The organism is Azohydromonas sediminis (genome assembly GCF_003574675.1).
In the GTDB taxonomy this organism is placed as follows: Bacteria; Pseudomonadota; Gammaproteobacteria; order Burkholderiales; family Burkholderiaceae_C; genus Calidifontimicrobium; species Calidifontimicrobium sediminis.
On sequence record NZ_QOAZ01000003.1, the window covers coordinates 57,311 to 112,226 of the forward strand.

The following is a 54,916-nucleotide window of genomic DNA, read 5'->3' on the forward strand; positions in this document are numbered from 1 at the left end:
CGGCTGCAGTTCCTTCGCGAGACCGAGCAGGCGGTTCGTCTCACCGCTCATCGCCGACGGCACCACGACCATGCGGTGCCCCGCGCGCGCCCACTTGGCGACGCGCTTGGCGACGCTGCGGATGCGCTCGGTCGAGCCCATCGACGTGCCGCCGTACTTGTGAACGATCAATGCCATGACGACGCGACGCGTGCGCTGCACGCGCCCAGATGCGAGATGCGCGAAACTGCGGATTCTAGCGGCCCGCCCTTCGGCGGCCTGACGTCAGCCGGCGCCGCGGCGCCAGCGCAGCGCGACCTGCGGCGTGCCGGGCGCCGCGCGCACGCGCGCGTCGATCCCCAGCCCTGGCACGAACAGCAGGCGCCCGTCGGCGCCGTACAGCAGCGGCCCGCTACGCTGTGCGGCCGCGACGCCGGCGGCTTGGTACTGCTTCTTCAGGCTGCGCGCGATGCCGCCCGGCGCCGCCTGGAAGCGCTCGCCGCCGCGGCGCACGCGCAGTTCGCAGCGGCGAAGGTGCTCGAGCGCGACGCCCCCGGCGTCGACCGCGACGACCTCCAGCCACCCGCCCCACGCGGGCAGCGCGTGGCAGCCGGGGCCCGTGATCGACAGCGCCGTCGCGCCCGAGGGCGCGGCGCGCGGGGGCGCTGCACGGTCCACACCCAGCCGGCCGCGGTACAGGTGCACCTCGCCACCACCCGGCAGCGGCCAGCGCGCCGACGGCGTGCGGCCTGCCTCGGCCAGCAGGCGCTCGACGACGGTCGCAGCCGCGCCGCGGCCCGTGCGCACGCGCAGCCACGCGCGCAGCGCGTTGCGCCGGCGCGCGGGTGTCAGCGCGCGCCAGGCGTCGAGCCGCAGCGCCCCATCGGCGTCGCAGGCCGAGGCCAGGTCGGCCGCCGCGACTTCGTCGAGGCAGGCCTGCGCGGCCTGCGCCTCGCGTGCGGCGGCGGCCAGCGCCGCGTCGGCGCCTTCGAACGCGGCGCGCAGCGCCGGCATCACGCGCGTGCGCAGGCGGCTGCGCGCGTACGCGGCGTCGGCGTTGCTCGGGTCGTCGACCCAGCGCAGCCGATAGCGGCGCAGGTAGGCGTCGATCGCGGCATCGTCGTGGTCGAGCCAGGGCCGTGCCCACACGAGCCCGTCGCGCTCGACGCGCTGCGGCATCGCGGCCAGACCCGCTGGCCCGGCGCCGCGCAGCGCCTGCAGCAGGAAGGTCTCGGCCTGGTCGCGCCGGTGGTGCGCGAGCAGCACGAGCGACGCGCCGGCCGCGCGTGCCATCGCGGCCAGCGCGGCGTAGCGCTCGCGCCGCGCCCACGCCTCGACGCTGTCGCCAGCACCCGGGCGCGTCGCCAGGCGCGCGGCGACGAAGCGCACCGGAAGCCCTCTGGCGGCCCAACGGTCGCATTGCGCGCGCACGTGCGCGAGCCATGCATCGGCCTGCGGCTGCAGGCCGTGGTGCACGTGCAGCGCGACGACGTGCACGCCAAGCCTGGCGGCCGCGTGCACCGTCGCATGCAGCAGCGCCGTGGAGTCGCTGCCGCCGCTGGCCGCGACGGCGACGACCGGTGGGGTTTCAGCGCTCCTTCGTGTCGCTGAAGCGGCCATACGACTGCAGGCGCTCGTAGCGGCGCTGCAGCAGGTCCTTGGTCTTCAGGTCCGCGACCTGGCGCAATGCCTCGCCGAGTGCGCGCTTGAGGCTGGCGGCCATCGCCTTCGGGTCGCGGTGCGCGCCGCCCACCGGCTCGTTGACGATCTTGTCGATCAGCCCGAGCGCCTTCAGACGGTGCGCCGTGATGCCCAGCGCCTCGGCGGCGTCGGCCGCGCGCTCGGCCGTCTTCCACAGGATCGACGCACACCCCTCGGGCGAGATCACCGAATAGACCGAGTACTGCAGCATCAGCACCTGGTCGGCGACGCTGATCGCCAGCGCGCCGCCCGAGCCGCCCTCGCCGATGATCGTCGTGACGATCGGCACCTCGAGCTGCGCCATCTCGAAGATGTTGCGCCCGATCGCCTCACTCTGCCCGCGTTCCTCGGCGCCGATGCCCGGATACGCGCCCGGCGTGTCGACGAACGTGAACACCGGCAGGCCGAACTTCTCGGCCAGCTTCATCAGCCGCAGCGCCTTGCGGTAGCCCTCGGGGCGGCTCATGCCGAAGTTGCGCGCGGTGCGCTCCTTCGTGTCGCGGCCCTTCTGGTGACCGATGACCATGCAGGCCTGGCCGTTGAAGCGCGCCAGGCCGCCGACGATCGAGAGGTCGTCGGCGAACGCGCGGTCGCCGTGCAGCTCATGGAAGTCGGTGAAGATCTCGGCGACGTAGTCGAGCGTGTACGGGCGCTGCGGGTGGCGCGCGATCTGCGTGACCTGCCACGGCGTCAGCGTCGCGTAGATCTCTTTCGTCAGCTGCAGGCTCTTCTTGTCGAGGCGGTCGATCTCCTCCGAGATGTCGACCGCCGACTCGTTCTGCACGAAGCGCAGCTCCTCGATCTTCTTCTCGAGTTCGGCGATCGGCTGCTCGAAGTCGAGGAAATGGCGTCGGCTCATCGCATCGGTCCTCCGCGTTGTCGTCAGTAGTCGACCGGCACCGGGTCGAGGCTGCGCCAGACGTACCACGTGGCCACCGAGCGGTACGGTGCCCACGCCTCGCCGACCTCGCGCGCCTCGGCCCGCGACACCGGCTCGCCGCTAAAGTAGTTGACGCTGATGCCGCGCAGCAGGCCGAGGTCGTCGAGCGGCAGCACGTTCGGGCGCAGCAGGTGGAAGATCAGGAACATCTCGGCCGTCCAGCGGCCGATGCCGCGGATGGCCACCAGCTCGTCGATGATGGCCTCGTCGTCCATCGCCGGCCAGTCGTCGACGTGGACGGTACGCTCGACGAAGTGCGTCGCGAGGTCGCGCACATAGTCGGCCTTGCGCGCCGACAGGCCCGACGCGCGCAGTTCGTCGATGCCGAGCGCGAGCACGCGCCGCGGGTCGACGGTGGCGCCGCCGTCGACCGCCGCGACCAGCCGCTCCCACACCGACTGCGCCGCCTTGACCGAGATCTGCTGGCCGACGATCGAGCGCGCGAGCGTCGTGAACGCGTCGCCGCGGCTGCTCAGCCGCGCCTGCCCGAAGCGCGGGATCAGCTTGCGCATCACGCGGTCGCGCCGCGCCAGGTGCTTGCAGGCGTCGTCCCAGTAGTCGGGCGTCACGGCCGCGGCCGGCGTCGCTGCCATCGTGTTCAGGCCCTGACCCAGGTCGTGCCCTGCGGACCGTCCTTGAGCACGATGCCCTGCGCGGCGAGCTCGTCGCGGATGCGGTCGGCGAGCGCGAAGTCGCGCGCCTTCTTGGCCTGCGCGCGCTCGGCGATGCGCTGCTCGATCGCCGCGGCATCGGTGTCGCCGCCTTGCAGGTACGCGCGCGGCGCCTGCTGCAGCAGGCCCAGTGTCGCGCCGAGCGCCTTGAGCTGTGCGGCGGCCGCAGCCGAGCGGCTGCGGTTGACCTCGCCGGCCAGCTCGAACAGCACGGCCAGCGCGGCCGGCGTGTTGAAGTCGTCGTTCATCGCGGCGCGGAACGCCGCCGGCGCCGGTTGCGCCCAGTCGAGCGCGCTGTCGTCGGGCGGCACCGCGTCGAGCGCGGTGTACAGCCGCCGCAGCGCGTGGCGCGCGTCGTCGAGGTGCGCGTCGCTGAAGTTGAACGGGCTGCGGTAGTGCGTGCGCAGCAGGAAGAAGCGCAGCGTCTCGCCGTCGGTGGTCTTCAGCACGTCGCGGATCGTGAAGAAGTTGCCCAGCGACTTGGACATCTTCTCGTTGTCGACGTTGAGGAAGCCGTTGTGCATCCACAGCCGCGCGAACGGCTTGCCGTTGGCGGCCTCGCTTTGCGCGATCTCGTTCTCGTGGTGCGGGAACTGCAGGTCCAGACCGCCGCCGTGGATGTCGAAGGTCTCGCCGAGCAGCGCGCAGCTCATCGCCGAGCACTCGATGTGCCAGCCCGGGCGGCCGGGGCCGAACGGGCTCGCGTACTTCGCGTCGTCGGGTTCGTCGGCCTTGGCGGCCTTCCACAGCACGAAGTCGAGCGGATCGTCCTTGCCTTCGTGCACCGCGACGCGCTCGCCGGCGCGCAGTTCGTCGAGCGACTTGCCCGACAGCTTGCCGTAGCCGGCGAACTTGCGCACGGCGTAGTTGACGTCGCCGCCCGGCGCGCGGTATGCGTAGCCCTTGCGCTCGAGCGTGCCGATCATCGCGAGCATCTGCGGCACGTAGTCGGTCGCACGCGGCTCGTGCGTCGGCAGCAGCAGGCCGATCGCGCCGATGTCGGCGTGCATCGCGGCGATCATCTCGTCGGTGAGCTGGCGGATTGGGATGCCGCGCTGCAGCGCGCGCTGGATGATCTTGTCGTCGATGTCGGTGATGTTGCGCACGTAGGTCACGTCGTAGCCGAGCGTGCGCAGCCAGCGGTAGACGACGTCGAACGCCGTCATCATCCGTGCGTGCCCCATGTGGCACAGGTCGTAGACCGTCATGCCGCACACGTACATGCGCACCTTGCCGGCCTCGAGCGGTGCGAAGGCCTCGACCGTGCGGGTCAGCGAGTTGTGGATGCGCAGTGTCATTCGCGGGGCGGGCAAAGCGAACGGCCTCCTGAACAAGTCTGTCGTCGGAGGCCGCTCGTTAGAATCGAATCAGTATAGCGGCGCGGTCGCGCGGCTTGGGAGTCGGTTGGCGATGAAGGCAGTGATCACGACGGCGGTGCTGGCAGCGGCGCTGGCCGCGGCACCCGCATGGGCGCAGAAGGTCAGGCTCGCGACGACGATGGGCGACATCGTCGTCGAACTCGACGCTGCGAAGGCGCCCAAGACCGTCGACAACTTCGTGCAGTACGTCAAGGCCGGGCACTATGACGGCACCGTGTTCCACCGCGTGATCCCGAACTTCATGATCCAGGGCGGCGGCTTCACACCCGACATGACGCAGAAGGCCACGCGGGCGCCGATCCCGCTCGAGAGCCGCAACGGCCTGTCGAACGTGCGCGGCACGATCGCGATGGCGCGAACCGCGGTGCCCGACTCGGCGACCGCGCAGTTCTTCATCAACGTCGTCGACAACGCGTTCCTCGACCAGCCCAATGCGCGCGACGGCGCGGGCTACGCCGTGTTCGGCAAGGTCGTCGCCGGGATGGACGTGGTCGACAAGATCCGGGCCGTGCCCACCGGCAACCGCGGTCCGCACCGGAACGTCCCCCTGCAACCCGTGGTCATCACGAAGGCCACCCTGGAGAACTGAAATGACCAAGACCGTCGAGATGACGACCAGCGCCGGCACGATCCGCCTCGAGCTCGACGACGCGAAGGCACCGCAGTCGGTGGCCAACTTCATCGACTACGTCAACAAGGGCCACTACGACGGCACCGTGTTCCACCGCGTGATCAAGGGCTTCATGATCCAGGGTGGCGGCTTCGAGCCCGGCATGAAGCAGAAGCCCACCGGCGCGCCGATCGCCAACGAGGCCGCCAACGGACTGAAGAACGAGCGCTACACGATCGCGATGGCGCGTACGTCGGCGCCGCACTCGGCCACCGCGCAGTTCTTCATCAACACGGTCGACAACGACTTCCTGAACTTCAAGTCGCAGACGCCGCAGGGCTGGGGCTACGCGGTGTTCGGCAGGGTCGTCGCCGGCACCGAGGTCGTCGACGCGATCGAGGGCGTCAAGACGGGCCGCCGCGGCATGCACGACGACGTCCCGCTGGAAGACGTCGTGATCCACAAGGCGACCGTCGTCGGCTGACGCGATGCAGCCGGGCTGGCAGCTGCCGAGCCTGTTCGAGCTGTCGGCGCCGCCTGCGTGGCAGGCGGTCGAGTTCATCTCCGACCTGCACCTGTGCGACGCCGCTTCGCCCACGTTCGCCGCGTGGGCCGATTACATGCGCACGACGACCGCCGACGCGGTGTTCATCCTCGGCGACCTGTTCGAGGCCTGGGTCGGCGACGACGCGCGCAGCGAGCCGTTCGAGGCGGCGTGCATGGACGTGCTCGCCGACACCGGCTGCCGCCGCCAGCTCGGCTTCATGGTCGGCAATCGCGACTTCCTCGTCGGCGCCGCGACGCTGCGCGACGCCGGTGCGATCGCCTTGCGCGACCCGACGCTGCTGACGGCGTTCGGCGAGCGTGTACTGCTCACGCACGGCGACCTGCTGTGCCTCGACGACGTCGAGTACCAGCGCTTTCGCGCACAGGCGCGCAGCGACGCGTGGCGTGCCGCCGCGCTGGCGATGCCGATCGCGCAGCGCCGCGTCGTCGCGCGCCAGATGCGCGACGCGAGCCAGCAGCGCCAGCAAGGCGCCGAGACCACGCGCTGGACCGACATCGATCCCGGCGCGGCCGTGGCCTGGCTGCACGCGGCGGGCAGCCGGCACATGGTCCACGGCCACACGCACCGGCCGGGCGACGAAGAACTCGCGCCCGGCTACTGGCGCCACGTGCTCAGCGACTGGGACGCCGAGGCCGATCCGCCACGCGGCGAAGTGCTGCGCCTGACGCGTGCCGGCTTCAGCCGGCACCCGCTGCGCCGCCGATGATCGGCCGCCTGCTGCGCCGCTGGCAGCAGCACCGCGAGCAGCGGGCGCTGGCACGGCGCGAGATCCCCGAGGCGCTGTGGCAGCGCACGCTGCGACGCTACCCGTTCCTCGCCCGGCGCAGCGACGCCGACCTGCGCGAGCTGCGGCGCCTGTCCAGCCTGTTCCTCGACCGCAAGGAGTTCAGCGGCGCCGGCGGCTTCGTCGTCGACGACGACACCGCGGTGGCCGTGGCTGCGCAGGCTTGCCTGCCGGTGCTGAGGCTCGGCCTCGGTGCCTACGACGGCTTCGTCGGCATCGTGATCCACCCGGCGCCGGTCGTCGCGGCGCGCGCCGTGACCGACGAGACCGGCGTCGTGCACCAGTACGACGAGGTGCTCGCCGGCGAAGCGATGGAAGGCGGCCCCGTGATGCTCAGCTGGGCCGACGTCCGTGACGCCGGCGCGACGGCCGGCGAGGGCTACAACGTCGTGATCCACGAGTTCGCGCACGTCATCGACATGATCGATGGCGAGGCCGACGGCGTGCCGCCGCTGCCCGACGCGAAGGCGCTCGCGCACTGGCGCGAGGTCATGCAGTACGAGTACGACCGCTTCTGCGAGCGTGTGGCCTGCGGCCACGACACCGTGCTCGACCCCTACGGCGCCGAGGCGCCGGGAGAGTTCTTCGCCGTCGCCAGCGAGGCGTTCTTCGTCGCCCCGCAGGCGCTCAAAGAAGAACAGCCGGCGCTGTACCGGCTGTTCGTCGACTTCTACCGCCAGGACCCGGCCGCGATGGCCTGAGCCACCGGCCCCACGTCACGCGGTGGCCGGTTCGGCCTTCGGCTTGTCGCTCCTTTTCGGGTCGATGTCGAGCTTGACCTCGCCGGCCTCGTCGATGTCGACCGTCAGGCGCCCGCCGTCGACCAGGCGGCCGAACAGCAGCTCGTCGGCCAGCGCACGGCGGATCGTGTCCTGGATCAGGCGCTGCATCGGGCGCGCGCCCATCAGCGGGTCGAAGCCCTTCTTCGCCAGGTGCTTGCGCAGCGCGTCGGTGAACGTGACCTCGACCTTCTTCTCGGCGAGCTGGCTCTCGAGCTGCAGCAGGAACTTGTCGACCACGCGCAGGATGATCTCCTCGTCGAGCGGCTTGAAGCTGACGATCGCGTCGAGGCGGTTGCGGAACTCGGGCGTGAACAGGCGCTTGATGTCGGCCATCTCGTCACCCTGCTCGCGCTTGGTCGTGAAGCCGATCGTCGCCTTGTTCATCGTCTCGGCGCCCGCGTTGGTCGTCATGATGATGATGACGTTGCGGAAGTCGGCCTTGCGCCCGTTGTTGTCGGTCAGCGTGCCGTGGTCCATCACCTGCAGCAGCACGTTGAAGACGTCGGGGTGCGCCTTCTCGATCTCGTCGAGCAGCAGCACCGCGTGCGGCTTCTTGCTGATCGCCTCGGTCAGCAGCCCGCCCTGGTCGAAACCGACGTAGCCCGGCGGCGCGCCGATCAGGCGACTCACCGCGTGGCGCTCCATGTACTCGGACATATCGAAGCGGATCAGCTCGATGCCGAGGATGTACGCGAGCTGCTTGGCGACCTCGGTCTTGCCGACGCCGGTCGGGCCGCTGAAGAGGAACGAGCCGATCGGCTTGTCGGGCTTGCCTAGCCCCGAGCGCGCCATCTTGATCGCGGCGGCGAGTGCGTCGATCGCCGGGTCCTGGCCGAAGACGACGCTCTTGAGGTCGCGGTCGAGCGTCTTGAGCTTGCTGCGGTCGTCGCTCGAGACGGACGCCGGCGGGATGCGCGCGATCTTCGCGACGATGTCCTCGACCTCGGCGCGCGTGATCGTCTTCTTCTGCTTGTTCTTCGGCAGGATGCGCTGCGCGGCGCCCGCCTCGTCGATCACGTCGATCGCCTTGTCGGGCAGGTGGCGGTCGTTGATGTACTTGGCCGACAGCTCGGCAGCCGCCTGCAGCGCACCGAGCGCGTACTTGACCTGGTGGTGGTCCTCGAAGCGGCTCTTCAGCCCCTTGAGGATCTCGACCGTCTGCTCGACCGACGGTTCGACGACGTCGATCTTCTGGAAGCGCCTCGACAGCGCCGCATCCTTCTCGAAGATGCCGCGGTACTCGCTGAACGTGGTCGCGCCGATGCACTTCATCTGCCCGCTCGACAGCGCCGGCTTGAGCAGGTTGCTCGCGTCGAGCGTGCCGCCCGAGGCCGCGCCGGCGCCGATCAGCGTGTGGATCTCGTCGATGAACAGAATCGCGCGCGGCTGCTCCTTGAGCTGCTTGAGCACGCCCTTGAGGCGCTGTTCGAAGTCGCCGCGGTACTTCGTGCCCGCCAGCAGCGCGCCCATGTCGAGCGCATAGACCGTCGAGTCGGCCAGCACCTCGGGCACCTCGCCCTGCGTGATGCGCCAGGCCAGCCCCTCGGCGATCGCGGTCTTGCCGACACCGGCCTCGCCGACGAGCAGCGGGTTGTTCTTGCGCCGGCGGCACAGCACCTGGATCACGCGCTCGACCTCGTGTTCACGGCCGATCAGCGGGTCGATCTTGCCCTCGCGCGCGAGCGCGTTGAGGTTCTGCGTGAACTGGTCCAGCGGCGAGCCCTTGCCCTCGCCCGCTTCTTCCTTGTCGCTCTCGGCGCTGCTGCTGCCCTCGCTCGACTTGCTCGGCTCGGACGGCTCCGACTTCTTGATGCCGTGCGCGATGTAGTTGACGACGTCCAGCCGCGTGACGCCCTGCTGGTGCAGGTAGTAGACGGCGTGCGAGTCCTTCTCGCCGAAGATCGCGACCAGCACGTTGGCGCCGGTCACCTCCTTCTTGCCGCTGCCGGTCGACTGCACGTGCATGATCGCGCGCTGGATCACGCGCTGGAAGCCGAGCGTGGGCTGCGTGTCGACCTCCTCGGTGCCGCCGACGGTCGGCGTGTTCTCCTTGATGAACGTCGTCAGGCTCTTGCGCAGGTCGTCGATGTTGGCCGCGCAGGCACGCAACACCTCGGCGGCCGACGGGTTGTCGAGCAGCGCGAGCAGCAGGTGCTCGACGGTGATGAACTCGTGCCGCTGCTGGCGCGCCTCGACGAACGCCATGTGCAGGCTGACTTCCAGTTCTTGCGCGATCATGCGGCCTCCATAATGCACTGCAATGGGTGGCCCGCCCGCTTCGCGGTGGCCAGCACCAGTTCGACTTTCGTCGCCGCGACGTCCTTGGTGTAGACGCCGCACACGCCACGCCCCTCATGATGGATCTTCAGCATGATGTGGGTGGCGGTTTCCAAATCGTGCCCGAAATACTGCTGCAGCACCATCACGACGAACTCCATCGGCGTGAAGTCGTCGTTCAGCATGACGACTTGGTACATGCGCGGTGGGGCCGTCTTCTGCGCCTGTCGCTCGGCGACGACCGCACCTTGCCCCTCGTCCGTGCGCGGGATCGCACCGGGTGTGCGGGGTGGCTTCGAGGCATTCGAAGGCATGCCAACGATTCTATAGAGTCGGTTTCGGGGCACGACGATAGGGGATGTTGCACCGTTCGTGCCCGCTTCAAGGTCCGATCAGCGCTGCGGGCGACCCTCGTTTCGGCGTCGTCGGCCGTGTCCAGGCGGCGAGTTGACAAGGGTCAAGCAGAGCGACAGGCCCGAAATCGTCTAGGACGAAACGTAGACAAAGGGTTGCCGAGCTTGACACCCGCCGAAACGCAGCAAGAGAATCTTCGCCCCGATACCGCAGTCAGAAAGGGCAGACCATGGCCATCGGCACCGTCAAATGGTTCAACGACGCGAAGGGTTTCGGCTTCATCGAGCCCGAAGGGGGAGGCGCGGACGTGTTCGCCCATTTCTCGGCGATCCAGATGGAGGGGTTTCGCACCTTGAAGCAGGGCAGCCGCGTGAGCTACGACCGCGTCCAGGGCCCCAAGGGCGATCTGGCGCAGAACATCCGGCCGCTCGATGCCGCCGACGCGACACGAGCGAAGGGCGCGACGTCGGGCGCGACGGTCGGTTCCTGACGATCCCGATCACCGGTTCGAAAGCACGCGGGCCCGCCGACTGGCGGGCCCGCATCGCTTCTGGCATCGACACCTCGCGTCACGGCGCGGCAGCACCGCGCGACGGCGTCCTCACATGTGGTCGATCATCACCTGGCCGAAGCCCGAGCAGCTGACCTGCGTGGCGCCCTCCATCAGGCGCGCGAAGTCGTAGGTCACCTTCTTGCTCTGGATGGCCTTCTCCATCGAGCTGATGATGAGGTCGGCCGCCTCGGTCCAGCCCATGTGGCGCAGCATCATCTCGGCCGAGAGGATCTCGGAGCCGGGGTTGACGTAGTCCTTGCCGGCGTACTTCGGCGCCGTGCCGTGCGTGGCCTCGAACATCGCCACCGAGTCACTCAGGTTGGCCCCCGGCGCGATGCCGATGCCGCCGACCTGCGCCGCCAGCGCGTCGGAGATGTAGTCGCCGTTGAGGTTCAGCGTCGCGATGACGCTGTACTCGGCCGGGCGCAGCAGGATCTGCTGCAGGAAGGCGTCGGCGATCGAGTCCTTGATGACGATGTCCTTGCCCGTCTTCGGGTTCTTGAACTTGCACCACGGGCCGCCGTCGATCGGCTGCGCGCCGAACTCGCGCTGCGCCAGCGCGTAGCCCCAGTCGCGGAAGCCGCCCTCGGTGAACTTCATGATGTTGCCCTTGTGCACGAGCGTCACGCTGGGCTTGTCGTTGTCGATCGCGTACTGGATCGCCTTGCGCACCAGGCGCTCGGTGCCCTCGATCGACACCGGCTTGATGCCGATGCCCGAGGTCTCGGGGAAGCGGATCTTCGTGACCCCCATCTCCTCGATCAGGAACTTGATGAGCTTCTTCGCCTTCTCGCTCTTGGCCTCGTATTCGATGCCGGCGTAGATGTCTTCCGAGTTCTCGCGGAAGATCACCATGTCGGTCTTCTCGGGCTCCTTCAGCGGGCTGGGCACGCCCTTGAAGTAGCGCACCGGGCGCAGGCACACGTACAGGTCGAGTTCCTGCCGCAGCGCGACGTTCAGCGAGCGGATGCCGCCGCCCACCGGCGTCGTCAGCGGCCCCTTGATCGAGACGACGTAGTCGCGCACCGCGTGCAGCGTCTCCTCGGGCAGCCAGACATCGGGGCCGTAGACGCGCGTCGACTTCTCGCCGGCATAGACCTCCATCCAGTGGATCTTGCGCTTGCCGGCGTAGCTCTTCTCGACCGCCGCGTCGACCACCTTGAGCATCACCGGCGTGATGTCGACACCGGTGCCGTCGCCCTCGATGTACGGAATGATCGGGTGGTCGGGCACGTTGAGCGAGAAGTCGGCGTTGACGGTGATCTTCTGCCCGCTCGCGGGCACCTTGATGTGCTGGTACATGAAAGCGCTCTCCGTGGTGTCGTTGGCTGCGCGTGCGCCGCGCCCGAGCGCGGCATTCTATGTCCCGCGCTGTCGGCGCCCTGACAGCCGGGCGCGCGCCCCGCGCTCAGCCCAGGCAATAGGCGAGCACGCGCGCGCCGACGTCGTGGAACAGCGCCCAGCCCGACGCCGCGGCGAGGCCGAGCCCCGCCAGCCGCACGGCGCCGCCGCTGGCCAGCCAGCCCGCGCCCGGGGCACCGAGCCGCCACCACAGCGTCGGGCCGACCCACAGGCCGACGGTGGTGCCGACGGCGAACGCCGCCATGATTGCGGCTCCGCCGACCGCGGTGTTGCCCAGCGCGGCCATCACCAGCGCCGAGTGCAGCAGCCCGCAAGGCCACGCCAGCCACAGGGAACCGGCGGCGGCGGCCTTGGCCACCCCCGCGTGGCTTCGACCGCTGGCGCCCGCACCGGCGACCGCGGCACCACGCACGCCGCTGAGCGGGCCGACGACCGGCTGCGTCGCGGCCGGCATCGCGGCTGCCGCCAGCCCGCGGGCTGTGCCGCGGCCGATGTTCTCGACGAAGGCGGGCTGCCGGCCGGTCCACAGCAGCCACACGCCGAGTCCCAGCGCGGCGGCGTGGACGAGCGTCCACAGCGGCCGCAGCGCCGGCGACCACGCGGCGAGCATGGCCAGCGCGCCGACACTGCCGGCCGCGATGGCGCCGCCGGCGGCGTAGCTCAGCAGCCGCCCGAGATGCAGCGCCAGCAGCGCGCGCTGCGGCCGTGCACCACCACAGCGCCCGGCGATCCCGGTGCAGGCCGCGCCGCACATCGCCACGCAGTGCGGCGATCCGGCCAGGCCCATCAGCAGCGCACTGAGCGCGAGCGCCGTGTCCACGCGAAGTCAGATGATGCGCGAGAAGCGCTCGCGCGTGCGGTCGGCCTGCAGGTAGCGGTCGAACACCATCGCGATGCCACGCACGAAGTACCAGCCCAGCGGCGTCACGTCGATGCCGCGCCCCTCCAGCCGCACCAGCCCCATCTCGGCCAGCGGCTGCAGCTGCTCGAGCTCCGGTGCGAAGTACTCCTCCATGCGGATCAGGTGCGCGAGATCGATCGACTCGAAGTCGACACGCCCCTGGCACATCAGCGCCATGATGACGGCACGGCGCACGAGGTCGTCGCGGCTGAGCGCCAGGCCGCGCTCGGTCGCGAACTGGCGCTGGCGCATCGCATCGTAGTATTGATCGAGCGTCTTGACGTTCTGGCTGTAGGTCGCACCGATGCGGCCGATCGCCGACACGCCCAGGCCGATCAGGTCGCAGTTGGGCTGCGTGCTGTAGCCTTGGAAGTTGCGGTGCAGCCGCCCCTGCCGCTTGGCCACCGCGAGCGAGTCGCTCGGCAGTGCGAAGTGGTCCATGCCGATGTACGTGTAACCGTGGCCGAGGAAGCCGCGGATCGCGGCACCGAGCATCGCGACGCGATCGGCCGCCGACGGCAGGTCGTGCGCGTCGATGCGCCGCTGCGGCTTGAAGCGCTGCGGCAGGTGCGCATAGGCGTAGAGCGCGATGCGGTCCGGGCGCAGCTCGCCAATCTGCGCGACGGTGCGCGCCAGCGAAGCCGGCGTCTGCTTCGGCAGGCCGTAGATCAGGTCGACGTTGGTCGACTCGAAGCCCAGCGCGCGGGCACTGGCCATCAGGTCGCGCACCATCTCGAACGACTGCACGCGGTGCACCGCCTTCTGCACCTCGGGGTCGAAGTCCTGCACGCCGAAGCTGATGCGGTTGAACCCCAGCCCGGCCAGGTGCCGCAGCCGCTCGTCGGTCACCGTGCGCGGATCGACCTCGATCGACACCTCGGCACCCGGCACGATGCGAAACGCCCGCCGCAGCGAGTCCATCACCGCGGCGATCTCGGCGTCGCTGAGGAAGGTCGGCGAGCCGCCGCCGAAGTGCAGCTGCGACACCGACTGCCGCGCGCCGAGTGCCTGCACGTGCAGGTCGATCTCGACGTCGAGCGCGGCGAGGTACTCCGCGGCGCGCTCGTGGTGGCGCGTGATGACCTTGTTGCACGCGCAGTAGTAGCACACCGACTCGCAGAACGGGATGTGCAGGTACACCGACAGCGGCGGCGTGCCGCCGACGGTGGCGCCCAGCGCACGCTGCTGCAGCGCCTGCGCGTACGCGGCCGGGCCGAAAGCCTCGACGAAGCGATCAGCGGTCGGGTACGAGGTGTAGCGCGGCCCGGGCTTGTCCAGACGCGCAAGCATCGCCTCCGTCAGCACCGGCGGCGCGACGTGCTCCTCGACCTTTGGGACATCCATCGTGAGCGCGACTGTGCCTGACCCGGGCGCCTGCGGCTTTGACCATCGTCAAGCCCAACGCGCCCGGGGTCTCGGCGGAAATCGAGGTGGTTGAGACATATCATGTGCCCAGGAAGTTCACGGCGGCGTCGCCCCTGCGGCCGCCGCCGGTGTCTTGCAGTCCTTGTCGACGACCAATCCATGACCACCCTGCCGCCGATCCGCCCCGAAGCGTTCAAGGTCGCCTGTTCGAGCTGCAACCTGCGCGAGCTGTGCCTGCCCGTCGGGTTGAACCGCGACGACCTCGAGCACCTCGACTCCCTCGTCGCGACGCGGCGCAGCGTCGCGCGCGGCGACACGCTGTTCCGCAGCGGCGATCCGTTCCAGTCGCTGTACGCCGTGCGCACCGGCTTCTTCAAGACCTGCGTGACGGCCGAGGACGGCCGCGATCAGGTCACCGGCTTCCAGATGGCCGGCGAGCTGCTCGGACTCGACGGCATCAGCACCGACCGCCACAGCGTCGACGCCGTGGCGCTCGAGGACTCGCAGGTCTGCGTGATCCCGTACCACGAACTGGAGACGCTGTCGCGCGAGTTCACGAACCTGCAGCACCAGTTCCACCGCATCATGAGCCGCGAGATCGTGCGCGATCACGGTGTGATGCTGCTGCTGGGCAGCATGCGCGCCGAGGAACGGCTCGCGGCCTTCCTGCTCAACCTCACGCAGCGGCTGCAGGCGCGCGGCTTCTCCGGCTCGTCGATGATCCTGCGCATGACGCGCGAGGAGATCGGCAGCTACCTCGGACTCAAGCTCGAAACGGTCAGCCGCACGTTCTCGAAGTTCCAGGAAGAAGGTCTGCTCGAGGTCAAGCAGCGGCAGATCCGCATCCTCGACGCAGCCGGCCTGCAGAAAATCGTCAACGGCGCGGCCTGCTGAGCGCACGGGCGGCTGTCGGCCCGGTCCGCTCCACGGCCGATCAGCTCACGCCGCGCGCATTGATCTCCTGGGCCGAACAGGTCAGCAGCTGGCTGATGAAGCCGGCTGCGGCGATCACGGCCCAGAAGATGAAGAAAGTCACCGTGTAGACGGCCAGCGCGGGCCACTCGATCGGCGCGCCGCCGAACCAGTGCAGGCTCAGCGGATCGACGACGGCGAAAACCAGCGTCTCCAGCACCCCCGCCATCAAAAAAGACGGCCATAGCACCGTCAGCAGGCGCTGCGCGCGGGCCGGCGGCTGGGCGGGCCGAGGGGCCTGCGGCGGCGTCACCGCATCCACGGGTCAGTCTCCTGCCGCGGCCGTGGCGGCGTGGTTGCGCGCCTGGATCGCCGGCGTCATCGCGTCGGGCGCGACCACCGACGTGCGGCCAGACCGCGCCGACGTGTCAAGAACCGGGTCGGCGCCGCGCACCGCGATGACGGCGGTGGCGATGCCGGCGACGACGACTGCCAGCGGCCCGCCGATCACGAGCCAGACCATGCCGACGCGCCACCACGGTGTCGGGGACTTCGCGATGGAAGAAGGGTTCATGTCGATGGGCTCCTGGCGGGATTCGGGCGGTGCCATGGGTGTCAGCGCGGCACGACGAAGGTCGATTTTTCCACCACGCGCGCGGCGGCGTCGCCGTCCTGCGCGATGCGCTCGATGCTGAACTCGAGCGGGTGTGCGCCCGGGCCCAGCGCCAGCGCGGTTTGCGGCGGCACGCGCACGCCAGCCGGCACCCAGCGTGCCTGCGCCGGGCCGATGCGCACGTCCTCGCCGACGTCGACGATGGCGCCGTCGAGGCCGCGCACGGTCACGACGTAGCGCTGCTCGCGCTCGGTCGCGTTCATGATCTGCAGGCGGTACACGTTCTCGATGTAGCCGTTGTCGACGAGCCGCGCGAGCGACGCGCGGTCGCGCACGACGTCGACCTTGAACGGGCTGCGCGTCAGGATGCTGGTGAACACGGCGCCCGCGACGATGACCAGCACCGCCGTGTAGACGAGCACGCGCGGACGGAACACGCGCCGCAGCATCTGCGCGCGCGTCCAGTGGTTCGCCATGCCGTTTTGTGTGGCATAGCGGATCAGCCCGCGCGGGTAGTGCATCTTGTCCATCACGCTGTTGCACACGTCGATGCACGCGGTGCAGGCGATGCACTCGTACTGCAGACCGTTGCGGATGTCGATGCCCGTCGGACACACCTGCACGCACAGCCCGCAGTCGATGCAGTGGCCGAGGTTGGCGGCCTTCAGGTCGGTCTTGCGCCCGCGCGTGCCGCGCGGCTCGCCGCGCTCGGCGTCGTAGCTGATGATCAGCGTGTCCTTGTCGAACATCGCGCTCTGGAAGCGCGCGTACGGGCACATGTACTTGCACACCTGCTCGCGCATGTACCCTGCGTTGCCGTAGGTCGCGAAGCCGTAGAACAGCACCCAGAACGTCTCCCACGGACCGAGCCCGAACGAGGCGATCGACGGCACGAGTTCGCGGATCGGCGTGAAGTAGCCGACGAACGTGATCCCGGTCCACAGGCCGATCGCGATCCAAGCCGCCTGCTTGGCCGCGAAGCGCCAGAGGCGGTCGAAGGTCCACGGACCCGCGTCGCGCTTCATGCGCTGCGCGCGGTCGCCCTCGATCTTGCGCTCGACCCACATGAAGATCTCGGTGTAGACCGTCTGCGGGCACGCGAAGCCGCACCACAGCCGCCCGGCGATCGCGGTGAACAGGAACAGCGAGTACGCCGAGATGACGAGCAGCGCCGTCAGGTAGATGAAGTCCTGCGGATACAGAACGAGGCCGAAGATGTAAAAGCGCCGCGCGCCGAGGTCGAACAGCACCGCCTGGCGCGCGTTCCACTCGAGCCACGGCAGCCCGTAGAAGACGAGCTGCGTCAGCCACACCAGCGCCCAGCGCCAGCCGGCGAACCAGCCACTGACGGCGCGCGCGTAGATGCGCTTTTGCTTCTGGTACAGCGACACCAGCTCGGCGGCGGCGTCCTTGCCGTCGCCGGGCGGGGTCGCGTCGCCGGTCGGCCCAGTGGCGGGCGGCGTGGCCGGCAAGGGAGTCGTACTGCTGCTCACGAGAAGAATTCCCCGCCGGCCGCAGCCGGCGCGCGAGACGTCAGGGCTGCTTGGCCACCTGGGTCGGTTGCGACAGGCGCCACACGTACGCACCGAGCACGTGGATCTGCTCGGGCGTCAGCAGGCGAGCCTGCGCAGGCATCGCGTTGTTGAAGCCGTTGTTGATCGCGCGCACGATGGCCTGCTCGCCCCAGCCGTGCAGCCAGACGTTGTTGGTCAGGTCGGGCGCACCCATCGCCTGGTTGCCCTTGCCGTCGGCGCCGTGGCAGGCCGCGCAGGCGGCGAACTTCGGCTGGCCGAGCTGCGCGTAGACCGGGTTGTGCGTGCTGCCCGACAGGCTCAGCACGTAGTGGGCGACGTTGCGTACGTCGTCGGCAGTACCGACTGCCGCGGCCATCGGCGGCATCACGCCGTTGCGCCCGTTGGTGATCGTCTCCTTGATCTGCTCGTGCGAACCGCCCCACATCCACTCGGCGTCGGTCAGGTTCGGGAAGCCAAGGCTGCCGCGCGCGTCGGAGCCGTGGCACTGCGCGCAGTTGTTCAGGAACAAGCGCTGCCCGATCTCCATCGCCTGGCTGTCCTTGGCCAGCTCCTCGGCCGACAGGTTCGCGAACCGGGCGTACACCGGCGCCATCGACGCTTCGAGCTTCGCGCGCTCCTTCTGGTACTGGTCGACCGACGACCAGTTCGCCGCGCCCTGGAAGCTGCCCAGGCCCGGGTACAGCGCGAGGTAGACCGCGCCGAAGATCACGGTGATCACGAACAGCCCCATCCACCAGCGCGGCAGCGGGTTGTTCATCTCGCGCAGGTCCTCGTCCCACACGTGGCCCGTCGTGTTGTCGCTGGCCATCACGCGGCGCTTGGCCGCTGCCAACAGCAAGACCAGGCAGGCGATGAGGCTGATGATCGTCACCGCCGCGACGAAGATCGACCAGCCGCTGTTGAAGAAATCACTCACGGCGACCTCCAGCATTCATGGGTTCTTCGGCCCGGGCCTTCCCACCCGGGGCAACCGCGCCGCTCTCGGCGGGGTCGCTGTCGAGAAAGGGCAATTGCGCAGCGGCATCGTGTGCCGGACGGCGCTTGGCGCTCCACGTCCACGCGACGAGCGCGAGGAACAGCACCAGGCCGGCCACCGTCACGAGGCTGCGCCAGTCGTTGATGTCCATTCGAGCCTCCCGCCGAACGTCACTTGACGTGCGTGCCGAGCACCTGCAGGTACGCGATCACGGCATCCATCTCGGTCTTGCCCTTGACCTCGTCGGCCGCCTTGGCGATCTCGTCGTCGCTGTACGGCACGCCCACGCGGCGCAGCGCCGTCATGCGCGCGGCCATCGACGACCCGTCGACGGTGGCCTTGGCCAGCCACGGGTACGCCGGCATGTTCGACTCGGGCACGAGGTCGCGCGGGTTCGTCAGGTGCACGCGGTGCCACTCGTCGCTGTAGCGACCGCCCACGCGCGCGAGGTCGGGCCCGGTGCGCTTGCTGCCCCACTGGAACGGGTGGTCGTAGACGAACTCGCCGGCCAGCGAGTAGTGGCCGTAGCGCAGCGTCTCGGCGCGGAACGGCCGCACCATCTGCGAGTGGCAGTTGTAGCAGCCCTCGCGGATGTAGACGTCGCGCCCGGCGAGCTGCAGCGCGGTGTAGGGCTTGAGCCCTTCGACCGGCTGCGTCGTCGACTTCTGGAAGAACAGCGGGACGATCTCGACGATGCCGCCGATCGCGACCGTGATCAGGATCAGCACGATCATCAGGAAGTTGCTGGTCTCGATCTTCTCGTGACCGCTGGGTGCCGCATGTTGTGCCATGGTGTTGTCCTCCTCGTGCGACCGCTCAGGCGTGGGCCGGCAGCGGCACCGGGGCCACTGCGGGCTTGCTGCTGCGCACGGTCATGTAGACGTTCCACGCCATGATCAGCATGCCGGTCAGGTACAGCAGGCCGCCGCCGAGGCGGATCACGTAGAACGGATACGTGGCCTTGACGCTCTCGACGAAGCTGTAGACCAGCGTGCCGTCGGGGTTGACCGCACGCCACATCAGGCCCTGCATCACGCCGGCGATCCACATCGCGGCGATGTACAGCACGATGCCGATCGTCGCGATCCAGAAGTGCAGCTCGATCGCCTTCGGGCTGTACATGCTCTTCTTGCCGTACATGCGCGGGATCAGGTGGTACATCGCGCCGATCGAGATCAGGCCCACCCAGCCGAGCGCGCCGCTGTGCACGTGGCCCACCGTCCAGTCGGTGTAGTGGCTCAGCGCGTTGACCGTCTTGATCGACATCATCGGCCCTTCGAAGGTCGACATGCCGTAGAACGACAGTGAGACGATCAGGAACTTCAGGATCGGGTCGTCACGCAGCTTGTGCCACGCACCCGACAGCGTCATGATGCCGTTGATCATGCCGCCCCAACTGGGGGCCAGCAGCACGAGCGAGAACACCATGCCCAGCGACTGCGCCCAGTCGGGCAGCGCGGTGTAGTGCAGGTGGTGCGGGCCCGCCCACATGTACGTGAAGATCAGCGCCCAGAAGTGCACGATCGACAGCCGGTAGCTGTAGACCGGGCGCTCGGCCTGCTTCGGGATGTAGTAGTACATCATCCCGAGGAAGCCGGCGGTCAGGAAGAAGCCCACCGCGTTGTGGCCGTACCACCACTGGATCATCGCGTCCTGCACGCCGGCGTAGGCCGAATAGCTCTTCAGCGCGCCCCACGGCATCGAGATGTTGTTGACGATGTGCAGCAGCGCCACCGCGATGATGAAAGCGCCGAAGAACCAGTTCGCCACGTAGATGTGGCGCACCTTGCGCATGCCGATCGTGCCGAAGAAGACGATCGCGTACGCGACCCACACGACGGCGATCGCGATGTCGATCGGCCACTCGAGCTCGGCGTACTCCTTGGCCTGTGTGAAGCCCAGCGGCAGCGTGATCGCCGCCGCGACGATGATCGCCTGCCAGCCCCAGAACGTGAACTTGGCCAGCGCCGGCAGGAACAGCGGCGTCTGACAGGTGCGCTGCACGACGTGGTAGCTGGTCGCGAACAGCGCACAGCCGCCGAAGGCGAAGATCACCGCGTTGGTGTGCAGTGGACGCAGCCGGCCGTAGCTCAGCCACGGGATGCCAAAGTTCAGCTCGGGCCACGCGAGCTGGGCGGCGATGATCACCCCCACCAGCATGCCGACCACGCCCCACACCACGGTCATGAGCGCGAACGCGCGCACGACCCAGTCGTCGTATACGGCCCCCGACGAGGACTTGGCCCCGCTCATGGCCGCGGTTGCAGCAATCGCCATCCGAACTCTCCTTCCTACGCGATGACCTGTTTCAGGTTGTGCGGGATTTTTCGGGCGAGTCGGCCGACGGGGATTGATCGTCGTCAACCGTGTATGACTCGCCACGCAAAATGCGTTGTCCTTCGTCCTCGAGGTCGTCGAACTGCCCGTTGTGCAGCGCCCAGCCGAACACGGCGATGATGGCCAGCACCAGCACGGCCGACAGCGGGATCAGCAGGTACAGGATGTCCACGCGGGATGCTCGGCCGTCAGGGGCGTGTCAGTCGCGCGCCAGGCGCATCGAGTTGCCGACGACGAGCAGCGAGCTCAGCGCCATGCCCAGCCCCGCGGCCCACGGCGGCAGCCAGCCGGCCAGCGCGAGCGGGATGCTCAGCGCGTTGTAGGCCGCGGCCCACACGATGTTCTGGCGCACGACGCGCAGCGTGCGCTGCGCCAGGCGGCGCGCGTGCGCGATGCTCGCGAGCCGGTTGCCGACGACGATCGCATCGGCCGTCGCGCGCGCGACGAGCGCACCCTGCCCCATCGCGAACGCGACGTCGGCCTGCGCCAGCACCGGCGCGTCGTTGACGCCGTCGCCGACCATCGCGACGCGCACGCCGTCGGCCTGCGCGGCGCGCACCGCGGCGAGCTTGTCCTCCGGCGTGGCGGCCGCCTGCACCGGCAGCGGCGCGCCGGCGGCAGCCAGCCGCGCGGCCAGCCGCTCGACGCGCGATGCCGCGTCGCCCGACAGCAGCCTCACGTCGACACCCTGCGCGCGCAACTCGCGCAGCGTCTCGACGGCGTCGGCGCGCAGCCGCTCGTCGAACGCGAAGCCCAGCCACGCCTGCCCGTCGGGGCCGAAAGCCAGCCGCAGCTCGTCGCCGAACGCCGCATCGCCCTGCGCGGCGCCGACCCAGTCGGGCCGGCCGAGCTTCCACGTGCGCCCGTGCGCATCGACACCCGATAGGCCGAGGCCCGGCACCTCGCGCACGTCGTGCCACGCGGCGGTGTCGGCGGCGGGCGTCGCTGCCGCGAGCGCACGCGCCAGTGGGTGTGTCGAGCGCGACGCGAGCGCCGCCGCGCGGCGCTGCAGCTCATTGAGCGCGTCTTGCGCTGCCAGCGTCGTCGGCAGCGCCGACAGCGGCCGCACTGCGGCGAGTTCGAGCCGATCCTCCGTCAGCGTGCCGGTCTTGTCGACGAACAGGCGGCGTACCTGTGCCAGCGGCTCGAGCGCGTCGAGGCGCGCGATCAGCACGCCGCGGCGCGCGAGCGCGCCTGCCGCGGCCGTCATCGCCGACGGCGCGGCCAGCGACAGCGCGCACGGGCACGTGACGATCAGCACCGACACGGCGACCCACACCGCGCGCTCGGGGTCGATCACGCTCCACGCCGCCGCCGCGCCGCCGGCCAGCAGCAGCACGATCCACAGGAACGGCGTCGCCCAGCGGTCGGCGATGCGCGCGAGCGCGGGGCGCTGCGTCAGCGCCTGCTGCATCAGCGCGACGATCGCCTGGTAGCGCGTGTCGGCGCCGACGCGCTCGACGCGCAGCCGCACCGGCGCACCGACGTTGACGCTGCCGGCCACCACCGTGTCGCCCGCCGCCTTCGCCACCGGCTCCGACTCGCCGGTCAGCAGCGCCTCGTCGGCCGCGGTGGGCCCCTCGAGCAGCACGCCGTCGGCCGGGAACGGCTCGCCCAGCGGCACCTGCACACGGTCGCCGGGACGCAGCGCGTCGACGTCGACGCGTTCGACCCCACCCGCGTCGGTGCAGCGCCACGCAGTGCGCGGCATCGCGGCCAGTGCCGCCTCCAGCGTCGCCGCGGCGCGGTGGCGCGCACGCATCTCGAGCCAGCGCCCGGCGAGCAGGAACGCGACGAACATCGTCAGCGAGTCGAAGTAGACCTCGTGGCCGAACACGCCGCCGGGCGCGAACGTCGCGCCGGTGCTGGCGACGAAGGTCACCGCGACGCCGAGCGCGACCGGCACGTCCATCCCGATGCGCCGCGTGCGCACGCTGCGCCACGCGCCGGCGAAGAACGGCGCCGCCGACAACCACACGACGGGAATGCTCAGCACCCACGCGCCCCAGTTGAGCAGCTGGCGCAGGTCGTCGGGCAACTCGCCGGGCGCGGCGATGTAGCTCGGCCACGCGAGCATCATCACCTGCATCATGCAGAACCACGCGACGAACAGCCGCCACAGCGCCTGCCGTGCCTCGGCGCGGCGCATCGCGTGCGCCGGCGCGGCGGCGTCGGGCGCGGCGTCGTAGCCGGCGCGGCGCACCGCGGCGACCAGGTCGGCCACGCTCGCGCGCCGCGGGTCCCAGCGCACCGTCGCGCGCTCGGCGGCGGCGCTGACGCGCGCCTCGCCGACACCGTCGACCTGCTGCAGCGCCGCCTCGATCGTGCCCGCACACGCCGCGCAGTACATGCCCGCGATGCGCAGCGTCGCCTGCCCCGGCAGGTCGCCCGCCAGCGCCGGCGGCGCCGCGCCGGAAGACACGGCGTCGGCGGTCATCGCGGCGGCAAGGGAGGTCATCGGGTAGGCGTCGGGTCCGGGTGCGGAGACCGGACGGTCGATAATCTAGCGCGCGCGTCCCCGATCGGCATGATCTACATCAAGGCCAGCACAACCTCCCCCGGCGCAGCGGCCTGGTTCGCCGCCGTCGCGCTCGTCCTCGCCCTCGTCGCGGGCGGCGTTGCGCACGCGCAGGAGCCGCAGCGCCTGCCGACGGTGACGCTGCGCGCCGGCATGCACAACATCGTCGCGATGGTCGCGCGCACGCCCGAGCAGCGCGCGGTGGGCCTGATGCACCGGCGCGAGATGGCCACGCACGAGGGCATGCTGTTCGTGTTCGAGCAGCCGGCGGTGCAGTGCTTCTGGATGAAGAACACGCTGCTGCCGCTGTCGATCGCCTTCATCGCCGACGACGGCACCATCGTCAACCTGGCCGACATGCAGCCGCAGTCGCTCGACTCGCACTGCTCCTCCAAGCCGGTGCGCTACGCGCTCGAGATGAACCACGGCTGGTTCGCGCGTCGCGCCGTGGGCCCGGGCTTCCGCCTCGCGGGCGGGCCGTTCGGCAACTGACGCCGACGCGGCGTCGCGACCGTTCAGGCCGCGAGCTGCACCGTGAAGCGCATGCCCGGCACCTGCGGGCGACTCGCGGCTTCAATGCGACCGCCGAGCCGCTCGACGATCTCGCGCGCGATCGTCAGCCCCAGGCCGGTGCCGCCGTCGTTGCGCAGGTCGGCGCGCTCGCCGCGCCAGAACGGCTCGAACAGCTTCGGCAGGTGCTCGGGCGGCACGCCGGGGCCGTCGTCCTCGACGACGACTTCGGCACCGCCCGCGGGCAGCGGCCGCACGCGCAGCAGCACGTGCTCGCCGCCGTAGCGCCGCGCGTTGTCGAGCAGGTTGATCACCGCCTCGCCGAGCCACAGCGGGTGCGCGCGCGCGACCACCGGCTCGCCCGGCGCGTCGAGCTCGAGCGTGCGTCCTTCGCGCAGGCCCTGCAGCACGAGCGGCTCGGCCGCCTCGCGCAGCAGTGGCACGATGTCCAGCGACGCCTGCTCGCCGTTGACGCCCAGCGCGGTCTCGGAGCGCGCCAGGCTCAGCAGCTGGCCGATCAGCCGGTTCATCCGCTGCGTCGTCGCGTCGACCTGCTGCAGCAGCGGCGCCCAGCCGGCCGCGGTGGCCCCGGCGTCGGCCGCGAGCTCGCGCTGCAGCTCCTGTGCGAGCACGCGCAACCCCGCGACCGGCGTGCGCAGCTGGTGCGCGGCATCGGCGACGAAGCGCCGCTGCAGCTGCGCGGCGTGCTGCATGTCGGCCATCAGCATGTTGATGCGCTCGATCAGCGGCACCGCCTCGGCCGGCATACGCTCGAGCGGCAGCGGCTGCCAGTCGCTGCTGGCGCGGGCGGCAACGTCGCTGGCGACGTCGCGCAGCGGCTGCAGCCCGCGCCGCACGCCCCAGGCGATCAGCGCGATCGACAGCAGACTGAGTCCGACGCCGGGCAGCAACACGCCGAGCAGGATGCGCCGCTGCAACTGCGCGCGCTTGCCGGTCGTCTCGACGACGACGATCGACACCGTGCGGTCGAGCATCGGTGACTTGATCGAGAACACGGCACCGCGCACCGGTTCGCCGCGGTAGACGCCGTCGAACAGCAGCGGGGCCTCGTAGGCGCGGTCGCGCTCGGGCGGCGCGGGCACGAGGATGTCGCCGGCGAGCATGTTGCCCTCGACGTCCTGCATCGCGAACGCGATGCGGTCGTCGCGGTCCCAGGTCAGGATTTCCATCGCCTGGCGCGTGACGTCGAGCAGCGGGCCCCGCTCGGTCCACATCACCTTGGCCGCGAGCGCCGAGGCCTGGTCCTGCAGGCCGCGGTCGAACGCGTCGTCGACGCTGCTGCGCGCGAGCCGGTAGGCGCCGGCGCCGGCGAGCAGGCCGCCGACCAGCCAGATCCACAGCAGCGGCGTGAGCAGCTGCGCGCGCAGGCTCGGCCCGTGGCGCGGCGGCGCGTCGGGCGCGGGCGCCGTCATCGCGTCACGCGGCGGCCGCCGGCGCGCACTCCAACACGTAGCCGAAGCCGCGCACCGTCTTGATCACGACGCCGAGGTCGGCGAAGCGCTTGCGCAGCCGGTGCACGTAAACCTCGACCGAGTTCTCGCTGAAATCGGCCTCCCAGCTCGACAGCGTCGCGACGATGCTGTCCTTCGGCACGACGCGGCCGGCCTTGTGCATCAGCAGCTCGGTCAGCGCCAGCTCGCGCGGGCTCATGTGCACGCGCTGCCCGCGCCAGCGCAGCTCGCGCTGCGTCAGGTCAAGCTCGAGCTCGCCCAGCGTCAGGCGCTCGGACAGTCGCCCGTCGGCACGGCACTTGAGTGCGCGCACGCGCGCGACGAGCTCGGCAATGTCGAACGGCTTGACGAGGTAGTCGTCGGCGCCGGCATTCAGGCCCTCGACGCGGTCGCCGAGTTCGTCGCGCGCCGTCAGCAGCAGCACCGGAACGCGCGCGCCGCGTGCGCGCCAGTGGCGCAGCACGTCCATGCCGTCGCAGCCGGACAGCCCCAAGTCGAGCACCGCGACGTCGTACACCCCGACGTCGCCGGCCGCCAGCGCCGGGCGCCCGTCGTGCAGCACGTCGACGCTCCAGCCCTCGCGCTCGAAGGCGCGCCCCACGCCGAGGCTCAGCGCGGGGTCGTCCTCGACGAGCAGGATGCGCATCCGGGCCGCGGCGCGGGCGCCGGCGCTCAGGCGAAGTTCTTCTGCGCGAAGTCCCAGTTGACCAGCTTGTCGAGGAAGGTCTCGACGAACTTCTGGCGCAGGTTGCGGTAGTCGATGTAGTAGGCGTGCTCCCACACGTCGACCGTCAGCAGCGCCTTGTCGGCGGTGGTCAGCGGCGTGCCGGCCGCCCCGGTGTTGACGATGTCGACACTGCCGTCGGGCTTCTTGACGAGCCACGTCCAGCCCGAGCCGAAATTGCCGACCGCGCTCTTGACGAACGCCTCCTTGAACGCCGCGTAGCTGCCCCACTTGGCATTGATCGCCGCGGCCAGCGCGCCGGTGGGCTCGCCGCCGCCGCCCGGCTTCATGCAGTTCCAGAAGAAGGTGTGGTTCCACACCTGCGCGGCGTTGTTGTAGACCGGGCTCGGGTTGGGCGCCTTGCGCACGATGTCCTCGAGCGACATCGACTCGTACTCGGTGCCCTTCTGCAGGTTGTTGAGGTTGACGACGTAGGCGTTGTGGTGCTTGCCGTGGTGGTACTCGAGCGTCTCGCGGCTGTAGTGCGGCGCGAGGGCGTCGATCGGGTACGGCAGGGGCGGCAGCGTGTGTTCCATGGTTCGGTCCTCGGTTCGTTGGGGCGCCGCGTGCGGCGCGGCGACGACGCTAGCAGTGACGCGGCGCGATTGTAGGCAGCGGCCGGTGCGCGGCCACGCCGCGGTGCGATGGCCCCATCGCGCGGGCGGGTGCCGCGCCGCGGCGCCCACTCAGCGCGGCGGCTCGTCGGCGCCGCGCAGCCGCACGTCGAGCACCTGCGCACTCGCCTCGCCGTCGGCCCACACCGCGTGCACGCGCTGGCCGGACGCGAGCGCCGCAGCCGAGACGATCGGCCGCCGCGCCTCGTCGGTGACCCACGCATAGCCGCGCGCGAGCACCTGCGCCGGGTCGAGCGCGGCCAGCCGCGCCTGCCACGTGTCCAGTGCCGCGCCGCGCCGCTGCAGGCCCGCGTGCACCGCCCCGCGCAGACGCGCCGCCAGCAGCGGCGCGCGTCCCTGCTGGCGCTGCAGCGCCTGCCGCAGCGCCGCGAGCAGACGCTGCGCGAGCAGCGCGTGGCGCTGGCGGTGCGCCGCCAGCAGCGCCGACGGCCGCGCGAGCTGCAGCGCGCGCTGGTCGAGGCGCTGCGCGTGCGCATCGAGGGTGCGCCGCAGCGGCCGGTGCAGCCGCAGCGCCAGCGCGTCGAGCTGCTCGAGCGCTTGCCGCTGCGACGGCGCGGCGAGCTCGGCCGCCGCGGTCGGCGTCGGCGCGCGCAGGTCGGCGGCGAAGTCGGCCAGCGTGACGTCGGTCTCGTGGCCGACGCCGCACACCACCGGGATCGGCGACGCGGCGATCGCGCGCACGACGCGCTCGTCGTTGAATGCCCACAGGTCTTCGAGCGAACCGCCGCCGCGGCAGACGATCAGCGTGTCGACCTCGGCGCGCCGCGCCGCGGTGCCGATCGCCGCCGCGAGCGCCGGCGGCGCGTCGGGGCCCTGCACCGGCGCCGGGTAGACGACGACGCGCACCTGCGGCGCGCGCCGCGCCAGGGCACTGAGCACGTCGTGCAGCGCCGCGGCGGCGAGCGACGTGACGACGCCCACGGCGCGCGGGAAGCGCGGCAGCGCCCGCTTGCGCGAGGCGTCGAACAGGCCCTCGGCCTCGAGCCGGGCCTTCAGGCGAAGGAACTGTTCGTACAGCGTGCCCTCGCCGGCCGGGCGCATCGACTCGACGACGAGCTGCAGCTCGCCGCGCGGTTCGTACACCGCCAGCCGCCCGCGCAGCGTCACGCGCTGCCCGTCGCGCGGCACGAAGTCGAGCAGCGACGCCGCGCGACGGAACATCGCGCAGCGCAGCGTCGCGGCGTCGCCGTCGGCGTCTTTCAGCGTGAAGTAGCAGTGCCCGCTGGGCGCGCGCGAGAAACCCGACAGCTCGCCGGCGACGGCCACCGCGCCGAAGCGCGCGGCCAGCGCATCGCCGATGGCTAGCAGCAGCGCCGCGACGCCCCACACCTGCGGCGCGGACGCCGACGGTGCGTCAGCCAAGGCGCACCCGCCCGGTGCGCGCGCGCCGGCGCCGCGAGAACTCCACAAGGAAGACGCCGCTGCGACGCCGCCTCGCGAACGCCGTCACAGTGCTGTCACTTCCGTGCAAGTGCTTGATGTGCAATGGTTTTTCGCTGCTCAAAGCTTGTGCAGACCGACCGGTGTCGCGTCGTCGCGCGCCTTTGGCGCAGGCGTCGACGCGTTGCCCACAATGTTGTCCACAGAAACGGTGGATTGTCGGCCAAAGCGCCGTCAGTTGCGGCCGGTCGCGCGCAGGGCAACGGTGATAATCGCGCCCGCCGACCCCGCATCATCCAGGCGCCGAGCCGCGCCGACGCACAACGAGGACGCCGTTGATCTCGATCATCCAAGCCGCCGGCTGGCCGATCTGGCCGCTGATCCTGTGCTCGATCGTCGCGCTGGCGCTCATCATCGAGCGGCTGCTGACGCTGCGGGCCAAGCGCGTCGCCCCGCCGACGCTGGTCGACGAGGTCATCGGCGTCACGCGCAGCTCGCTGCCGCCGGCCGACGTCGTCAACAAGCTCGCCGAGAGTTCGGTGCTCGGCAGCGTGCTGGCCGCCGGGCTGCGCAGCGTCGTCGCCGACCCGCGCATCACCGAGGAGGCGCTGCGCCAGTCGTTCGAGAGCGCGGGCCGGCGCGCCGTGCACCTGCTCGAGCGCTACCTCAACACGCTGGGCACGATCGCCAGCGCCGCGCCGCTGCTCGGGCTGCTCGGCACCGTCGTAGGGATGATCGAGATCTTTGCCGCGCAGGGCGCGTCGGGCGTCGCGACCAACCCCGAGCAGCTCGGTCGCGGCATCTCGATCGCGCTGTACAACACCGCGTTCGGGCTGATCATCGCGATCCCGACGATGATGTTCTACCGCTTCTTTCGCGGCCGCGTCGACGAGTTCACGCTCGAGATGGAGCACGCGGCCGAGCGCCTCGTGCCGCACCTGATGCGCTTCGTCGTGCGCCCGCCGCAGTGAGCCACGGCCCGGCCGCGAGTCCGTCATGAACTTCCGCAAGCAGCGCGGCGAGGATCCGGAGATCAACCTGATCCCGTTCATCGACATCCTGCTGGTGATCCTCATCTTCCTGATGCTGACCACCACCTACTCGCGCTTCACTGAACTGCAGCTGACGCTGCCCACCGCCGACGCCGAGCGGCTGCAGCAGCGCCCGCACGAGATCGTCGTCGCCGTCGGCGCCGACGGGCGCTACGTCGTCGACCGCACGCCGCTGCCCGGCGGGCCGGCCGTCGAGGCGCTGACGCAGGCACTCGTGCAGGCCGCCCAGGGCCGGCAGGACCCGGTCGTCATCATCAGCGCCGACGCCACTGCCGCGCACCAGTCGGTCGTCAACGTGCTCGACGCCGCGCGCCGCGCGGGGCTCGCGCGCCTGACCTTCGCCGCGCAGACCGACGCGGCCGGCCGCTAGAGCGCCGCGCGGTGACCGCCGCCGGCCTCACCGGCCTCGAGGCACTGTGGCAACGCCACGCGTGGCGCGCGCGGCCGAGCCTGCTCGCGCGCGCGCTGCAGCCGCTGTCTTGGCTGTACGCCGCCGTCGCGGCGGTCCTGCACTGGCCGTACCGCGTGGGTCTGCGCCGCCCTGCGCCGCTGCCGGTGCCGGTCGTCGTCGTCGGCAACCTCGTCGTCGGGGGTGCCGGCAAGACGCCGACCGTGATCGCGCTCGTGCGCTGGCTGCGCGCCCACGGTTGGCATCCCGGCGTCGTCTCGCGCGGCTACGGCCGACGCGGTGACGCCGTGCGCGCCGTCGACGCCACCGCGACGGCGGCCGACGTCGGCGACGAGCCGCGGCTGATCGCGCGGCGCACCGGCGTGCCGGTCGTCGTCGGGCGTGACCGCGTCGCCGCGGCACGGGCGCTGCTGCGCGCGCACCCGCAGGTCGACGTGGTGGTCAGCGACGACGGGCTGCAGCACGACCGGCTGCCGCGCGACCTCGCGATCGTCGTGTTCGACGAACGCGGCATCGGCAACGGCCTGCGGCTGCCCGCCGGGCCGCTGCGCGCGCCGATGCCGCGCCAGGTGCCGCCGCGCACCCTCGTGCTGTACAACGCCGAGCGGCCGACGACGCCGTGGCCCGGCAGCTGCGTGCGCCGCGCACTCGCGGGGGCCGTCGCGCTCGACGCGTGGTGGCGCGGCGAGCCGCCGACGGCCGCCGCGCTCGCGGCGCTGCGCGGGCGGCCGCTGCGGGCCGCCGCCGGCATCGCGTCGCCGCAGCGCTTCTTCGCGATGCTCGAGGCGCAGGGCCTCGCGTTCGAGCGCCTGCCGCTGCCCGACCACCACGACTACGCGACGCTGCCGTGGCCCGCGGACACGCGCGACGTCGTCGTCACCGAGAAAGACGCCGTCAAACTCGACCCGGCGCGCGTCGGCGCGACGCGGGTATGGGTCGCCCCGCTAGACTTCGCGTTCGACCCTGCCTTCGACGCCGCGCTGGCCGCGGCGCTGCCGGCGCCCACCGAGACCCGACGATGACGCTCGACCACCGCCTGATCGAACTGCTGGTATGCCCGGTCTGCAAGGGGCCGCTCGAGCTGCAGCGCGACGAGCAGATGCGCCCGAGCGAGCTGGTGTGCCCGGCCGACCGCCTGGCGTTCCCGATCGTCGACGGCATCCCGGTGATGCTCGAGCAGGAGGCCCGCCCGGTCGAACTGCCGCCGACGCCCTGAGCACACAGGGGCTGCGGCGTGGGCTTCACCGTCCTGATTCCGGCGCGGCTCGCGTCGACGCGGCTGCCCGACAAGCCGCTGGCCGACATCGCCGGCGCACCGATGGTCGTGCGCGTCGCGCAGCGCGCCCGCCGCTCGGGGGCCACGGCGGTCGTCGTCGCCGCCGACGACGCGCGCACCATCGCCGCCTGCGCCGCGCACGGCGTGCGTGCGCTGATGACGCGCCCCGACCACGCCAGCGGCAGCGACCGCCTCGCCGAGGCGTGCGAGCAGCTCCGGCTCGACGGCGACGACATCGTCGTCAACGTGCAGGGCGACGAGCCGCTGATCGACCCGGCGCTGATCGACGCGTGCGCGGCGCTGCTGCGGCAGCGCGGCGACTGCGTGATGGCCACCGCGGCGCACGCGATCGAGTCGGTGGCCGACTTCGTCAACCCGAACGTCGTCAAGGTCGTCTGCGACGCGGCCGGCCGCGCGCTGTACTTCAGCCGCGCGCCGCTGCCGTGGTGGCGCGACGGCAACGCCGGCGGCATCACGGCGCTGCCCGCGCCGGCACCGCTGCGCCACGTGGGCCTGTACGCGTACCGCGCTGCGTTCCTGCGCCGCTTCCCGGCGCTGCCACCGTCGCCGCTGGAGACGGTCGAGTCGCTCGAGCAGCTGCGCGTGCTGTGGCACGGCGAGCGCATCGCGGTGCACGTGTGCGCCGAGGCGCCCGGCGCCGGCGTCGACACGCCGGCCGACCTCGAGCGCGTGCGCGCGCTGGCCGCCGACGCCGCGCAGGCACGCGCCTGGTGGGGCGACTGAGCGCGGCGGCGCGACGGGCACGGCTGTGCCGTCAGCCTCGCGCAGGGACCCGCGTGATATTCTCGATTCGAGACAAGACGCGAGGCCGGCTGGCCGAGGCCGCCCGCGCCGCACCGCCCACGACAACGCACGAGGACCCCCGATGAGACTGATCCTGCTCGGCCCCCCCGGCGCCGGCAAGGGCACGCAAGCGGCCTTCATCTGCCAGCGCTTCGGCATCCCGCAGATCTCGACCGGCGACATGCTGCGCGCCGCCGTCAAGGCCGGCACGCCGGTCGGGCTGGCGGCCAAGCAGGTGATGGACGCGGGGCAGCTCGTCAGCGACGACATCATCATCGGCCTCGTCAAGGAACGCATCGCGCAGCCCGACTGTGCCAACGGCTTCCTCTTCGACGGCTTCCCGCGCACGATCCCGCAGGCCGAGGCGATGAAGGCCGCCGGCGTCAAGCTCGACGTCGTGCTCGAGATCGACGTGCCCGACGCCGCGATCATCGAGCGCATGAGCGGGCGGCGCGTGCACCCGGCGTCGGGGCGCACCTATCACGTCAAGTTCAACCCGCCGAAGGTCGCCGGCAAGGACGACGTCACCGGCGAGGACCTGATCCAGCGCGACGACGACAAGGAGGAGACGGTGCGCAAGCGGCTCGAGGTCTACCACGCGCAGACGCGCCCGCTCGTCGACTACTACTCGCAGTGGGCCGCCACCGGCGACCCGCAGGCGCCGCGCTACCGCCGCATCGACGGGCTGGGCAGCGTCGACGAGATCACCGCGCGCGCGATCGCCGCGCTCTCCTGAGTCCTGCCGCAGCCCGCGCCGAGCCGCCTTCGGGCGGCTTTTCGCTGCGCGACAATCGACGCGAACGTCAATCCGTCCCACCGTTTCACGAGGAGCGTTTCCCATGGACATCGCAGGCAAGGTCTTCATCGTCACCGGCGGCGCGTCCGGTCTGGGCGAAGGCACGGCGCGCATGCTCGCGCGCGAGGGCGGCAAGGTCGTCATCGCCGACCTGCAGGACGACAAGGGCCGCGCCGTGGCCGCCGAGATCGGCGGCGCCTACGTGCACTGCGACGTCAGCCAGGAGGCCGACGCGCAGGCCGCGGTCGCGCAGGCGGTGTCGATGGGCAAGCTGATGGGGCTGGTCAACTGCGCCGGGATCGCCCCGGCGATGAAGACGGTCGGCAAGGACGGCGCACACTCGCTGGCCGTCTTCACGAAGACGATCATGGTCAACCTCGTCGGCACGTTCAACATGATCCGCCTCGCCGCCGAAGCGATGGCGAAGAACGCGCCCGAGCCCACTGGCGAGCGCGGCGTGCTGATCTCCACCGCGAGCGTGGCCGCCTACGACGGCCAGATCGGGCAGGCCGCGTACAGCGCGAGCAAGGGCGGCGTCGTGGGCATGACGCTGCCGATCGCGCGCGACCTCGCGCGCAACGGCATCCGCAACATGACGATCGCGCCGGGCATCTTCGGCACGCCGATGCTGTTCTCGATGCCCAAGGAGGTGCAGGACGCGCTCGCCGCCAGCGTGCCGTTCCCGAGCCGCCTGGGCACGCCCGAAGACTACGCGAAACTCGTCAAGCACATCATCGAGAACGACATGCTCAACGGCGAGGTGATCCGCCTCGACGGCGCGATCCGCCTGGCGCCGAAGTGACGCCGGTACACGGCCCGCGCGACGGCCTCAGAACCTGAGGTCGACGCTCGCGTAGAACGTGCGCCCGCGCGGGTCGTAGTAGCGGTCGTCGTAGCCGAGCGCGAAGCCGCCGCCGGCCGACAGCAGCGAGCGCGGCGGCGCGCGGTCGGCGACGTTGAGCACGCCGAGCGTCAGCGCCGACGCGCGGCCGACCTGCCAGCGCGACTGCCAGTCGAAGGTCACGTGCGAGCGCACGTGGCCGGCATAGTCGATCGGCTCGCCGGTGGCGACGTCGAAGACGACGCCGTCGTCGGCGCTGTACGTCTGGTCGCGGTAGCCGCTGCGGAAGTTGACCGCGAGCGCGTGCGTCCAGCGGCCGGCGGCCAGCGCGTTGACCCAGCGCCCCTGCCAGCGGAACGTCACCGCGCCGTCGGGCCCGAAGCGCCCGAGGCTGCTGTGGTACGCGCCGCCGGGCACGAACTGGTAGGCGTCCTTCAGGTGGTGCGTCAGCGCGAGCTGGCTGGTCCACACGCCCACGGGCAGCCGCGCGCGCGCGCGCACGTCGACGTCGATGCCACGCTGCACCTGCTCGCCGAGGTTGCGGTTGGGCAGCAGCATCGCGAGGTAGGTGGTGCCGGTGGCGTCGGTGTAGGTCGTGAACAGGTCGCGCCAGGCCAGCGGGTCGGCGAAGATCGTCGCGTCGCTGACCTGGCCGATCGCGCGGCGCACCCGCACCTGCCACAGGTCGGCGCCGATCGACAGCGCGTCGAGCGGCTCGACGCGCAGGCCCAGCGTCCACTGCAGCGACTTCTCGGGCTTCAGCGCGGCGTTGCCCTGCGCGTAGACGTTGTACTGCGAGCCGTCGGGCGGGCACACGGCGCCGAGGTCGTCGGCAATGGCCTGCAGCTCGGGCGTGCAGTCGTAGTAGCTCAGCGTCGCGCCGTAGAGCTGGCGTGTGGCCTGCACCTGCGACAGCGTCGGCGCCTTGAACCCGGTGCCCACCGACCCGCGCAGCAGCCAGTCGCGCCGCGGCTGCCAGCGCGCCGACAGCTTGGCCGTCGTCGCGGCGCCGAAGTCCGACGTCGTGTCGTGGCGCAGCGACGCGGTGGCCTCGAATGCGCGCGACAGCGGCGCGACCAGTTCGGCGAACACGGCGCGCAGCGTGCGCTCGGCGCCGTACGGGACGATGTCGGCGTCCTCGAGGAAGCGCGTGTCGCCGACGCCCTGCGCGAGCGGCGACGCCGTCTTGCGGTAGCTCTCGCGCGCGATGCCCACACCGGCGGCCAGCGCCAGCGGCCCGCCGGCGAGCGCGCCGATCTCGCGGCTGCCGCGCAGCTGCGCGGCCTGCAGCTGCGTGCGCCCGCCCTCCCAGAAGCCGGTGATCTGCGCGTCGGCCAGCACCTGCCGCGCGGCGTCGGACTGCTCGCCCGCGGCCACGTAGGGGTCGATGACGCCGCCGAGCAGGGCGTCGAGCACCGGCGTGCTGCGCAGGTGGCCGCGGCGCAGCAGCGTGGCCTGCCGGTTCTGCGAGTGCGTCAGCGTCGCGACGTAGTCCCACCCGGCAGCGATGCCCTCGACGCCGAGCACCGCGTGGCGCGCCGTCGTGCGCTCGTCCTGCTTGCGGCGGCCGGCGTCGGCCAGCCGGTACAGCACGAAGTCGTCGTCGAGCTCGAGCGCCGGCGCGCGCACCGGCGTGATGCGGCTCGTCGTCGTCGTGCGCGCGGCGAGGAACTCGCCGAACAGGTGGTGCCCGCCGGCGAGCCGCATGCTGCCCTGCGCGAGCAGCGTCGCGCGCTCGCGCGCCGGCAGCGCCTGCGTGTCGGCCTGCGTGTCGTAGTAGCACCAGGCGCCGCCGTAGTACGCACCGAGGTCGACGTGCTTCGGCGGGCAGCTGCCGTTGGCGAGCAGGTACGGGTTGACGAAGTCGTCGCCGGCGGTGATGACGTTCGCCGGCGTCGCGTACACCGAAGGCAGCAGGAACACCGCATCGCGGCCCCGGTAGCGCAGCGGAATCACGCTCGAGCGCGCGAAGCGCCGCTCGCTCGCCTCGAGCGCCGTGCGGCGCTGCAGGCCGAGCGCGACGGTGACGTTGTGGCCGTCGGCGCCGAAGTCGCCGAAGCCTTGCGCCAGCGCGACGCGCTGCTCCTGCGCGCCACCGGACGGGACCCACAGGCCGGCATCGACACGCGCGTCGGCGAAGTGCCGCCGCGTGACGACGTTGACGACGCCGGCCACCGCGTCGGCGCCGTACAGCGCCGACGCGCCGTCGGCGAGGATCTCGATGCGCTCGACGGCGGCCAGCGGGATCGTGCTCAGGTCGATGCCGGCGAACGCGCCAGTGATCGTCTGCCCGGCGAACGGCGCGAGCCGCCGCCCGTTGAGCAGCACCAGCGTGCGGCCCTCGCCGAGGTTGTGCAGCGACGCACCGGCGAAGCCGGTGCCGCCGCCGCCGACCGACGCGGCGTCGTTGGTGAAGCCGTGCATCGCCGGCAGCGACTGCACGAGTTCCTCCAGCGACGTCGCACCCGACTGCTCGATCTGCGCGCGCGTGATCGTCTGCACCGGCAGGGCCCCCTCGGCGGCGATGCGGCGCACCGCCGAGCCCGTGATCTCGATGCGCTGCGCGTCGCCCGGCTGCGCCTGCGCGACCGCGCAGACGGCCACGAAAGCGGCGCCGATCCGCGCGCGCCGGTGTGCCCTCCTCGTCGTCATCTGTGCTGTCGACCGCGTGTTCCGCTCATGCGGCGGGCCGCGACGTCGCCGGACCTCGCCGTGCACCGGATTGTCCGTTCGTCGGCGGTCGACGCCGACTGCGGGCAAGCCCTACGGGCTCACCCTCGGCCATGCCCCCAGGCCAGCCACGCGGTGCGCCGATCGACGACGAGCTGCGCGCGCCGTCCCACCGGCAGCGACAGCTTGGTGCGCGGCACGTGGCCGATCGGCAGCCCGGTGACGATCGGTGTGCGCGTGACGCGGCGCAGGTGCGCGACGACGTCGCGCAGGCCGTAGCCGCGGTCCAGCGGCGACGGCTTCCAGCCGCCGAAGTCGCCGAGCAGCACGGCGCGCTGCGCATCGAGCACACCGGCGTGGTGCAGCTGCAGCAGCATGCGCTCGACGCGGTACGGGTGCTCGGCGACGTCCTCGAGGAACAGCAGCCCGCCGCGCACGCGCCGCGCGGGCCAGTGGCGCGTGCCGAGCAGCGAGACGACCATCGTCAGGTTGCCGCCCCACAGCGGCCCGCGCACGTCGACGCCGTCGAGCCCGGCCTCGGTGCGAAACCCGATCGCCTCCAGCTCGCCGGCCATCGCCTCGACGAAGGCGCCGACCGTCACCTCGTCGGTGCCGCCTTCGGCGTCGCGGCGGCCGAAGTCGTCGAGCGCCAGCGGTCCGGCCCAGCCGGAGACGCCCTCGTGCGCCCACAGCGCGAGCAGCAGCGCCGTCAGGTCGCTGTAGCCGACCCAGCGCGTGCCGCGCTCGACGCTGCGCGCGAGCAGCGCCCAGTCGAGCCGGTCGAGCAGGCGCGACAGACCGTAGCCGCCGCGCGTGGCCAGCGCGACGTGCGGCGCCGCGCGTGCGACGCGGTGCACCGCGGCCAGCCGCGTGTCGTCGTCGCCGGCAAAGCGCTGGTGCCGCGCCAGCGCCGCCTCGTCGACGTGCACGTCGAAGCCCAGCGCGGTCAGCCGCTTCACCGCGAGCTTCAGCGGCGCGGCGCGCGCCACCGCGCCGGAAGGCGAGAACAGGGTCAGCGTGCTCATGCGTCGGGGTTGAAGAGGTCGCCTTCGATGACGTCGCCGGTCGGGATCGGTGCGTCGTCGTCGGCCCCGGGGGGGCGACGGCTCGCGCGCTGCTGCGCGCGCCGCGCGGCGAAGAAGTCGCGCAGCAGCTGGCCGCAGGCCTCGCCGAGCACGCCGCCGCGCACGTCGGTGTGGTGGTTCAGACGGCTGTCGGCGAACAGGTCGACGACCGAGCCGGCCGCGCCCGTCTTCGGGTCCCAGGCGCCGAAGACGACGCGCTTGACGCGCGCGTGCATCAGCGCCATCGCGCACATCGCGCACGGCTCGAGCGTCACGTACAGCTCGCAGTCGGGCAGGCGGTAGTTCTCGAGCAGCGTCGCCGCGTGGCGCAGCGCGACGATCTCGGCGTGCGCCGTCGGGTCGTGCGTCGTGATCGGGCGGTTGTAGCCGGTGGCCACGACCTGCACGCCCGCGTCGGTGCGACGCACGATCACGGCACCCACCGGCACCTCGCCGACGAGCAGCGCGTTGTGCGCCTGATCGAGCGCGAGGCGCATGCCGGCGAGGTCGGGGTCTTCGGGCGGCGCGTCGTCGCTCATGGCATTTCATCGGGCCCCGCAGCCGCCTGCGGCAAGGCCCCCGGCGCACCAACGGCCACGCGCAGCGGGGTCGGTCGCACGGCGGAGGCCGCAGCGAACCGGCTCGACACCCCCACGGTCGGACGCCTCTGCCGGCTCCCGGACGGCTGGCCGTGAGTCTGGATCACTCCCACTCGATCGTCGCCGGCGGCTTCGAGCTGACGTCGTAGACGACGCGGTTGATGCCGCGAACTTCGTTGATGATGCGGCTCGAGACCTTCTTCAGCAGCGCGTACGGCAGCTCGGCCCAGTCGGCGGTCATGAAGTCGCTCGTGTGCACCGCGCGCAGCGCGACGACGTGGTCGTAGGTGCGGCCGTCGCCCATCACGCCGACCGACTTGACCGGCAGGAACACCGCGAAGGCCTGGCTCGTCAGGTCGTACCAGCTCTTGCCGGTGGCCTCGTCGGTCCACGCGCGCAACTCGTCGATGAAGATCGCGTCGGCGCGGCGCAGCAAGTCGGCGTACTCCTTCTTCACCTCGCCGAGGATGCGCACGCCCAGCCCCGGGCCCGGGAACGGGTGGCGGTAGACCATCTCGGCCGGCAGCCCGAGCGCGACGCCGAGCTCGCGCACCTCGTCCTTGAACAGGTCGCGCAGCGGCTCGAGCAGCTTCAGGCCGAGCGTCTGCGGCAGCCCGCCGACGTTGTGGTGGCTCTTGATCGTCGTGGCCTTCTTCGTCTTCGCGCCGCCGCTCTCGATGACGTCGGGGTAGATCGTGCCCTGCGCGAGCCACTTCGCGTTCGCGAGCTTGGCGGCCTCGCGCTGGAAGACCTCGACGAACTCGGCGCCGATGATCTTGCGCTTGGCCTCGGGGTCGGCCACACCGGCGAGCTTGCCGAGGAACTGCTCGCTCGCGTCGACGTGCACGACCTTCGCGTGCAGGCGGCCGACGAACATGTCCATCACCATCTGCGCCTCGTTCAGGCGCAGCAGCCCGTGGTCGACGAAGACGCAGGTCAGCTGGTCGCCGATCGCGCGATGGATCAGTGCGGCGGCCACGCTCGAGTCGACCCCGCCCGACAGGCCGAGGATGACCTCCTCGTCGCCGACCTGTGCGCGGATGGCCTCGACGGCTTCGGCGATGTGGTCGCGCATGATCCAGTCGGGCTTGGCGCCGCAGATCTGCAGCACGAAGCGTTCGAGCAGCGCGCGCCCCTGCACCGTGTGCGTCACCTCGGGGTGGAACTGCACGCCGTAGTAGCCGCGCGTCTCGTCGGCCATGCCGGCGATCGGGCAGCTCGGGGTGGACGCCATCAGCTTGAACCCCGGCGGCATCTCGGTGACCTTGTCGCCGTGGCTCATCCACACCTTCAGCATCCCGTGGCCTTCGGGGGTGCGGAAGTCCTCGATGCCGTCGAGCAGCTTCGTGTGGCCGCGCGCGCGCACCTCGGCGTAGCCGAACTCGCGCTGGTCGCTCCACTCGACGGTGCCACCGAGCTGCGCGGCCATCGTCTGCATGCCGTAGCAGATGCCGAGCACCGGCACGCCGAGCTCCCACACCGCCTGCGGCGCACGCAGCTGGTGGTCCTCGTAGGTGCTGCCGTGGCTGCCCGACAGGATGATGCCCTTCGGCGCGAACGCGCGGACGAACTCGTCGCAGACGTCGTTCGGGTGGATCTCGCAGTACACGTGCGCCTCGCGCACGCGGCGTGCGATCAGCTGCGTGACCTGCGAGCCGAAGTCGAGGATCAGGATCTTGTCGTGCATGGGCGGCGATGGCCTCAAGGCGCCGCCGGGGCGGCGGCATTCGACGCGCGGTCGCGCTGGAAGTGGCGGATCGCCACCACGGTGGCCATGCCCTGCAGCACGGCGCAGAAGAAGAACGGCAGCCCGATCCACACGTCGCCGGGCGGGCGGTGCGACACCGCGCCGAGCAGCGCCGCGGCAATCACCGGTGCAGCGACGCCCATCAGGCTGTTGAGCGACGCGATCGAGCCCATCGTGCGTCCCTGCTCGTGCTCGCCGGCGGCGTTGGACATCAGGCTCTGGATCGCGACCACCGTCGTGAAGCCGAACAGGTTGAGCACGATGATCGCGATCATCATCCAGCCCTCGGTGGCCAGCCCCCACGCGAGGTAGCACAGCGTCGACGACACGAGCCCGAGCGCGGCCAGGCGCCGCGGCGAGAAGCGCTCGAGCAGGCGCTTCATCAGCCCGCCCTGGACGATGGCCGCCATCACGCCGACGGCGAACAGCGACCAGCCGTTCTCCTTCGGGCCCCAGCCGAACTTGAACGTCGTGTAGAGCACCCAGCTCATGTGCATCGTGAACTGCGCCAGGCCCGCCAGCGCGATGACCCACACCAGCGGCCCGACGCCGCGCAGCTGCGCGAGCGCCCTGAAACCGGCTACCGGGTTGGCGCGCTTCCAGTCGAAGGGCTGGCGCCTGTCGTGCGGCAGCGACTCGGGCAGCACGAACGCGCCGTACAGCGTGTTGGCCAGCGCGAGCGTGCCCGCGACCCAGAACGGCAGGTGCAGGTCGATGCTGCCGAGCACGCCGCCGATCACGGGCCCGAGCGTGTAGCCGATGCCGAACATCGCGCCCAGCAGCCCGAAGCGCCGCGCGCGCTGTGCCGGCTCGGTGATGTCGGCGACGTAGGCCTGCGCGACCGCGATGTTGGCCTGCATCGCGCCGCCGAACAGCCGCGCGAGCACGATGACCCACAGCGCCGACGCGAGCGCGGTGGCGTAGAAGTTCAGCGCCAGCCCCGCGAAGCCCAGCAGCAGCACCGGGCGGCGGCCGACGCGGTCCGACAGGCCGCCGAGCACGGGCGCCGACAGGAAGCTCGCGACGCCGAACGCGAACGCGACCGCGCCGTACCAGAACGCCTGGTCGGCCTGGCTGCCGGTGAAGGTGCCCACCAGCGCCGGCAGCACCGGGATGATCAGGCCGACCGACACCATGTCGATCAGCACCGCGACGAGGATGAACGGCATCGCCGGCGCGCGCGCAGCGCGCGGCGCCGGCCCGCTCACCGCGGCCATGGCGCGGGCCACCGGCAGCCGGCGGCGACGGATCTGACGCGGCGGGACGTGGCGTCGCGGGTCGTCACGGCGCGCATCGCCTCACTCGAGGCGGTAGTTCGGCGCTTCCTTCGTGATCTGCACGTCGTGGACGTGGCTCTCGCGGATGCCGGCCGCGGTGATCTCGACGAACTCGGCCTTCTGGTGCATCTGCTCGATGTTCGCGCAGCCGCAGTAGCCCATCGCGGCGCGCAGCCCGCCGGCCATCTGGAAGATGATGTTGACCACCGAGCCCTTGTACGGCACGCGGCCCTCGATGCCCTCGGGCACGAGCTTGTCGGCGTTGGGGTTGGCGGCCTCGTCGTTCTCCTGGAAGTAGCGGTCGGCGCTGCCGGCCTTCATCGCGCCGATCGAGCCCATGCCGCGGTAGCTCTTGTAGCTGCGGCCCTGGTAGAGGATGACCTCGCCCGGCGCCTCCTCGGTGCCGGCGAACATGCCGCCCATCATCACGCTGCTCGCGCCGGCGGCGATCGCCTTCGCGATGTCGCCCGAGTAGCGGATGCCGCCGTCGGCGATCAGCGGCACGCCGCTGCCGCGCAGCGCGGTTGCGACGTTGTCGATCGCGGTGATCTGCGGCACGCCGACGCCGGCCACGACCCGCGTCGTGCAGATCGACCCCGGCCCGATGCCGACCTTGACGCCGTCGGCGCCGGCCTCGCACAGCGCGAGCGCCGCCGCGCCGGTGGCGATGTTGCCGCCGATCACGTCGACCTGTGGGAAGTTGCGCTTGATCCAGCGCACGCGCTCGATCACGCCGGCGCTGTGGCCGTGCGCGGTGTCGACGACGAGCACGTCGACGCCGGCGCGCACGAGCAGCTCGACGCGCTCCTCGGTGCCTTCGCCGACGCCCACCGCCGCGCCGACGCGCAGCTTGCCCTGCGCGTCGCGCGCGGCGTTCGGGAAGTTGGTCTGCTTCGTGATGTCCTTGACGGTCATCAGTCCGCGCAGCTCGAACTGGTCGTTGACGACGAGCACGCGCTCGAGGCGGTGCTGGTGCATCAGCGCCTTGCCCTCCTCGAGGCTGGCGCCCTCGCGCACCGTCACCAGGCGTTCGCGCGGCGTCATGATCTCGCGCACCGGCGCGTCCATGCGCGTCTCGAAGCGCAGGTCACGGCCGGTGACGATGCCGACCACCTTGCCGTCCTCGATCACCGGGAAGCCCGAGATGCCGTGCTGCTCGGCCAGCGCCTTGACCTGGCGCACCGTCTTGTCGGGTCCGATCGTGATCGGGTCGCGCAGCACGCCGCTCTCGTAGCGCTTGACCTTGGCCACCTCGGCGGCCTGCACGGTCGGCGGCAGGTTCTTGTGCACGATGCCGATGCCGCCCTCCTGGGCGATCGCGATCGCGAGCCGCGACTCGGTCACGGTGTCCATCGCCGCCGAGACCAGCGGCAGGTTCAGCGAGATGTGCCGCGTCAAACGGGTGGCCAGGCTGGTGTCACGCGGTAACACCTGTGAGAAGGCCGGCACCAGCAGCACGTCGTCGAACGTGAGCGCTTTGCCGAGTAGGCGCATGGGAAGGCTCCTGACGCAAAAGCGAATTATAGGAAGGCCCCTGCCGGCTACTTCTGCACACGCCGCCGGCGAGCGCGTGGCTACACTGGCCTCATGCCGATGTCTTCGTTCGTCCCTGTCCGTCTCGGCGTGCCGCTCGTGGCGGTGCTGCTGGCCTTCGTTGCCGCCGGTGACGCCCAGGCGCAATGGAAATGGCGCGACCGCAGCGGCCAGATCCACGTGAGCGACCTGCCGCCGCCGCGCGACGTCGCCGACAAGGACGTGCTGCAGCGTCCGGCCACCGCGTCGCGGCCGGCGCCGCCCCCTGCCCCGGCACCCGAAGGCGACGACGCGGCCGCGCCCGCCGCGCCGCCGGCCGAGGCCAAGCCGCGCGTCGACCCCGAACTCGAGGCCCGCCGCAAAGCCGCCGAGCAGGAGCAGCTCGCGCGGCAGAAGCAGGAAGAGGCCAAGCTCGCGCAGCAGCGCGCCGAGAACTGCGACCGCGCCCGTGCGCACCTGCGCCAGCTCGAAAGCGGCATGCGCATGGCGCGCGTCAACGACAAGGGCGAGCGCATCATCATCGACGACAAGGAGCGCGCCTCCGAGATGCAGCGCGCGCGCCAGGTGATCGCCAGCGACTGCCGCTGACGCCCGGCGCAGGCCCGGCCGACGTCAGCCGCTGCCGCGCCGGCCCGTCTTGCCCCTGTAGCGCAGCCGTCGTGCCTCTTTCGGGTCGACCGTCAGCGGGCGGCACACCTCGACGCGGTCGAGGTCGCGCAGCGGCTGGTCGGCGCTGGCCAGCCGCCCCCACACGGAAAACGCCAGGTCGGCCGAGGTCCCGTCGCCGAGCACGCCGCTGGCACGCACCGCGTCGGCCACCGTGCTGCCTGGCGCCAGCTCGAGCCGGCGGCGGTGCACCGTGCGCGGCGCCGGGCTGTAGACGACCTCGACGCGCAGCGGCTCAGCGCTCACCGTAGACCTGCCCGGCGCGCCGCACGAACGAGTCGACGAACGTGTTGGCGACGCGGTCGAACACCGGGCTCAACACCGCTTCGAGCGGCTTGCTCGAAAAGGCGTAGCGCAGGTCGAACTCGACCTTGCAGGCCTGCGCCTCGCCGCCGGGCCGGCCCAGCGGCACGAACTGCCACGTGCCGTCGAGCAGCGAAAACGGCCCGTCGACGAGCTGCATCACGACCTGCTCGCCCGGCCGGTGCACGTTGCGCGTCGTGAAGGCATGACGCACGCCGGCATACGCCAGGCTCAGCCGCGCCGTCATGCCCGAGTCGTGCGCCTCGAGCACCTCGGCGCGCTCGCACCACGGCAGGAACTGCGGGTACTGCTCGACGCCGGTGACCAGCTCGTACATCTCGTGTGGCGAGTACCACAGCAAGACGGACTTCTTCACGTGCTTCATACAATGGCCGAATTTTAGGCGGCGCTTGCCTTCGTGCCCGGCGCCCCCAGCTGGATGCGATGACTGCCATTGCCGAGAACCGCCGCGCGCGGTTCGACTACCACATCGAAGAGCGCTTCGAGGCCGGCATCGTGCTCGAGGGCTGGGAGGTCAAGGCGATCCGCGCCGGCCAGGTGCAGCTCACCGACGGCTACGTCGTGATCCGCGACGGGGAGCTGTCGCTGATCGGCTGTCGCATCAACGCGCTGCGCACCGCATCGACGCACGTGCGGCCCGAGGCCGACCGCACGAAGAAGCTGCTGATGCACAAGGCCGAGATCCGCCGGCTGATCGGCAAGGTCGAGCAGCGCGGCTACACGCTCGTGCCGCTGAACCTGCACTACAAGGGCGGGCGCGTGAAGGTCGACATCGCGCTGGCCAAGGGCAAGGCCGAGCACGACAAGCGCGACTCGATCAAGGAGCGCGAAGGCAAGCGCGAGATCGAGCGCGCGCTCAAGCGGCGCACGCGCTGAAGAGCCGGCGCGATCAGCCGATCGCCGCCAGCGCCTGCGCGAGGTCGGCCTTCAAGTCGTCGACGGCCTCGAAGCCGATCGACAAGCGCACCAGCGCGCCCGGCAGCGCCGAGCGGTCGCGGCGCATCGTCGACAGGTCGTACGGCACCGCCAGGCTCACCGGCCCGCCCCACGAGTAGCCGATGCGAAACAGCTTCAGCGCATCGACGAAGGCATCGACGTGCGCAGGCTCGATCGCCGGATCGAACAGCACCGAGAACAGGCCGGCGGCGCGCGTGCACAGCGCGGCCCAGTGCGCGTGCCCCGGCGAGCCGGGCAGCGCCGGGTGCAGCACGCGCGCGATGCCCGGCTGCCGCTGCAGCCACGTGGCGAGTTCGCGCGCGGCGGCGTCCTGCGCGTCGTAGCGCAGCGCGATCGTCGGCAGCGAGCGCAGGATCGCCTCGGCGTCGTTGGCGCCCACGCCGAGCCCCAGCCGCATGTGCGCGAGCAGCACGCGCTCGTGCAGCGCGTCGTCGACCGTCGTCACCGCGCCCATCAGCACGTCGGCACCGCCCGACGGGTACTTGGTCAGCGCGTGCATGCTCAGGTCCACCGCCAGTCCGTCGCCGAGGTCGAACGGGTGGAAGGCCAGCCCGGCGCCCCAGGTGTTGTCGAGCGCGACCGTCAGCCCATGGCGGCGCGCGACGCGCACGAGCGCGCGTACGTCGGGAAACTCCATCGTCACCGAGCCGGCCGCCTCGATCCACAGAAGCTTCGTGCGCGGGCCGACCATCGCGTCGAGCGCGTCGGCGTCGAGCGGGTCGTACAGCCGGTGCGCGATGCCGAAGCCCTCGAGCAGCGAGCGCGCGAGGTCCTTCGACGGGCCGTAGACGTTGTCGGGCAGCAGCAGCTCGTCGCCGGCGCGCAGCAGCGCGAGGTCGACCAGCGCGAGCGCGGCGAGCCCCGACGGCGCGAGCACGCAGTGGCGGCCGCCCTCGAGCGTGGCGATGCGCTCCTCGAGCGTGAACGTCGTCGGCGTGCCGTGCAGCCCGTAGGTGTAGCCGGCCTTGCTGCGCCAGTCGCGCGCGCGCAGCGCGGCGACGTTCGGGAACATCACCGTCGAGGCCTTGTGCACCGCCGGCGGCACGGCGTCGAAGCCGGCGGGCGCGCGATACGGGTGGTGGATCAGCCGCGTGATGTCGTCCATCGGCGTGCTCACACGGGCTGGCCGACGAGGTCGTGGCCCTCGACGCCGACGATGCGCGCGCGCGCGAATTCGCCGACCTTCAGCACCGTCGACGCCTTGGTCGGCGGCAGCAGCCGCACCGTGCCGTCGATCTCGGGCGCGTCGGCGTAAGTGCGCCCGACGCCGCCGCGGCGGCCGAGCGCCGGCGCGTGGTCGACGAGCACCTGCATCGTCGCGCCGACGCGGCGCTGCAGCCGCGCGACCGAGACCTGCTCGGCCACCGCCATGAAGCGCGCGCGGCGCTCCTCGCGCACCTCGGCGGGCAGCTGGCCCGGCAGCTCGTTGGCCGCGGCACCGGCCACCGGCGAATACGCGAAGCAGCCGGCGCGGTCGATGCCTGCCTCGCGCACGAACTGCAGCAGGTGCTCGAACTCGGCCTCGGTCTCGCCCGGGAAGCCGGCGATGAAGGTGCTGCGGATCACGAGCTCGGGGCAGATCTCGCGCCAGCGCGCGATGCGCTCGAGGTTCTTCTCGCCGCTGGCCGGGCGCCTCATGCGCCGCAGCACGTCGGGGTGCGAGTGCTGGAACGGCACGTCGAGATACGGCAGGATGCGCCCGGCGGCCATCAGCGGCAGCACCTCGTCGACGTGCGGGTACGGATAGACGTAGTGCAGCCGCACCCACGCGCCGTGCGGCTCGGCCTGTTCACCGAGCTTCTCGCACAGGTCGAGCAGCCGCGTGCGCACCGGCCGGCCGTCCCAGAAACCGGTGCGGTATTTGACGTCGACGCCGTAGGCGCTGGTGTCCTGGCTGACGACGAGCAGTTCCTTGACGCCGGCGTCGAACAGCCGCTTCGCCTCGCCGAGCACGTCGCCGATCGGGCGCGACACCAGGTCGCCGCGCATGCTCGGGATGATGCAGAACGTGCAGCGGTGGTTGCAGCCCTCGCTGATCTTCAGATACGCGTAGTGCTTCGGCGTCAGCTTGACTCCCTGCGGCGGCACGAGGTCGACGAACGGGTCGTGCGGCTTGGGCACGTGCGCGTGCACCGCGTCCATCACCTCTTCGGTCGCGTGCGGGCCGGTGACGGCGAGCACCTTCGGGTGCACCTGCCGCACCAGGTTCTCGCCGCCCTCGCCGGTGCGCGCGCCGAGGCAGCCGGTGACGATCACGCGGCCGTTGTCGGCCAGTGCCTCGCCGATCGCGTCGAGGCTCTCCCTGACCGCGTCGTCGATGAAGCCGCAGGTGTTGACGATCACGAGGTCGGCGCCGGCGTAGGTCTTGCTCGTCGCGTAGCCCTCGGCGGCCAGCCGCGTAAGGATCAGTTCGGAGTCGGTCAGCGCCTTCGGGCAGCCGAGGCTGACGAACCCGATCGTCGGCGCCGTGCGCGCCTCGGCGGGGGATGCACTCATGCGGGGATTGTCCCGCAGCAGAGCGTCTCAGGACTTCTTGCTCGGGAACCCCGGGAACATCGCGGCCGACTGTTCGAGCATCTGTTTTTGCATCTGCACGAACAGGTTCTTCGACTGCTCGAGGTAGTTGCCCATCAGCCCCTGCATCAGCGGTGCCTGGCCGCTGAGGAACTGCGTCCACATCTCGGGCGTGAAGTTCTTCGGGTCGTACAGGCCCTTGGTCTGCTCGGCGAGGCGGTTCTGCAGCTCGACGAAGGTCTGCAGGTTCTTCTCGAGGTACGCGCCCATCATCCCCTGCATCGCGTGGCCGTAGAAGCGGATGATCTGCGCCAGCGTCTGTGACGAGAACATCGGCACGCCGGCCGTCTCCTCCTCGAGGATGATCTGCAGCAGGATACTGCGCGTGAGGTCCTCGCCGGTCTTGGCGTCGCGCACCTCGAAGTCCTCGCCGGCGAGCACCATCTGCTTGACGTCGGCCAGCGTGATGTAGCTGCTGTGGCGCGTGTCGTACAGGCGCCGGTTGGGGTACTTCTTCAGTACGCGCACGCCGGTGGACTCGCTGGCGGCAGGCGCGGCGGCTGCAGACGACGTACGACTCTTGGCCATGGCCGAACGATTCTAGGAGCCGCCTCGCGGCCCCCCGCGGCGGGTTTTCCCGCCCGGGACCCGCCCGCAGCCGTTCGCACCAAGGCGCCGAAACGAAACGACCCGGCAGCGGCCGGGTCGTGGAATGTTGGTAGGCGCGATTGGACTCGAACCAACGACCCCCACCATGTCAAGGTGGTGCTCTAACCAGCTGAGCTACGCGCCTGCGAGTACTTCAGTATAGCCGACAGCGGCGCCGCGTTCGCGCTCAGCGCCGCCGCGCCTGCCGCACGCCGCCGACGCGCATCACGTGGCCGAGCACCTGCTGCAGCCGCGACGCGTCGGCGACCTCGACGGTGAACGTCATCCAGGCGGTCCCGCCGCGGCCGTCCTTGACGCTTTGCGAGTGCACGCCGGTCACGTTCATCTTCTCCTTCGCGAACACTTCCGAGATGTCGCGCAGCAGCCCCGGCCGGTCGGCCGCCTCGACGAGCACGTCGACGGGGTACAGCGCCTCCTGCGCGCAACGCGGCGCGCCCCACTCGACGGGGATCACGCGCTGCGGCGAGCGCGCCGCGACGTGGCGGAAGTTCGGGCAGTCGGCGCGGTGCACGGCGACGCCGCGCCCGCGCGTGACGAAGCCGCCGATCGCATCGGGCGGCGCGGGACGGCAGCAGCGCGCCAGCGACGTCAGCAGCGAGTCGACGCCCACGACCAGCACGCCACCGCGCGTGCCGCCCTCGGCGGCGCGCGGGCGCTTGAGCGCGATGCCTTCGTCGGCGGCGGGGGCGGGTTCGGGCGGCCGCAGCAGCTGCTCGATGTGGCGCAGCGAGTACTCGTCCTTGCCGACGACTTCGAACAGCGCCGCGGCGCTGTTGAAGCCGAGCTGTGCGGCGAGGTCGTCGAGCTTGAGCGCCGTGCGCCCTTCGCGCTGCAGCAGCTTCTCGACCGCCTCGCGCCCGCGCGCGATCGTCTGCTGCTGCGCCAGCGCGTTGAACCACGCGCGCACCTTCGACTTCGCGCGCGAGCTCGCGAGGTAGCCGAGTTCGGGGTTGAGCCAGTCCAGCGACGGCCCGCCCTCCTTCGCGGCGACGATCTCGACCGTCTGCCCGTTGGCCAGCGGCGTGTTCAGCGGCACCATCTGCCCGTCGACGCGCGCACCGCGGCAGCGGTGGCCAAGCTCGGTGTGCAGGCTGTACGCGAAGTCCACCGGCGTCGCACCGGCCGGCAGCTCGACCACCGCGGCCTGCGGCGTGAAGACGTAGATGCGGTCGTCGAACACGCCGCCGTCGGCGTCGCCGGCGGCCTGCACGTAGTCGCGCTCCCAAGCCAGCAGCTGGCGCAGCACCGCCTTGCGCGCCTCGGCCACCCGCTCCTCGAACGCGCCGGCGGCGCTGACGCCGGCGTAGCCGCGCGCGCCCGCCTCCTTGTAGGCCCAGTGCGCGGCGACGCCGTATTCGGCGTGCTCGTGCATCGCGTGCGTGCGGATCTGCACCTCCACCGGCCGCCGGTCGTCGTCGAGCACGACGGTGTGCAGCGACTGGTAGCCGTTGGGCTTGGGCTTGGCGATGTAGTCGTCGAACTCGCCTTCGACCGGCGTGTAGCGCTGGTGCACCAGCGCCAGCACCGCGTAGCAGGTGTCGACGTCGGCCACCAGTACGCGTAGCGCACGCAGGTCGAGCACCTGCGCGAAGTCCAGCCGCTTGCCCTGCATCTTCTTCCAGATGCTGTAGATGTGCTTCGGCCGTGCCTGCACGTTGGCGGCGATGCCCGCGCGCCCGAGCTCGGCGGCCAGCTGCGCGCGGAAGGCCTCGAGCCGGCGCTCGCGCTCGCTGCGCTTCTCGTCGAGCAGCGCGGCGATGCGCCGGTACTCGTCGGGCTGCAGAAAGCGGAACGCCAGATCCTCGAGCTCCCACTTGATCTGCCAGATGCCGAGCCGGTTGGCCAGCGGCGCGAACACCTGCTGCGTCTCGAGCGCGAGCGCGTGCGGGCACGCCGTCTTGCTCAGCGCGTGCCAGCGCAGCGTCTGCAGCCGCGACGCCAGGCGCAGCAGCACGACGCGCAGGTCGCGCGAGAACGCGAGCAGCATTTTGCGCACGCGCTCGGTCTGCTGCGCCCGCTGCTCGGCGCCGACCTGCGCCTCGCGCGCCGCGCGCTGGATCTGCACCAGCCGCCGCGTGCCGATCACGAGGGCGGCGTACGACGCGCCGAACGACTTGGCGATCACCTCGTCGGGGCGGTGCAGGTAGTCGGCGGCGTAGACGAGGTAGGCCGCCGCCTGCATCGACGGCGCGGCGCCGATCGCGCGCAGGATCGCCGCGACGCCCTCGGCGTGCTGCCACGCGTTCTCGCCGGTGTCGAGCACCTGCGGCGCGAGCAGCGGCTCGGCGAACGCGCGCGCACGCTGCAGCGCGCCAGCGCCCTCGGCGTCGTCGGGCGGCGCCGCGACCTGCTCGACGTCGGCGATGCGCACGATCGGCGCGACGTCGGCCGCCGACGCCAGCGTCTTCATCGCGAACGCAGGAAGTCGCGCACGACGGCCACCTGGTCCGGTGGCACCAGCGTCGGCGCGTGGCCGACGCCGGCGAACTCGACGAGCGCCGCCTTCGGGCCGCGCTGCGTCATCGCCTGCGCCGTCGCGCGCGACAGCAGGTCCGACACGGCGCCGCGCAGCAGCAGCGTGCGCGCGGTGATGCGGTCGTACGCGGCCCATAGCGCCGCCTCGCCGGCGGCGGCCATCTCGGGGGTGGCCGCGCGCAGCGGCACCGCGATCGCCGGGTCGTAGTGCAGCACGAAGCCGCCGTGCCCGTCGTCCTTGAGCTGCGGCGCGGTCAGCGCGAGCCACTGCTCGCGCGTGTGCGGGCCGAAGCCGGCAGCGATCTGCCGCAGCCGCTCGGCCGCCTCGTCGAGGCTCGCGAAGCGCATCGGCACGCCGACGTAGCTGCCGATGCGCGCGACGGCCGCCGGCTCGATGCGCGGGCCGACGTCGTTGAGCACCAGCCGGCGGATCGGGTTGCCCCCGCCGCCGGTGAGCGACGCCAGCGACAGCCCGATCAGCCCGCCCATCGACGTGCCGACCCAGTCGACGGTGGCCGCATCCAGCCGCGCGAGCAGCGTGACCATGTCGGCGACGTAGGTCGGCACGCCGTAGCCCATCGGGTCGGCGAGCCAGTCGGAGCGACCGCGTCCGACGACGTCGGGGCAGACGACGCGGAAGTCGTCGCACAGCGCGCGCGCGAGCACGTCGAAGTCGCGCCCCTGGCGCGTGAGCCCGTGCACGCAGACGACGACGTGCGGGTTCGCGGCGTCGCCCCACTGCCAGTACGCCATGCGGTGCAGCCCGCGGGCATCGAGGCATTGAACATGGTGCAGGGTCGGCTCGTTCATCGCGGCAGGGGTCGGCATCGATAATCGATGGTAGCAACCGTCAGGAGGACATCGTCATGCTGCAAGGGAAAACGGCACTGGTCACGGGCTCGACGAGCGGCATCGGGCTGGGCATCGCGCTGGCGCTGGCGCGCCAGGGCGCGAACCTCGTGCTCAACGGCTTCGGCGACGTCGACGCCGCGCGCGCCGCGGTGCAGGCTGCGGCGCGTCCCGGTGCGCGCGTCGGCTACCACGGCGCCGACATGAGCCGCCCCGCCGAGATCGAAGCGATGATGGCGATGGCCGCGGCCGAGTTCGGCGGTGTCGACGTGCTCGTCAACAACGCCGGCATCCAGCACGTCGCGCTGGTCGAGAACTTCCCGCCCGAGAAGTGGGACGCGATCATCGCGATCAACCTCAGCTCGGCGTTCCACACCACGCGCCTGGCGCTGCCGGGCATGAAGGCGCGCGACTGGGGACGCGTGATCAACGTCGCGTCGGTGCACGGGCTGGTCGCGTCGGCGCAGAAGTCGGCCTATGTCGCGTCGAAGCACGGCATCGTCGGCTTCACGAAGGCCGTCGCGCTCGAGACCGCGACCACCGGCATCACCGTCAACGCGATCTGCCCCGGATGGGTGCTGACGCCACTGGTGCAAAAGCAGATCGACGACCGCGCCGCGCGCGAGGGCATCCCGCTGGCACAGGCGCAGCGCGACCTGCTCGGCGAGAAGCAGCCGTCACTGCAGTTCACGACGCCCGAGCAGCTCGGCGAGCTCGCGGTGTTCCTGTGCTCGCCCGCGGCCGCGAACATCCGCGGTGCGGCGTTCAACGTCGACGGCGGCTGGCTCGCGCAGTGACCGCTGCGCGGTGCGGCGTCACTTCATCTGCACCGAGCCGCTGACCGTCGCGGTGACGGTGCCCTTGCCCGGCTCGACGGGCAGCGGCGCGTCGGCCGACGCGGCCATCGCCTCGGCGCGCAGCATCGGCAGCGGCCGCTCGCCGTCGCTGCCGGTGCTCACCGTGACTTCGCGCAGCGTGTAGCCCTGGTAGCCGAACAGGCGCGCGACGTCGCCGGCCTGCGCGCGGAAGCGCTCGATCGCCTGCGCGACGACCTCGCCCTCGACGCGCCGCTGCGCCTCGCGCGACAGCCGCTGCGCCACGCCGGCCACCGCCATCGTCGTGATGCGCCCGGCCAGGCGGCCGATGCCTTCGACGTCGCGCCCCTGCACGACCATCTCGGCGCGGCCCTGCCAGCCGGCGATGCCGCCCTTGGGCGCATAGCGCGGGTGGAGCGTGAAGTTGCCGGTCGACACCTCGATCTGCCCCGGCTGCGCCGCCTTGCGCGCCTCGGCGAGCGCGGCGTCGAGCGCGCGCTTGAGCTCGGCCTGCACCGCGGCCGGCTCGGCGCCGTCGCGCGTGGCGGCAAAGGTCAGCACGAGCACGTCGCGTGGCACCTCGACGCTGGCGCTGGCCGTCAGGTTCAGCACGCCCTGCGGCGGCGGCGTCTGCGCTGCTGCGCCGGTGGCGACGAAGGCGGCCAGCAGGCCGGGCAGCAGGACGCGCGTCGAAGCAGGCATGGATTGGACCTCGTCGGAATCGGTGGGCGGGTGCGCCAGGCCCGCGGAACCCGGCCCGAGCCGCCGGGGGGCGCCACGACGCCGCCACGGCGGCGCGTTGCGCACAATAGCGCGGCGTGATGGATTTGCGTTGACCGCCCCGGGATCCGCCAACGGCCCGAAATAGATGTAACAGGCCGTCAGTTGCCTGCGATGCCGGCTGTCGCTCCCCCGCACAATGCGGCTGTTACAAATTCGGAGCTGCCCATGAACATGGCCGCCACCCACCGCCCCGACCGCATCGTCGTCGTCGACGACGATGCGCGCATCCGCGACCTGCTGCGGCGCTACCTGACGCAGGAGGGCTTCGAGGTGCTGCTCGCCGAGGACGCCAAAGCGCTGAACAAGCTGCTCACGCGCGAGACCTTCGACCTCATCGTGCTCGACCTGATGCTGCCCGGCGAGGACGGCCTGAGCATTTGCCGGCGGCTGCGCGCGGCGAGCGACCGCACGCCGATCATCATGCTGACCGCGAAGGTCGAGGACGTCGACCGCATCGTCGGCCTCGAGGTCGGCGCCGACGACTACCTGCCCAAGCCGTTCAACCCGCGCGAGCTGCTCGCGCGCATCAACGCCGTGCTGCGCCGCCGCCCGCCGAGCGAGGCGCCGGGCGCGCCGTCGAAGGAGCCGCAGATCGTCACGTTCGGGCCGTTCGAGTTCGACCTGTCGCTGCGCAAGCTGACCAAGGACGGCCAGACGATCCCGCTGACCACCGGTGAGTTCTCGATGCTCAAGGCGCTCGTGCGCCACCCGCGCCAGCCGCTGTCGCGCGACAAGCTCGCGCAACTCGCGCGCGGGCGCGAGTTCGAGCCGTTCGACCGCAGCCTCGACGTGCAGGTCAGCCGGCTGCGCAAGCTGATCGAGCCCGACCCGGCGCAGCCGCGCTACATCCAGACGGTGTGGGGCGTGGGCTACGTCTTCGTCCCCGACGGCGCCGCGTGAGCCGGCCTGCCGCCGAGCGCGGCGAGAACCCGACGGCACGCGACCGGCGATCGTCGGCGGCGTGGCGCCCGACGCGCCCCGACTTCCCGAGCCGCATCGCGCACGCGGTCGCGCGACGCAGCCCGTTCGCGCTGAGCCTGTTCTCGCGCACCTTCCTGCTGCTCGCGCTGCTGCTGGGCGGCGGCATCTTCGCGTGGGTGCTGACGCTGCGCCAGCTCGAGCTCGAGCCGCGCGCGGTGCAGGCCGCGCGCGAGATCGCCGCGCTGGTCAACCTGTCGCGCGCGGCGCTGCGCTACAGCGACCCGATCGACCGCGTCGCCGTCGTCAAGACGATGAGCGAGGAGGAGGCGATCCGCGTGATGCCGCGCGAACCCGGCGACACCTGGGAGCCCTACGCCACCGACCGCTTCACCCGCCGCGTCGCCAACGAGCTGCGGGCGCGGCTCGAGCAGTACTCGATCCTCGCGCGCAGCGTCAACGGCCAGCCCGGCCTGTGGGTCGGCTTCACGATCGAAAACGACGCGTACTGGCTGCACGCCGACGCCGCGCGCATCCAGCCGCTGACGCCGGCGACCTACTTCGTGTGGGTGGGCATCGCGCTGGCGGCGACGCTGCTCGCGTCGGCCGCGGTGGCGCGCTGGATCAACCGCCCGCTGCAGGATCTGTCGTTCGCCGCCAGCCGCATCCGAGACGGCGAGTACGACTCGCGTCTCGACGAGGACACGATGACGCACGAGATCCGCCAGGTCAACATGGGCTTCAACCGCATGGCGCGCGAACTCGCGCGCATCGAGGAAGACCGCGCCGTGATGCTCGCCGGCATCAGCCACGACCTGCGCACGCCGCTCGCGCGGCTGCGGCTGGAGACCGAGATGAGCGTCGCCGACGAGGAGGCGCGGCGCAACATGGCCGCCGACATCGACCAGCTCGACGCGATCATCGACAAGTTCATGGACTACGCGCGCCCCGGCGAGACGCAGCTCAAGCCGGTGCCGCTGTCGGCGCTGGTGGACCGCGAGATCGCCGCGCTGCGCGAAACCTCCGAGGTCAAGGTCACGTCCAAGTTGGCGATCGACCTGATGGTGCTCGCCGACGAGACCGAGCTCGGCCGCGTGTTCGGCAACCTGTTCGAGAACGCGCGCCGCTACGCGCGCGGACCCGACGGGCTCGCGCGCGTCGAGATCACGTACCACCGCGAGGGCCCGTGGGTCGTCGTCAGCGTGCGCGACCACGGCCCGGGCGTGCCGCGCGACAAGCTGCCGCAGCTGACGACGCCGTTCTTCCGCGGCGACGCTGCGCGCACCGAGGCCACCGGCGCCGGCCTCGGCCTGGCCATCGTCGACAAGGCGATGCAGCGCATGGGCGGCAGCCTCGAGGTCGACAACGCCGAAGGCGGCGGCTTCGTCGCGCGTCTCAGGCTGCGGCGGGTGACGTAGCGCCGGCGTGCAGCGGCGCCGTCAGCGCGCGCAGCGCCGCCTCGTCGAGCGTCTCGCGCGCGAGCAGCTCGCGCGCGCAGCGCTCGAGCACGTCGCGGTGCTCGCGCAGGATCGCGGTCGCACGCTCGAAGGCGCCCATCACGATCGCGCGCACCGCCTCGTCAATGCGCTGCTGCGTCGCCGGGCTCGGCTGGCAGCCGCCCTGCGACATCGCCGGCACGTCGAGGAAACGCGGCGGCTGCGCCTCGTACGCGACGTAGCCCAGCTCCTCGACCATGCCGTAGCGCGTGACCATGTCACGCGCGATGTCGGTGACCTTGGCCAGGTCGTCGGCGGCGCCGGTCGACAGATGGCCGAAGACGAGCTTCTCGGCCGCACGGCCGCCGAGCAGCACCATGATCTTGCGCTCGAGCTCCTCGCGCGTCATCAGGAAGCGGTCCTCGGTCGGGCGCTGGATCGTGTAGCCGAGCGCGCCGATGCCGCGCGGGATGATCGACACCTTGTGCACCGGGTCGGTGCCGGGCAGCGCCATCGCAACGAGTGCGTGGCCCATCTCGTGGTAGGCCACGACTTCGCGCTCGCGCGCGTTGAGCACGCGGTTCTTCTTCTCGAGGCCGGCAAC

57 protein-coding genes and 1 tRNA gene (2 of these 58 cut by a window edge) are annotated in these 54,916 nt (G+C 71.5%); 19 read left to right on the top strand and 39 right to left on the bottom strand.

Annotation, left to right across the window (positions count from 1 at the left end):
- From DRV96_RS02955 to cysS, 5 genes are all read right to left on the bottom strand, one after another.
- Positions 1-177, bottom strand: partial view of an aspartate kinase gene (locus tag DRV96_RS02955; protein WP_119287786.1) — the 5' end (the start) only. 1,098 nt of this gene lie to the left of the window's left edge; only the first 177 of its 1,275 coding nucleotides appear in the window; the start codon lies at positions 175-177; its stop codon lies beyond the left edge, outside the window.
- Between the two features lie 87 nt (positions 178-264).
- Complete coding sequence (gene tilS / locus DRV96_RS02960; RefSeq protein WP_119287570.1) at positions 265-1,599, bottom strand: tRNA lysidine(34) synthetase TilS; 1,335 nt, start codon at positions 1,597-1,599, stop codon at positions 265-267.
- The gene (locus tag DRV96_RS02965) at positions 1,568-2,539 is read right to left on the bottom strand and encodes an acetyl-CoA carboxylase carboxyltransferase subunit alpha (protein WP_119287572.1); all 972 of its coding nucleotides are present in this window, start codon (positions 2,537-2,539) and stop codon (positions 1,568-1,570) included. The genes tilS and DRV96_RS02965 overlap by 32 nt, the downstream gene beginning before the upstream one ends.
- Before the next feature lie 23 nt (positions 2,540-2,562).
- A complete protein-coding gene (locus DRV96_RS02970; protein WP_119287575.1) occupies positions 2,563-3,213 on the bottom strand; it encodes a DNA-3-methyladenine glycosylase family protein in 651 nt (216 codons plus the stop codon).
- Between the two features lie 5 nt (positions 3,214-3,218).
- Entirely contained in the window at positions 3,219-4,589 is a 1,371-nt protein-coding gene (gene cysS / locus DRV96_RS02975) for a cysteine--tRNA ligase (protein ID WP_119287577.1), read from the bottom strand.
- 112 nt (positions 4,590-4,701) lie between these two features.
- Between cysS and DRV96_RS02980 the strand changes: the two genes are divergently transcribed.
- The 4 genes from DRV96_RS02980 to DRV96_RS02995 are packed head-to-tail and all read left to right on the top strand — an operon-like array spanning position 4,702 to position 7,333.
- Positions 4,702-5,259: a peptidylprolyl isomerase gene (locus tag DRV96_RS02980; protein WP_119287579.1), complete on the top strand. Its 558-nt coding sequence runs from the start codon at positions 4,702-4,704 to the stop codon at positions 5,257-5,259.
- A gap of 1 nt (position 5,260) precedes the next feature.
- Positions 5,261-5,764, top strand: coding sequence for a peptidylprolyl isomerase (locus DRV96_RS02985; RefSeq protein WP_119287582.1), 504 nt, complete (start codon positions 5,261-5,263; stop codon positions 5,762-5,764).
- Between the two features lie 4 nt (positions 5,765-5,768).
- A complete protein-coding gene (locus tag DRV96_RS02990; RefSeq protein ID WP_119287584.1) occupies positions 5,769-6,554 on the top strand; it encodes a UDP-2,3-diacylglucosamine diphosphatase in 786 nt (261 codons plus the stop codon).
- A complete protein-coding gene (locus DRV96_RS02995) occupies positions 6,551-7,333 on the top strand; it encodes a M90 family metallopeptidase (RefSeq protein WP_119287586.1) in 783 nt (260 codons plus the stop codon). The genes DRV96_RS02990 and DRV96_RS02995 overlap by 4 nt, the downstream gene beginning before the upstream one ends.
- A gap of 15 nt (positions 7,334-7,348) precedes the next feature.
- On the opposite strand, the gene clpA is transcribed toward DRV96_RS02995, so the two are convergent.
- A complete protein-coding gene (clpA, locus tag DRV96_RS03000) occupies positions 7,349-9,652 on the bottom strand; it encodes an ATP-dependent Clp protease ATP-binding subunit ClpA (protein WP_119287588.1) in 2,304 nt (767 codons plus the stop codon).
- Positions 9,649-10,005 (bottom strand): ATP-dependent Clp protease adapter ClpS, encoded by a 357-nt coding sequence (gene clpS, locus DRV96_RS03005; RefSeq protein WP_119287590.1) that lies wholly within the window; start codon positions 10,003-10,005, stop codon positions 9,649-9,651. Before clpS ends, clpA begins: the two co-directional genes overlap by 4 nt.
- Positions 10,006-10,274: 269 nt before the next feature.
- On the opposite strand from clpS, the gene DRV96_RS03010 reads away from it, so the two are divergent.
- Complete coding sequence (locus DRV96_RS03010; RefSeq protein ID WP_119287593.1) at positions 10,275-10,535, top strand: cold-shock protein; 261 nt, start codon at positions 10,275-10,277, stop codon at positions 10,533-10,535.
- Positions 10,536-10,646: 111 nt separating this feature from the next.
- Here the strand turns inward: DRV96_RS03010 and icd are convergent, their stop codons facing one another.
- The 3 genes from icd to hemN form a co-directional block, all read right to left on the bottom strand.
- On the bottom strand, positions 10,647-11,900 hold the full coding sequence (gene icd / locus DRV96_RS03015; RefSeq protein ID WP_119287595.1) for an NADP-dependent isocitrate dehydrogenase: 1,254 nt from the start codon (positions 11,898-11,900) through the stop codon (positions 10,647-10,649).
- Between the two features lie 106 nt (positions 11,901-12,006).
- Complete coding sequence (locus tag DRV96_RS03020; RefSeq protein ID WP_119287598.1) at positions 12,007-12,780, bottom strand: sulfite exporter TauE/SafE family protein; 774 nt, start codon at positions 12,778-12,780, stop codon at positions 12,007-12,009.
- Positions 12,781-12,786: 6 nt separating this feature from the next.
- Complete coding sequence (gene hemN, locus DRV96_RS03025) at positions 12,787-14,205, bottom strand: oxygen-independent coproporphyrinogen III oxidase (RefSeq protein WP_119287600.1); 1,419 nt, start codon at positions 14,203-14,205, stop codon at positions 12,787-12,789.
- A gap of 180 nt (positions 14,206-14,385) precedes the next feature.
- Between hemN and fnr the strand changes: the two genes are divergently transcribed.
- Positions 14,386-15,120, top strand: a complete 735-nt coding sequence (gene fnr / locus DRV96_RS03030) for a fumarate/nitrate reduction transcriptional regulator Fnr (protein ID WP_119287602.1) — start codon at positions 14,386-14,388, stop codon at positions 15,118-15,120.
- Between the two features lie 40 nt (positions 15,121-15,160).
- Here fnr and DRV96_RS03035 read toward each other — a convergent pair whose 3' ends face one another.
- Genes DRV96_RS03035 through DRV96_RS03075 form a run of 9 tightly spaced genes read right to left on the bottom strand, consistent with a single transcriptional unit; the run spans position 15,161 to position 23,057 of the window.
- The gene (locus tag DRV96_RS03035; RefSeq protein ID WP_235823254.1) at positions 15,161-15,460 is read right to left on the bottom strand and encodes a hypothetical protein; all 300 of its coding nucleotides are present in this window, start codon (positions 15,458-15,460) and stop codon (positions 15,161-15,163) included.
- A 3-nt stretch (positions 15,461-15,463) separates the two neighbouring features.
- Positions 15,464-15,712: a nitrogen fixation protein FixH gene (locus DRV96_RS03040; protein WP_119287788.1), complete on the bottom strand. Its 249-nt coding sequence runs from the start codon at positions 15,710-15,712 to the stop codon at positions 15,464-15,466.
- Positions 15,713-15,753: 41 nt separating this feature from the next.
- Positions 15,754-17,244, bottom strand: a complete 1,491-nt coding sequence (ccoG, locus tag DRV96_RS03045; protein WP_419187032.1) for a cytochrome c oxidase accessory protein CcoG — start codon at positions 17,242-17,244, stop codon at positions 15,754-15,756.
- A 40-nt stretch (positions 17,245-17,284) separates the two neighbouring features.
- Positions 17,285-18,202, bottom strand: coding sequence for a cytochrome-c oxidase, cbb3-type subunit III (gene ccoP, locus DRV96_RS03050; protein ID WP_119287792.1), 918 nt, complete (start codon positions 18,200-18,202; stop codon positions 17,285-17,287).
- Positions 18,195-18,413: a cbb3-type cytochrome oxidase subunit 3 gene (locus DRV96_RS03055; RefSeq protein ID WP_119287608.1), complete on the bottom strand. Its 219-nt coding sequence runs from the start codon at positions 18,411-18,413 to the stop codon at positions 18,195-18,197. Before DRV96_RS03055 ends, ccoP begins: the two co-directional genes overlap by 8 nt.
- 19 nt (positions 18,414-18,432) lie before the next feature.
- Positions 18,433-19,053, bottom strand: coding sequence for a cytochrome-c oxidase, cbb3-type subunit II (gene ccoO, locus DRV96_RS03060; RefSeq protein ID WP_119287610.1), 621 nt, complete (start codon positions 19,051-19,053; stop codon positions 18,433-18,435).
- Positions 19,054-19,078: 25 nt separating this feature from the next.
- The gene (gene ccoN / locus DRV96_RS03065) at positions 19,079-20,515 is read right to left on the bottom strand and encodes a cytochrome-c oxidase, cbb3-type subunit I (protein WP_119287613.1); all 1,437 of its coding nucleotides are present in this window, start codon (positions 20,513-20,515) and stop codon (positions 19,079-19,081) included.
- Positions 20,516-20,570: 55 nt separating this feature from the next.
- A complete protein-coding gene (gene ccoS / locus DRV96_RS03070) occupies positions 20,571-20,771 on the bottom strand; it encodes a cbb3-type cytochrome oxidase assembly protein CcoS (RefSeq protein WP_119287615.1) in 201 nt (66 codons plus the stop codon).
- 27 nt (positions 20,772-20,798) lie between these two features.
- Positions 20,799-23,057 (bottom strand): heavy metal translocating P-type ATPase, encoded by a 2,259-nt coding sequence (locus DRV96_RS03075; RefSeq protein ID WP_119287617.1) that lies wholly within the window; start codon positions 23,055-23,057, stop codon positions 20,799-20,801.
- A gap of 69 nt (positions 23,058-23,126) precedes the next feature.
- Between DRV96_RS03075 and DRV96_RS03080 the strand changes: the two genes are divergently transcribed.
- Entirely contained in the window at positions 23,127-23,609 is a 483-nt protein-coding gene (locus tag DRV96_RS03080) for a DUF192 domain-containing protein (protein ID WP_119287619.1), read from the top strand.
- A gap of 23 nt (positions 23,610-23,632) precedes the next feature.
- Here the strand turns inward: DRV96_RS03080 and DRV96_RS03085 are convergent, their stop codons facing one another.
- The 4 genes from DRV96_RS03085 to xseA form a co-directional block, all read right to left on the bottom strand.
- Positions 23,633-25,060 (bottom strand): sensor histidine kinase, encoded by a 1,428-nt coding sequence (locus DRV96_RS03085; RefSeq protein ID WP_119287621.1) that lies wholly within the window; start codon positions 25,058-25,060, stop codon positions 23,633-23,635.
- A gap of 4 nt (positions 25,061-25,064) precedes the next feature.
- Positions 25,065-25,745, bottom strand: a complete 681-nt coding sequence (locus tag DRV96_RS03090) for a response regulator (protein WP_119287623.1) — start codon at positions 25,743-25,745, stop codon at positions 25,065-25,067.
- A gap of 26 nt (positions 25,746-25,771) precedes the next feature.
- Complete coding sequence (locus DRV96_RS18510) at positions 25,772-26,359, bottom strand: superoxide dismutase (RefSeq protein ID WP_235823255.1); 588 nt, start codon at positions 26,357-26,359, stop codon at positions 25,772-25,774.
- A 150-nt stretch (positions 26,360-26,509) separates the two neighbouring features.
- Entirely contained in the window at positions 26,510-27,820 is a 1,311-nt protein-coding gene (gene xseA / locus DRV96_RS18515) for an exodeoxyribonuclease VII large subunit (RefSeq protein WP_235823256.1), read from the bottom strand.
- 353 nt (positions 27,821-28,173) lie between these two features.
- On the opposite strand from xseA, the gene DRV96_RS03100 reads away from it, so the two are divergent.
- The 7 genes from DRV96_RS03100 to DRV96_RS03130 all read left to right on the top strand — a co-directional run bounded on the left by DRV96_RS03100 (position 28,174) and on the right by DRV96_RS03130 (position 32,977).
- Positions 28,174-28,809 (top strand): MotA/TolQ/ExbB proton channel family protein, encoded by a 636-nt coding sequence (locus DRV96_RS03100; protein WP_119287626.1) that lies wholly within the window; start codon positions 28,174-28,176, stop codon positions 28,807-28,809.
- A gap of 25 nt (positions 28,810-28,834) precedes the next feature.
- Positions 28,835-29,260 (top strand): ExbD/TolR family protein, encoded by a 426-nt coding sequence (locus tag DRV96_RS03105; RefSeq protein ID WP_119287629.1) that lies wholly within the window; start codon positions 28,835-28,837, stop codon positions 29,258-29,260.
- An 11-nt stretch (positions 29,261-29,271) separates the two neighbouring features.
- Positions 29,272-30,321 (top strand): tetraacyldisaccharide 4'-kinase, encoded by a 1,050-nt coding sequence (gene lpxK / locus DRV96_RS03110; RefSeq protein ID WP_119287631.1) that lies wholly within the window; start codon positions 29,272-29,274, stop codon positions 30,319-30,321.
- Complete coding sequence (locus tag DRV96_RS03115) at positions 30,318-30,515, top strand: Trm112 family protein (protein ID WP_119287634.1); 198 nt, start codon at positions 30,318-30,320, stop codon at positions 30,513-30,515. Before lpxK ends, DRV96_RS03115 begins: the two co-directional genes overlap by 4 nt.
- 18 nt (positions 30,516-30,533) lie before the next feature.
- On the top strand, positions 30,534-31,319 hold the full coding sequence (gene kdsB, locus DRV96_RS03120; RefSeq protein WP_119287636.1) for a 3-deoxy-manno-octulosonate cytidylyltransferase: 786 nt from the start codon (positions 30,534-30,536) through the stop codon (positions 31,317-31,319).
- 142 nt (positions 31,320-31,461) lie between these two features.
- Positions 31,462-32,115: an adenylate kinase gene (adk, locus tag DRV96_RS03125; protein WP_119287638.1), complete on the top strand. Its 654-nt coding sequence runs from the start codon at positions 31,462-31,464 to the stop codon at positions 32,113-32,115.
- 103 nt (positions 32,116-32,218) lie between these two features.
- The gene (locus DRV96_RS03130; RefSeq protein ID WP_119287640.1) at positions 32,219-32,977 is read left to right on the top strand and encodes a 3-hydroxyacyl-CoA dehydrogenase; all 759 of its coding nucleotides are present in this window, start codon (positions 32,219-32,221) and stop codon (positions 32,975-32,977) included.
- A gap of 27 nt (positions 32,978-33,004) precedes the next feature.
- Here DRV96_RS03130 and DRV96_RS03135 read toward each other — a convergent pair whose 3' ends face one another.
- The 6 genes from DRV96_RS03135 to guaB form a co-directional block, all read right to left on the bottom strand.
- Positions 33,005-35,620, bottom strand: a complete 2,616-nt coding sequence (locus DRV96_RS03135; RefSeq protein WP_162910928.1) for a TonB-dependent receptor domain-containing protein — start codon at positions 35,618-35,620, stop codon at positions 33,005-33,007.
- A gap of 167 nt (positions 35,621-35,787) precedes the next feature.
- Positions 35,788-36,711 (bottom strand): LD-carboxypeptidase, encoded by a 924-nt coding sequence (locus DRV96_RS03140; protein ID WP_119287645.1) that lies wholly within the window; start codon positions 36,709-36,711, stop codon positions 35,788-35,790.
- Positions 36,708-37,289: a tRNA adenosine(34) deaminase TadA gene (gene tadA, locus DRV96_RS03145; RefSeq protein WP_119287647.1), complete on the bottom strand. Its 582-nt coding sequence runs from the start codon at positions 37,287-37,289 to the stop codon at positions 36,708-36,710. Before tadA ends, DRV96_RS03140 begins: the two co-directional genes overlap by 4 nt.
- A gap of 163 nt (positions 37,290-37,452) precedes the next feature.
- Entirely contained in the window at positions 37,453-39,036 is a 1,584-nt protein-coding gene (gene guaA, locus DRV96_RS03150; RefSeq protein ID WP_119287649.1) for a glutamine-hydrolyzing GMP synthase, read from the bottom strand.
- 14 nt (positions 39,037-39,050) lie between these two features.
- Positions 39,051-40,313, bottom strand: a complete 1,263-nt coding sequence (locus tag DRV96_RS03155; protein WP_119287651.1) for an MFS transporter — start codon at positions 40,311-40,313, stop codon at positions 39,051-39,053.
- An 81-nt stretch (positions 40,314-40,394) separates the two neighbouring features.
- Positions 40,395-41,867, bottom strand: a complete 1,473-nt coding sequence (gene guaB, locus DRV96_RS03160) for an IMP dehydrogenase (protein WP_119287654.1) — start codon at positions 41,865-41,867, stop codon at positions 40,395-40,397.
- A gap of 93 nt (positions 41,868-41,960) precedes the next feature.
- Here guaB and DRV96_RS03165 point away from each other — a divergent pair, with 93 nt between their 5' ends.
- Positions 41,961-42,494, top strand: a complete 534-nt coding sequence (locus DRV96_RS03165; RefSeq protein WP_235823257.1) for a DUF4124 domain-containing protein — start codon at positions 41,961-41,963, stop codon at positions 42,492-42,494.
- 24 nt (positions 42,495-42,518) lie between these two features.
- Here the strand turns inward: DRV96_RS03165 and DRV96_RS03170 are convergent, their stop codons facing one another.
- Positions 42,519-42,818, bottom strand: a complete 300-nt coding sequence (locus DRV96_RS03170) for an RnfH family protein (protein ID WP_235823258.1) — start codon at positions 42,816-42,818, stop codon at positions 42,519-42,521.
- On the bottom strand, positions 42,808-43,260 hold the full coding sequence (locus DRV96_RS03175) for a type II toxin-antitoxin system RatA family toxin (RefSeq protein ID WP_119287656.1): 453 nt from the start codon (positions 43,258-43,260) through the stop codon (positions 42,808-42,810). Before DRV96_RS03175 ends, DRV96_RS03170 begins: the two co-directional genes overlap by 11 nt.
- Positions 43,261-43,319: 59 nt before the next feature.
- Here DRV96_RS03175 and smpB point away from each other — a divergent pair, with 59 nt between their 5' ends.
- The gene (smpB, locus tag DRV96_RS03180; RefSeq protein WP_119287659.1) at positions 43,320-43,772 is read left to right on the top strand and encodes an SsrA-binding protein SmpB; all 453 of its coding nucleotides are present in this window, start codon (positions 43,320-43,322) and stop codon (positions 43,770-43,772) included.
- A 13-nt stretch (positions 43,773-43,785) separates the two neighbouring features.
- On the opposite strand, the gene DRV96_RS03185 is transcribed toward smpB, so the two are convergent.
- From DRV96_RS03185 to DRV96_RS03210, 6 genes are all read right to left on the bottom strand, one after another.
- Positions 43,786-44,958: a PLP-dependent transferase gene (locus tag DRV96_RS03185; protein ID WP_119287661.1), complete on the bottom strand. Its 1,173-nt coding sequence runs from the start codon at positions 44,956-44,958 to the stop codon at positions 43,786-43,788.
- Between the two features lie 8 nt (positions 44,959-44,966).
- A complete protein-coding gene (gene rimO, locus DRV96_RS03190; protein ID WP_119287662.1) occupies positions 44,967-46,349 on the bottom strand; it encodes a 30S ribosomal protein S12 methylthiotransferase RimO in 1,383 nt (460 codons plus the stop codon).
- Positions 46,350-46,376: 27 nt separating this feature from the next.
- Entirely contained in the window at positions 46,377-46,955 is a 579-nt protein-coding gene (gene phaR, locus DRV96_RS03195) for a polyhydroxyalkanoate synthesis repressor PhaR (RefSeq protein ID WP_119287664.1), read from the bottom strand.
- Positions 46,956-47,083: 128 nt separating this feature from the next.
- Positions 47,084-47,160 (bottom strand) — tRNA-Val (locus DRV96_RS03200).
- A gap of 42 nt (positions 47,161-47,202) precedes the next feature.
- Positions 47,203-49,446, bottom strand: coding sequence for a RelA/SpoT family protein (locus DRV96_RS03205; RefSeq protein WP_119287666.1), 2,244 nt, complete (start codon positions 49,444-49,446; stop codon positions 47,203-47,205).
- Complete coding sequence (locus DRV96_RS03210; RefSeq protein ID WP_119287798.1) at positions 49,443-50,321, bottom strand: alpha/beta fold hydrolase; 879 nt, start codon at positions 50,319-50,321, stop codon at positions 49,443-49,445. The genes DRV96_RS03205 and DRV96_RS03210 overlap by 4 nt, the downstream gene beginning before the upstream one ends.
- 56 nt (positions 50,322-50,377) lie before the next feature.
- Between DRV96_RS03210 and DRV96_RS03215 the strand changes: the two genes are divergently transcribed.
- Entirely contained in the window at positions 50,378-51,157 is a 780-nt protein-coding gene (locus DRV96_RS03215) for a 3-hydroxybutyrate dehydrogenase (RefSeq protein ID WP_119287669.1), read from the top strand.
- Between the two features lie 18 nt (positions 51,158-51,175).
- Here the strand turns inward: DRV96_RS03215 and DRV96_RS03220 are convergent, their stop codons facing one another.
- Positions 51,176-51,877, bottom strand: a complete 702-nt coding sequence (locus DRV96_RS03220; RefSeq protein WP_119287671.1) for an SIMPL domain-containing protein — start codon at positions 51,875-51,877, stop codon at positions 51,176-51,178.
- A gap of 252 nt (positions 51,878-52,129) precedes the next feature.
- Between DRV96_RS03220 and ompR the strand changes: the two genes are divergently transcribed.
- Both ompR and DRV96_RS03230 read left to right on the top strand, forming a co-directional pair.
- Positions 52,130-52,858, top strand: a complete 729-nt coding sequence (gene ompR, locus DRV96_RS03225; RefSeq protein WP_119287801.1) for an osmolarity response regulator transcription factor OmpR — start codon at positions 52,130-52,132, stop codon at positions 52,856-52,858.
- Positions 52,855-54,294 (top strand): sensor histidine kinase, encoded by a 1,440-nt coding sequence (locus tag DRV96_RS03230; RefSeq protein WP_235823259.1) that lies wholly within the window; start codon positions 52,855-52,857, stop codon positions 54,292-54,294. Before ompR ends, DRV96_RS03230 begins: the two co-directional genes overlap by 4 nt.
- Here DRV96_RS03230 and ftsH read toward each other — a convergent pair.
- A protein-coding gene (gene ftsH / locus DRV96_RS03235; RefSeq protein ID WP_119287673.1) for an ATP-dependent zinc metalloprotease FtsH crosses the window boundary here: on the bottom strand, positions 54,272-54,916 show its final stretch. 1,206 nt of this gene lie beyond the right edge of the window; only the last 645 of its 1,851 coding nucleotides appear in the window; the start codon falls outside the window, past its right edge — the gene reads right to left on this strand; it ends in the stop codon at positions 54,272-54,274. The two genes, DRV96_RS03230 and ftsH, sit on opposite strands and share 23 nt — an antisense overlap.

Excerpts from the sequence above, each read along its gene's own strand:
- tadA (WP_119287647.1), bottom strand. The coding sequence starts at position 37,289 with ATGAGCGACGACGCGCCGCCCGAAGACCCCGACCTCGCCGGCATGCGC.
- smpB (WP_119287659.1), top strand. The coding sequence starts at position 43,320 with ATGACTGCCATTGCCGAGAACCGCCGCGCGCGGTTCGACTACCACATC.
- clpS (WP_119287590.1), bottom strand. The coding sequence starts at position 10,005 with ATGCCTTCGAATGCCTCGAAGCCACCCCGCACACCCGGTGCGATCCCG.
- DRV96_RS03055 (WP_119287608.1), bottom strand. The coding sequence starts at position 18,413 with ATGGACATCAACGACTGGCGCAGCCTCGTGACGGTGGCCGGCCTGGTG.
- DRV96_RS18510 (WP_235823255.1), bottom strand. The coding sequence starts at position 26,359 with ATGGAACACACGCTGCCGCCCCTGCCGTACCCGATCGACGCCCTCGCG.
- DRV96_RS03130 (WP_119287640.1), top strand. The coding sequence starts at position 32,219 with ATGGACATCGCAGGCAAGGTCTTCATCGTCACCGGCGGCGCGTCCGGT.
- DRV96_RS03220 (WP_119287671.1), bottom strand. The coding sequence starts at position 51,877 with ATGCCTGCTTCGACGCGCGTCCTGCTGCCCGGCCTGCTGGCCGCCTTC.
- DRV96_RS03155 (WP_119287651.1), bottom strand. The coding sequence starts at position 40,313 with ATGGCCGCGGTGAGCGGGCCGGCGCCGCGCGCTGCGCGCGCGCCGGCG.
- DRV96_RS02985 (WP_119287582.1), top strand. The coding sequence starts at position 5,261 with ATGACCAAGACCGTCGAGATGACGACCAGCGCCGGCACGATCCGCCTC.
- DRV96_RS03210 (WP_119287798.1), bottom strand. The coding sequence starts at position 50,321 with ATGAACGAGCCGACCCTGCACCATGTTCAATGCCTCGATGCCCGCGGG.
- DRV96_RS03185 (WP_119287661.1), bottom strand. The coding sequence starts at position 44,958 with ATGGACGACATCACGCGGCTGATCCACCACCCGTATCGCGCGCCCGCC.
- DRV96_RS03140 (WP_119287645.1), bottom strand. The coding sequence starts at position 36,711 with ATGAGCACGCTGACCCTGTTCTCGCCTTCCGGCGCGGTGGCGCGCGCC.
- adk (WP_119287638.1), top strand. The coding sequence starts at position 31,462 with ATGAGACTGATCCTGCTCGGCCCCCCCGGCGCCGGCAAGGGCACGCAA.
- guaB (WP_119287654.1), bottom strand. The coding sequence starts at position 41,867 with ATGCGCCTACTCGGCAAAGCGCTCACGTTCGACGACGTGCTGCTGGTG.
- icd (WP_119287595.1), bottom strand. The coding sequence starts at position 11,900 with ATGTACCAGCACATCAAGGTGCCCGCGAGCGGGCAGAAGATCACCGTC.
- DRV96_RS03040 (WP_119287788.1), bottom strand. The coding sequence starts at position 15,712 with ATGAACCCTTCTTCCATCGCGAAGTCCCCGACACCGTGGTGGCGCGTC.
- cysS (WP_119287577.1), bottom strand. The coding sequence starts at position 4,589 with ATGACACTGCGCATCCACAACTCGCTGACCCGCACGGTCGAGGCCTTC.
- rimO (WP_119287662.1), bottom strand. The coding sequence starts at position 46,349 with ATGAGTGCATCCCCCGCCGAGGCGCGCACGGCGCCGACGATCGGGTTC.
- guaA (WP_119287649.1), bottom strand. The coding sequence starts at position 39,036 with ATGCACGACAAGATCCTGATCCTCGACTTCGGCTCGCAGGTCACGCAG.
- DRV96_RS03205 (WP_119287666.1), bottom strand. The coding sequence starts at position 49,446 with ATGAAGACGCTGGCGTCGGCGGCCGACGTCGCGCCGATCGTGCGCATC.
- DRV96_RS03010 (WP_119287593.1), top strand. The coding sequence starts at position 10,275 with ATGGCCATCGGCACCGTCAAATGGTTCAACGACGCGAAGGGTTTCGGC.
- phaR (WP_119287664.1), bottom strand. The coding sequence starts at position 46,955 with ATGGCCAAGAGTCGTACGTCGTCTGCAGCCGCCGCGCCTGCCGCCAGC.
- ccoO (WP_119287610.1), bottom strand. The coding sequence starts at position 19,053 with ATGGCACAACATGCGGCACCCAGCGGTCACGAGAAGATCGAGACCAGC.
- DRV96_RS03085 (WP_119287621.1), bottom strand. The coding sequence starts at position 25,060 with ATGACGGCGCCCGCGCCCGACGCGCCGCCGCGCCACGGGCCGAGCCTG.
- DRV96_RS02980 (WP_119287579.1), top strand. The coding sequence starts at position 4,702 with ATGAAGGCAGTGATCACGACGGCGGTGCTGGCAGCGGCGCTGGCCGCG.
- hemN (WP_119287600.1), bottom strand. The coding sequence starts at position 14,205 with ATGGATGTCCCAAAGGTCGAGGAGCACGTCGCGCCGCCGGTGCTGACG.
- DRV96_RS03080 (WP_119287619.1), top strand. The coding sequence starts at position 23,127 with ATGATCTACATCAAGGCCAGCACAACCTCCCCCGGCGCAGCGGCCTGG.
- DRV96_RS02965 (WP_119287572.1), bottom strand. The coding sequence starts at position 2,539 with ATGAGCCGACGCCATTTCCTCGACTTCGAGCAGCCGATCGCCGAACTC.
- ccoN (WP_119287613.1), bottom strand. The coding sequence starts at position 20,515 with ATGAGCGGGGCCAAGTCCTCGTCGGGGGCCGTATACGACGACTGGGTC.
- DRV96_RS03175 (WP_119287656.1), bottom strand. The coding sequence starts at position 43,260 with ATGAAGCACGTGAAGAAGTCCGTCTTGCTGTGGTACTCGCCACACGAG.
- DRV96_RS03165 (WP_235823257.1), top strand. The coding sequence starts at position 41,961 with ATGCCGATGTCTTCGTTCGTCCCTGTCCGTCTCGGCGTGCCGCTCGTG.
- ompR (WP_119287801.1), top strand. The coding sequence starts at position 52,130 with ATGGCCGCCACCCACCGCCCCGACCGCATCGTCGTCGTCGACGACGAT.
- DRV96_RS02995 (WP_119287586.1), top strand. The coding sequence starts at position 6,551 with ATGATCGGCCGCCTGCTGCGCCGCTGGCAGCAGCACCGCGAGCAGCGG.
- DRV96_RS03090 (WP_119287623.1), bottom strand. The coding sequence starts at position 25,745 with ATGCGCATCCTGCTCGTCGAGGACGACCCCGCGCTGAGCCTCGGCGTG.
- DRV96_RS02990 (WP_119287584.1), top strand. The coding sequence starts at position 5,769 with ATGCAGCCGGGCTGGCAGCTGCCGAGCCTGTTCGAGCTGTCGGCGCCG.
- fnr (WP_119287602.1), top strand. The coding sequence starts at position 14,386 with ATGACCACCCTGCCGCCGATCCGCCCCGAAGCGTTCAAGGTCGCCTGT.
- clpA (WP_119287588.1), bottom strand. The coding sequence starts at position 9,652 with ATGATCGCGCAAGAACTGGAAGTCAGCCTGCACATGGCGTTCGTCGAG.
- DRV96_RS02970 (WP_119287575.1), bottom strand. The coding sequence starts at position 3,213 with ATGGCAGCGACGCCGGCCGCGGCCGTGACGCCCGACTACTGGGACGAC.
- DRV96_RS03075 (WP_119287617.1), bottom strand. The coding sequence starts at position 23,057 with ATGACCTCCCTTGCCGCCGCGATGACCGCCGACGCCGTGTCTTCCGGC.
- DRV96_RS03115 (WP_119287634.1), top strand. The coding sequence starts at position 30,318 with ATGACGCTCGACCACCGCCTGATCGAACTGCTGGTATGCCCGGTCTGC.
- tilS (WP_119287570.1), bottom strand. The coding sequence starts at position 1,599 with ATGGCCGCTTCAGCGACACGAAGGAGCGCTGAAACCCCACCGGTCGTC.
- DRV96_RS03105 (WP_119287629.1), top strand. The coding sequence starts at position 28,835 with ATGAACTTCCGCAAGCAGCGCGGCGAGGATCCGGAGATCAACCTGATC.
- DRV96_RS03215 (WP_119287669.1), top strand. The coding sequence starts at position 50,378 with ATGCTGCAAGGGAAAACGGCACTGGTCACGGGCTCGACGAGCGGCATC.